Annotated in this window: 44 protein-coding genes and 1 other RNA gene; 23 read left to right on the forward strand and 22 right to left on the reverse strand. The window is 50.3% G+C overall.

Annotated features, from left to right (window positions below):
• Positions 1 to 119 precede the first annotated feature (119 nt).
• From panC to ACTHUT_RS01080, 3 genes are all read left to right on the forward strand, one after another.
• Positions 120 to 956: a pantoate--beta-alanine ligase gene (gene panC / locus ACTHUT_RS01070; protein ID WP_440386242.1), complete on the forward strand. Its 837-nt coding sequence runs from the start codon at positions 120 to 122 to the stop codon at positions 954 to 956.
• 88 nt (positions 957 to 1,044) lie between these two features.
• Entirely contained in the window at positions 1,045 to 3,645 is a 2,601-nt protein-coding gene (gene mutS, locus ACTHUT_RS01075; protein WP_440386243.1) for a DNA mismatch repair protein MutS, read from the forward strand.
• A 37-nt stretch (positions 3,646 to 3,682) separates the two neighbouring features.
• A complete protein-coding gene (locus ACTHUT_RS01080) occupies positions 3,683 to 4,534 on the forward strand; it encodes a DUF5672 family protein (RefSeq protein WP_440386244.1) in 852 nt (283 codons plus the stop codon).
• A 43-nt stretch (positions 4,535 to 4,577) separates the two neighbouring features.
• Here the strand turns inward: ACTHUT_RS01080 and ACTHUT_RS01085 are convergent, their stop codons facing one another.
• Complete coding sequence (locus ACTHUT_RS01085) at positions 4,578 to 5,411, reverse strand: DUF4198 domain-containing protein (protein WP_314058518.1); 834 nt, start codon at positions 5,409 to 5,411, stop codon at positions 4,578 to 4,580.
• Between the two features lie 252 nt (positions 5,412 to 5,663).
• Here ACTHUT_RS01085 and ACTHUT_RS01090 point away from each other — a divergent pair, with 252 nt between their 5' ends.
• The 3 genes from ACTHUT_RS01090 to ACTHUT_RS01100 all read left to right on the forward strand — a co-directional run bounded on the left by ACTHUT_RS01090 (position 5,664) and on the right by ACTHUT_RS01100 (position 8,690).
• A complete protein-coding gene (locus ACTHUT_RS01090; protein ID WP_440386422.1) occupies positions 5,664 to 6,707 on the forward strand; it encodes a sulfate ABC transporter substrate-binding protein in 1,044 nt (347 codons plus the stop codon).
• A gap of 77 nt (positions 6,708 to 6,784) precedes the next feature.
• On the forward strand, positions 6,785 to 7,843 hold the full coding sequence (gene dinB, locus ACTHUT_RS01095) for a DNA polymerase IV (protein ID WP_440386245.1): 1,059 nt from the start codon (positions 6,785 to 6,787) through the stop codon (positions 7,841 to 7,843).
• A 115-nt stretch (positions 7,844 to 7,958) separates the two neighbouring features.
• Positions 7,959 to 8,690 (forward strand): phosphoadenylyl-sulfate reductase, encoded by a 732-nt coding sequence (locus ACTHUT_RS01100; RefSeq protein ID WP_440386246.1) that lies wholly within the window; start codon positions 7,959 to 7,961, stop codon positions 8,688 to 8,690.
• A gap of 59 nt (positions 8,691 to 8,749) precedes the next feature.
• Here the strand turns inward: ACTHUT_RS01100 and recB are convergent, their stop codons facing one another.
• From recB to ACTHUT_RS01120, 4 genes are all read right to left on the reverse strand, one after another.
• The gene (recB, locus tag ACTHUT_RS01105) at positions 8,750 to 12,406 is read right to left on the reverse strand and encodes an exodeoxyribonuclease V subunit beta (protein ID WP_440386247.1); all 3,657 of its coding nucleotides are present in this window, start codon (positions 12,404 to 12,406) and stop codon (positions 8,750 to 8,752) included.
• Positions 12,407 to 12,550: 144 nt separating this feature from the next.
• Positions 12,551 to 16,309 (reverse strand): hemagglutinin repeat-containing protein, encoded by a 3,759-nt coding sequence (locus ACTHUT_RS01110; RefSeq protein ID WP_440386248.1) that lies wholly within the window; start codon positions 16,307 to 16,309, stop codon positions 12,551 to 12,553.
• A gap of 255 nt (positions 16,310 to 16,564) precedes the next feature.
• Positions 16,565 to 18,232 carry a ShlB/FhaC/HecB family hemolysin secretion/activation protein gene (locus ACTHUT_RS01115; RefSeq protein WP_440386250.1) on the reverse strand — a complete coding sequence of 556 codons (1,668 nt, stop codon included), beginning with the start codon at positions 18,230 to 18,232 and terminating at the stop codon, positions 16,565 to 16,567.
• Positions 18,233 to 18,443: 211 nt separating this feature from the next.
• A complete protein-coding gene (locus tag ACTHUT_RS01120; RefSeq protein WP_440386251.1) occupies positions 18,444 to 19,352 on the reverse strand; it encodes a Dyp-type peroxidase in 909 nt (302 codons plus the stop codon).
• Positions 19,353 to 19,455: 103 nt separating this feature from the next.
• Between ACTHUT_RS01120 and ACTHUT_RS01125 the strand changes: the two genes are divergently transcribed.
• Positions 19,456 to 20,544 carry a metallophosphoesterase gene (locus ACTHUT_RS01125; RefSeq protein WP_440386252.1) on the forward strand — a complete coding sequence of 363 codons (1,089 nt, stop codon included), beginning with the start codon at positions 19,456 to 19,458 and terminating at the stop codon, positions 20,542 to 20,544.
• A gap of 142 nt (positions 20,545 to 20,686) precedes the next feature.
• Positions 20,687 to 21,277: a LemA family protein gene (locus tag ACTHUT_RS01130; protein ID WP_440386253.1), complete on the forward strand. Its 591-nt coding sequence runs from the start codon at positions 20,687 to 20,689 to the stop codon at positions 21,275 to 21,277.
• Between the two features lie 110 nt (positions 21,278 to 21,387).
• Here ACTHUT_RS01130 and ACTHUT_RS01135 read toward each other — a convergent pair whose 3' ends face one another.
• The 4 genes from ACTHUT_RS01135 to ACTHUT_RS01150 are packed head-to-tail and all read right to left on the reverse strand — an operon-like array spanning position 21,388 to position 25,657.
• On the reverse strand, positions 21,388 to 22,500 hold the full coding sequence (locus ACTHUT_RS01135) for an SGNH/GDSL hydrolase family protein (RefSeq protein ID WP_440386254.1): 1,113 nt from the start codon (positions 22,498 to 22,500) through the stop codon (positions 21,388 to 21,390).
• Positions 22,497 to 23,525 carry a peptidoglycan O-acetyltransferase PatB gene (gene patB, locus ACTHUT_RS01140; RefSeq protein WP_440386255.1) on the reverse strand — a complete coding sequence of 343 codons (1,029 nt, stop codon included), beginning with the start codon at positions 23,523 to 23,525 and terminating at the stop codon, positions 22,497 to 22,499. The genes ACTHUT_RS01135 and patB overlap by 4 nt, the downstream gene beginning before the upstream one ends.
• A 10-nt stretch (positions 23,526 to 23,535) precedes the next feature.
• Positions 23,536 to 24,972, reverse strand: coding sequence for an MBOAT family O-acyltransferase (locus ACTHUT_RS01145; RefSeq protein ID WP_440386256.1), 1,437 nt, complete (start codon positions 24,970 to 24,972; stop codon positions 23,536 to 23,538).
• A gap of 46 nt (positions 24,973 to 25,018) precedes the next feature.
• A complete protein-coding gene (locus tag ACTHUT_RS01150) occupies positions 25,019 to 25,657 on the reverse strand; it encodes a DedA family protein (RefSeq protein ID WP_440386257.1) in 639 nt (212 codons plus the stop codon).
• Between the two features lie 230 nt (positions 25,658 to 25,887).
• On the opposite strand from ACTHUT_RS01150, the gene hda reads away from it, so the two are divergent.
• The 4 genes from hda (at position 25,888) to ACTHUT_RS01170 (ending at position 28,538) form a co-directional block, all read left to right on the forward strand.
• Positions 25,888 to 26,556, forward strand: a complete 669-nt coding sequence (gene hda, locus ACTHUT_RS01155; protein ID WP_440386258.1) for a DnaA regulatory inactivator Hda — start codon at positions 25,888 to 25,890, stop codon at positions 26,554 to 26,556.
• Complete coding sequence (locus ACTHUT_RS01160; protein WP_440386259.1) at positions 26,553 to 27,221, forward strand: HAD family hydrolase; 669 nt, start codon at positions 26,553 to 26,555, stop codon at positions 27,219 to 27,221. Before hda ends, ACTHUT_RS01160 begins: the two co-directional genes overlap by 4 nt.
• Before the next feature lie 59 nt (positions 27,222 to 27,280).
• Entirely contained in the window at positions 27,281 to 27,595 is a 315-nt protein-coding gene (locus ACTHUT_RS01165; protein ID WP_003747161.1) for a TonB family protein, read from the forward strand.
• Positions 27,596 to 27,752: 157 nt separating this feature from the next.
• The gene (locus ACTHUT_RS01170; protein ID WP_440386260.1) at positions 27,753 to 28,538 is read left to right on the forward strand and encodes an endonuclease/exonuclease/phosphatase family protein; all 786 of its coding nucleotides are present in this window, start codon (positions 27,753 to 27,755) and stop codon (positions 28,536 to 28,538) included.
• A 166-nt stretch (positions 28,539 to 28,704) separates the two neighbouring features.
• Here ACTHUT_RS01170 and ssrA read toward each other — a convergent pair.
• From ssrA to ACTHUT_RS01185, 3 genes are all read right to left on the reverse strand, one after another.
• Positions 28,705 to 29,067: a transfer-messenger RNA gene (gene ssrA, locus ACTHUT_RS01175) on the reverse strand.
• A gap of 112 nt (positions 29,068 to 29,179) precedes the next feature.
• Positions 29,180 to 30,394: a pyridoxal phosphate-dependent aminotransferase gene (locus tag ACTHUT_RS01180; RefSeq protein WP_003747157.1), complete on the reverse strand. Its 1,215-nt coding sequence runs from the start codon at positions 30,392 to 30,394 to the stop codon at positions 29,180 to 29,182.
• Between the two features lie 84 nt (positions 30,395 to 30,478).
• Positions 30,479 to 30,694, reverse strand: coding sequence for a tautomerase family protein (locus ACTHUT_RS01185; RefSeq protein ID WP_137040913.1), 216 nt, complete (start codon positions 30,692 to 30,694; stop codon positions 30,479 to 30,481).
• A 165-nt stretch (positions 30,695 to 30,859) separates the two neighbouring features.
• Here ACTHUT_RS01185 and ACTHUT_RS01190 point away from each other — a divergent pair, with 165 nt between their 5' ends.
• The gene (locus ACTHUT_RS01190) at positions 30,860 to 31,459 is read left to right on the forward strand and encodes an MlaC/ttg2D family ABC transporter substrate-binding protein (RefSeq protein ID WP_440386261.1); all 600 of its coding nucleotides are present in this window, start codon (positions 30,860 to 30,862) and stop codon (positions 31,457 to 31,459) included.
• A gap of 62 nt (positions 31,460 to 31,521) precedes the next feature.
• Here the strand turns inward: ACTHUT_RS01190 and efp are convergent, their stop codons facing one another.
• From efp to ACTHUT_RS01205, 3 genes are read right to left on the reverse strand one after another with little or no spacing between them, the layout of a single operon-like run.
• Positions 31,522 to 32,082, reverse strand: a complete 561-nt coding sequence (efp, locus tag ACTHUT_RS01195) for an elongation factor P (RefSeq protein WP_036490530.1) — start codon at positions 32,080 to 32,082, stop codon at positions 31,522 to 31,524.
• A 42-nt stretch (positions 32,083 to 32,124) separates the two neighbouring features.
• Entirely contained in the window at positions 32,125 to 33,282 is a 1,158-nt protein-coding gene (gene earP, locus ACTHUT_RS01200) for an elongation factor P maturation arginine rhamnosyltransferase EarP (RefSeq protein WP_440386262.1), read from the reverse strand.
• A 31-nt stretch (positions 33,283 to 33,313) separates the two neighbouring features.
• Positions 33,314 to 33,592, reverse strand: a complete 279-nt coding sequence (locus ACTHUT_RS01205; RefSeq protein ID WP_314589727.1) for a hypothetical protein — start codon at positions 33,590 to 33,592, stop codon at positions 33,314 to 33,316.
• A gap of 102 nt (positions 33,593 to 33,694) precedes the next feature.
• Here ACTHUT_RS01205 and nadE point away from each other — a divergent pair, with 102 nt between their 5' ends.
• Complete coding sequence (gene nadE, locus ACTHUT_RS01210) at positions 33,695 to 34,483, forward strand: NAD(+) synthase (protein ID WP_440386263.1); 789 nt, start codon at positions 33,695 to 33,697, stop codon at positions 34,481 to 34,483.
• A 68-nt stretch (positions 34,484 to 34,551) separates the two neighbouring features.
• Here nadE and ACTHUT_RS01215 read toward each other — a convergent pair whose 3' ends face one another.
• Complete coding sequence (locus ACTHUT_RS01215; RefSeq protein ID WP_003747144.1) at positions 34,552 to 34,752, reverse strand: protein MIGRI; 201 nt, start codon at positions 34,750 to 34,752, stop codon at positions 34,552 to 34,554.
• A 116-nt stretch (positions 34,753 to 34,868) separates the two neighbouring features.
• Between ACTHUT_RS01215 and metX the strand changes: the two genes are divergently transcribed.
• Positions 34,869 to 36,008: a homoserine O-succinyltransferase MetX gene (gene metX, locus ACTHUT_RS01220; RefSeq protein WP_440386264.1), complete on the forward strand. Its 1,140-nt coding sequence runs from the start codon at positions 34,869 to 34,871 to the stop codon at positions 36,006 to 36,008.
• Entirely contained in the window at positions 36,005 to 36,586 is a 582-nt protein-coding gene (gene metW, locus ACTHUT_RS01225; RefSeq protein ID WP_049322294.1) for a methionine biosynthesis protein MetW, read from the forward strand. Before metX ends, metW begins: the two co-directional genes overlap by 4 nt.
• A gap of 94 nt (positions 36,587 to 36,680) precedes the next feature.
• On the opposite strand, the gene ACTHUT_RS01230 is transcribed toward metW, so the two are convergent.
• Both ACTHUT_RS01230 and ACTHUT_RS01235 read right to left on the reverse strand, forming a co-directional pair.
• Complete coding sequence (locus ACTHUT_RS01230) at positions 36,681 to 37,145, reverse strand: low molecular weight protein-tyrosine-phosphatase (RefSeq protein WP_440386265.1); 465 nt, start codon at positions 37,143 to 37,145, stop codon at positions 36,681 to 36,683.
• Positions 37,146 to 37,230: 85 nt separating this feature from the next.
• Positions 37,231 to 38,331, reverse strand: a complete 1,101-nt coding sequence (locus tag ACTHUT_RS01235) for a conjugal transfer protein (RefSeq protein WP_440386266.1) — start codon at positions 38,329 to 38,331, stop codon at positions 37,231 to 37,233.
• 204 nt (positions 38,332 to 38,535) lie between these two features.
• On the opposite strand from ACTHUT_RS01235, the gene gloA reads away from it, so the two are divergent.
• Positions 38,536 to 38,949 carry a lactoylglutathione lyase gene (gloA, locus tag ACTHUT_RS01240; protein WP_049348681.1) on the forward strand — a complete coding sequence of 138 codons (414 nt, stop codon included), beginning with the start codon at positions 38,536 to 38,538 and terminating at the stop codon, positions 38,947 to 38,949.
• 53 nt (positions 38,950 to 39,002) lie between these two features.
• Here the strand turns inward: gloA and ACTHUT_RS01245 are convergent, their stop codons facing one another.
• Positions 39,003 to 39,752: a lysophospholipid acyltransferase family protein gene (locus ACTHUT_RS01245; RefSeq protein WP_440386267.1), complete on the reverse strand. Its 750-nt coding sequence runs from the start codon at positions 39,750 to 39,752 to the stop codon at positions 39,003 to 39,005.
• Between the two features lie 57 nt (positions 39,753 to 39,809).
• Positions 39,810 to 40,565: a GNAT family N-acetyltransferase gene (locus tag ACTHUT_RS01250; RefSeq protein WP_440386268.1), complete on the reverse strand. Its 756-nt coding sequence runs from the start codon at positions 40,563 to 40,565 to the stop codon at positions 39,810 to 39,812.
• A 178-nt stretch (positions 40,566 to 40,743) separates the two neighbouring features.
• On the opposite strand from ACTHUT_RS01250, the gene ACTHUT_RS01255 reads away from it, so the two are divergent.
• The 3 genes from ACTHUT_RS01255 to ACTHUT_RS01265 all read left to right on the forward strand — a co-directional run bounded on the left by ACTHUT_RS01255 (position 40,744) and on the right by ACTHUT_RS01265 (position 43,216).
• Positions 40,744 to 41,676 (forward strand): AEC family transporter, encoded by a 933-nt coding sequence (locus ACTHUT_RS01255; protein ID WP_440386269.1) that lies wholly within the window; start codon positions 40,744 to 40,746, stop codon positions 41,674 to 41,676.
• A gap of 183 nt (positions 41,677 to 41,859) precedes the next feature.
• Positions 41,860 to 42,333 carry an iron-sulfur cluster repair protein DnrN gene (gene dnrN, locus ACTHUT_RS01260; protein ID WP_107697094.1) on the forward strand — a complete coding sequence of 158 codons (474 nt, stop codon included), beginning with the start codon at positions 41,860 to 41,862 and terminating at the stop codon, positions 42,331 to 42,333.
• Positions 42,334 to 42,490: 157 nt separating this feature from the next.
• A complete protein-coding gene (locus tag ACTHUT_RS01265; RefSeq protein ID WP_440386271.1) occupies positions 42,491 to 43,216 on the forward strand; it encodes a hypothetical protein in 726 nt (241 codons plus the stop codon).
• A 41-nt stretch (positions 43,217 to 43,257) separates the two neighbouring features.
• Here the strand turns inward: ACTHUT_RS01265 and ACTHUT_RS01270 are convergent, their stop codons facing one another.
• The gene (locus ACTHUT_RS01270) at positions 43,258 to 44,223 is read right to left on the reverse strand and encodes a tRNA dihydrouridine synthase (RefSeq protein WP_440386272.1); all 966 of its coding nucleotides are present in this window, start codon (positions 44,221 to 44,223) and stop codon (positions 43,258 to 43,260) included.
• A gap of 83 nt (positions 44,224 to 44,306) precedes the next feature.
• On the opposite strand from ACTHUT_RS01270, the gene ACTHUT_RS01275 reads away from it, so the two are divergent.
• Together ACTHUT_RS01275 and ACTHUT_RS01280 are read left to right on the forward strand one after the other, a co-directional pair.
• Positions 44,307 to 45,881, forward strand: coding sequence for a glycosyltransferase family 2 protein (locus tag ACTHUT_RS01275; RefSeq protein WP_440386273.1), 1,575 nt, complete (start codon positions 44,307 to 44,309; stop codon positions 45,879 to 45,881).
• A 224-nt stretch (positions 45,882 to 46,105) separates the two neighbouring features.
• Positions 46,106 to 47,434, forward strand: coding sequence for an anaerobic C4-dicarboxylate transporter family protein (locus ACTHUT_RS01280; RefSeq protein ID WP_440386423.1), 1,329 nt, complete (start codon positions 46,106 to 46,108; stop codon positions 47,432 to 47,434).
• Between the two features lie 69 nt (positions 47,435 to 47,503).
• Here ACTHUT_RS01280 and ACTHUT_RS01285 read toward each other — a convergent pair whose 3' ends face one another.
• Positions 47,504 to 47,929 (reverse strand): DUF4124 domain-containing protein, encoded by a 426-nt coding sequence (locus ACTHUT_RS01285; protein ID WP_440386274.1) that lies wholly within the window; start codon positions 47,927 to 47,929, stop codon positions 47,504 to 47,506.
• Positions 47,930 to 48,118: 189 nt separating this feature from the next.
• Between ACTHUT_RS01285 and guaB the strand changes: the two genes are divergently transcribed.
• A complete protein-coding gene (gene guaB / locus ACTHUT_RS01290; RefSeq protein WP_049348691.1) occupies positions 48,119 to 49,582 on the forward strand; it encodes an IMP dehydrogenase in 1,464 nt (487 codons plus the stop codon).
• The last annotated feature ends 349 nt before the right edge of the window (positions 49,583 to 49,931 follow it).

A 49,931-nucleotide genomic window follows, 5' to 3' on the forward strand; every position in this document is an offset into this window, starting at 1 on the left:
AATAAAAACCAGGCCGTCTGAAACTTATTTCAGACGGCCTTTTTGATGAATAAAAGCGTATAATCGGCGCGTGATTTCCGTTGATGAAACGGCGGAAAAGATAAAGGATTTTTCAAACCATGCAAATTATTCATACGATTAAAGAATTGCGCGAGTGGCGCAAAACTGCCGGAAAAGTGGCATTTGTGCCGACCATGGGCAATCTGCACGAAGGCCATCTTGCGCTGGTGCGCGAAGCAAAAAAACGTGCAGATAACGTTGTGGTCAGTATTTTTGTCAACCGCCTGCAATTCGGACAAGGCGAAGATTTCGACAAATATCCGCGCACTTTGCAGCAAGATGCCGACAAATTGGCAGGCGAGGGCGTTGCCGTCGTGTTCGCGCCTGATGAAAAAGAGCTGTATCCGAATGTGGAACAGCGTTTCAATGTCGAGCCTCCGCACCTGCAAAACGAATTGTGCGGCAAATTCCGCCCGGGCCATTTCCGCGGCGTGGCGACCGTTGTGACCAAGTTGTTCAACATTGTTCAACCCGATACTGCCTGTTTCGGCAAAAAAGACTATCAGCAGCTGGCGATTATCAAAGGCTTTGTCGAAGACTTGAACTTCAATATCGAAATCGTCCCCGTCGACACCGGCCGCGCTTCAGACGGCCTGGCACTTTCCAGCCGCAACCAATATTTGAGCGAAGCAGAACGCGCAGAAGCGCCACGCCTCTATCAAGAGTTGCAAAACATTGCCGCCGTCCTGAAAAACGGCAATCTGGATTACGCCCAGCTTGAAGCCGAATGTATCCGCCGTTTGACCGATGCCGGCTGGGTGGTTGATTACGTTGAAATCCGCCATGCACACAGCTTGGCAGTGGCTCATGTTGGCGATAAAGAATTGGTGGTGCTTGCCGCCGCCCGTTTGGGTACCACGCGCCTGATTGATAATTTGGAAGTGGCTTTGGTTTAAAACCAAGCTGCTGTTAAAGGCCGTCTGAAACCTGTTTTTCAGACGGCCTTTTGTTACAATAACGCTTTTGCGTTTCTAAGGCTTTTCCATGTCCAAACCCACTGTTTCCCCGATGATGCAGCAGTATCTCGCCATCAAATCGCAGCACGCCGACAAGCTGGTGTTTTACCGCATGGGCGATTTTTACGAGTTGTTTTTGGATGACGCAGTGGAGGCGGCAAAGCTGTTGGACATTACCCTGACCACGCGCGGGCAGATGGACGGCGTGCCGATTAAGATGGCGGGCGTGCCGTTTCACGCGGCGGAGCAGTATCTGGCGCGACTGGTGAAGATGGGCAAAAGTGTGGCAGTATGCGAGCAGGTGGGCGAAGTCGGTGCGGGCAAAGGGCCGGTGGAGCGCAAAGTCGTGCGCATCGTAACGCCCGGCACGCTGACCGACGCGGCGTTTTTGGAAGATAAGGAAACCAACCGCATTGTGGCGGTGAACGCAGACAAGAAAAACGTTGCCATCGCATGGGCTTCTTTGCAAAGCGGCGAATTCAAAACCAAGCTGACGACGGCAGACAAACTTGCCGACGAGCTGGCGCGTTTGCAGGCGGCGGAAATCCTGTTGCCCGAAGGCAAAAACCTGCCTGACGGTTTTCAGGCAACCTCTGCCAACATCACGCGCCTGAACTCATGGCAGTTTGCCGCCGATGCGGGCGCGAAATTGTTGACCGAATACTTCGGCTGCCAAGACCTGCACGGCTTCGGTTTGGACGGCAAAGAACACGAAGCCGCCGTCGGCGCGGCGGGCGCGCTGTTGAACTACATCCGCCTGACGCAAAACCTGATGCCGCAACACTTAGACGGCATTTCGCTCGAAACCGACAGCCAATATATCGGCATGGACGCTGCCACGCGCCGCAATCTCGAAATCACGCAAACCCTCTCCGGCAAAAAATCGCCGACCCTGTTTTCCATACTCGACGGCTGCGCCACCCACATGGGCAGCCGCCTCTTGGCACTCTGGCTGCACCACCCCTTACGCAGCCGTGCCCACATCCGCGCCCGCCAAGAAGCCGTTGCTGCGTTGGGTTCGCAATACGAAACCCTGCAAGGCCGTCTGAAAAACATCGCGGACATCGAACGCATCGCCGCCCGCATTGCCGTCGGCAACGCCCGCCCGCGCGACCTCGCCGCCCTGCGCGACAGCCTGTTTGCCCTGAATGAAATCGAATTGTCCGCCGAGGGCAGTAGTCTCTTAGAAACCCTCAAAGCTGTTTTCCCCGAAACCCTACCCGTCGCCGAAACCCTCAAAGCCGCCGTGATGCCCGAACCTGCCGTCTGGCTCAAAGACGGCGGCGTCATCAACCAAGGTTATTCGGCAGAACTGGACGAGTTGCGCCACATCCAAAACCATGGCGACGAATTCCTGCTCGAGCTTGAAGCGCGCGAACGCGAACGTACCGGCCTCTCCACCCTTAAAGTCGAGTTCAACCGCGTTCACGGCTTCTACATCGAGCTATCCAAAGTCCAAGCCGAACAAGCGCCTGCCGATTACCAACGCCGCCAGACCCTGAAAAACGCCGAACGCTTCATCACCCCCGAACTCAAAACCTTTGAAGATAAAGTCCTGACCGCGCAAGAGCAGGCATTGGCATTGGAAAAACGCCTGTTTGAAGCCCTGTTGAAAGAAGTTCAGACGGCCTTGCCGCAGCTTCAAAAAGCCGCCAAAGCCGCCGCCGCCCTCGACGTACTCTCCACCTTCGCCGCCACCGCCGCCGAACGCGGCTTCGTCTGCCCCGAGTTCGCCGACTACCCCGTCATCCATATCGAAAACGGCCGCCATCCCGTCGTCGAGCAACAAGTGCGCCACTTCACCGCCAACCACACCCGCCTCGACCACAAACACCGCCTCATGCTCCTGACCGGCCCCAACATGGGCGGCAAATCCACCTACATGCGCCAAGTTGCCCACATCGTCCTCATGGCGCACACCGGCAGCTTTGTTCCTGCCGATGCTGCCCAAATCGGACCCATCGACCAAATCTTCACCCGCATCGGCGCCTCCGACGACCTCGCCTCCAACCGCTCCACCTTCATGGTCGAAATGAGCGAAACCGCCTACATCCTCCACCACGCCACCGACCAATCCCTCGTCCTCATGGACGAAGTCGGACGCGGCACCTCCACCTTCGACGGCCTCGCCCTCGCGCACGCCATCGCCGAACACCTGCTGCAAAAAAACAAATCCTTCAGCCTCTTCGCCACCCACTATTTCGAGCTGACCCGCCTGCCTGAAGCCCACGCAACGGCAGTCAATATGCACCTTTCCGCACTCGAACAAGGCCAAGACATCGTCTTCCTCCACCACATCGAACCCGGCCCTGCCAGCAAAAGCTACGGTATCGCCGTCGCCAAACTCGCAGGCCTGCCCAACCGCGCCCTCAAAGCCGCCCAAAAACATCTGGACGAACTCGAAGCCCAAGCTGCCGCCAATCGTCCGCAGTTGGATATTTTCAGCGCCATGCCGTCTGAAAATAGGGAAGATGAGGAAGGGAAAGCACAAGAAGTTGAACCTATTGATAATTTGCAGACCAATGAGTTGGCCGAAGCTTTGGCGCAAATCCAGCCCGACAACCTTACGCCGCGCGAAGCTTTGGATGCCTTGTATCGTTTGAAAGATATCTGCAACAAGGTGTCGTAAACAAGGCAAAGGCCGTCTAACATAGGGGAAACATATAATGAGTTTTGCTGACATTACCGTGGTGGGTATTACCGGCGCAGATTCTTATACCGAGGGCACGATGTACGCCGTTGCCCGCAGTTGCGCCGAATTGCCCGGAAGCCGTGGATTGCTGATCAGCCCGAGCCGTCCGCAAGGTTTGCCGGAAAATATCCGACATCAGCCTTGCCGGCCATTCGGTTATTTAGAATACAATCTGTTTGTTTTGTACCAACTGATGTATTACATCGAAACCGATTATTGTTTGATTGTTCAAAATGACGGCTGGGTGTTGAACGGTCAAAACTGGCAGGACGCCTATCGGGAATATGACTACATCGGCGCACCTTTGCCGATTTTGTTGGAAACCGAAGCCGACGGGCAGTTTTTCCTGAAGGGGACCGACCAATATTTGGCCAAACAGCATCTGATTCAGACTTCCCCGAATTTGGACGAGCCGCAGAACGGCGGTTTCAGCCTGCGCAGCAAGCGGCTTTTAACCATGCCGAGGCAACTGGGCTTAAATGTAGAAATCCGGCCGCCTTTGCCGCCGAAAGACGGAAAAATTGCCGGTATGGAATGGCTGGTGCGGCTGCACCACGAGGATATGTTTTTGACGGCGCAACACCGTTATAGATTGCAGGACTTGGGGCTGAAATTCGCGCCTCCGAATATTGCGACACAATTTTCTTCAGAAGTACCGTTTATCAATCGAATGAGGAATGTCCCTTTAGAGCACGTCTTTGGGGCGCACTGGATGGGCAATGTAGTCTTGACCGGCTGCAACCGTGTCCGTTTTGCCCAATTGAATGAGGATAAATTGGAAACATTATCCCGTTTTTTTAGAAATTTGGGTTATGAATTAGAATAAATAAAGGCCGTCTGAAAGTTCAGACGGCCTTTTTTAATGGCTGTTAATGATGATGGTGGGCATGGCGTGCGGCCGCGCGTTTGGTACCGACAGGTACAATCAGCGTCGCGTAAGTATTGTCTTTCTGACATACGCTTTTATCGCTGTAATCGGTCTCGTTCACCACTTTGATTTTCCACAAACCGTCAATCAGCGTAATCACATTGACCACGCCGTTTTTATCGGTTTTGCCGGAGAAGCCTTGAGGCTCGCGGTGGTCATGAGTTGATTCCAAGTCCATTTCGGCCAAAGTGTCGGAGCTGGCGGTAACAGTGGCTTTAACCAAAGGCTCGCCTTTGTACAGGACTTTGACCGGCAAAATACCGCCGGCTTTGACTGCGTTCGGATTTTTCAGCGGAACCAGTTCCAGCTCTTGGCCGATAGGGCGGGTCAATACCGCTTCATCGACTGTGCCGTTGCCCACTTGGACAAAACTCTTGCCGAACATTTGCGATTGTTCGCAATAGGTGGCACCGGCCAGCTGTTTCAAGGTTTGCTGTTTCCAGCCGTCTTGGTTTTTCGACCAGAAAGTCGGTTGGTAGGTCGCGCTGACCCAGTAGGAGCCTGCGGGCAGGGCGGCTTTGGAAACGTATTGATAGTTTTCGCCCTTATTCACCAAATCAACGGTTTTCTTTGAGCTGTCGGTCAATTGCAGCGGTTTGAAAATATGCACGCGGTCGTCGGCGATTTTTTCGACATTTGGGAAGTCATGGCTGTAACCCAAATCCGCATGCAGGATTTTACCGGCAGGCTGATGTGCCGGAGCGGCCACCCAAACATCGTGCGCCTGCGCCACTGCACCCAATCCCAGCAATCCTAAAAGCATCCATTGTTTCATCGTTTCTACACTCCATCTTTCTATTATTGAACAAAACGCCTAATGATTCGGCGAATACGAACAGTACTCTTTTTTATTAACTTTGTAAATAATATGGTTTAGATTTTATAGTTATAAATAATTATTTTTTGATTTCAGACGGCCTCGGTTTATATAACCAAAACTGATAAACCCAAAAGCAAACATTATTTCCCGTTTGCTTCCGATCCCGATAAAGTATCGCCATACTTTTAATAGGAGCCGACCATGAATATCCGTACCCTTTCTTTTGCCGCATTGACCGCCGCGCTGGCGTTGAGTGCCTGCTCTCCCAAAAACGAACAATCTGCCGACAATGCCGCTTCCGCAGGCAAGGCCGGTAATGTGAAGCTGTTGAACGTCTCTTATGATGTCGCACGAGATTTTTATAAAGAATACAATCCTTTGTTTGTCAAAGAATATGCTGCGAAAAACGGCGGTGCAACGGTTGAAATCCAACAGTCGCACGGTGGCTCCAGCAAGCAGGCTTTGGCCGTGGCCAACGGTTTGGCCGCTGATGTGGTGACCATGAACCAGACTTCCGATATCGAGCTTTTGGTGAAAAAAGGTTTGGTCAAAGCAGATTGGAACACGCGCCTGCCGGATAATGCCGTGCCTTATACTAGCAACGTCGTTTTCTTGGTACGCAAAGGCAATCCAAAACACATCCAAGACTGGGGCGATTTGGCCAAAGACGGCGTGCAAATCGTTTTGGCCAACCCGAAAACCACCGGCAACGGCCGCTACGCCTTTTTGGGCGCGTACGGTTATGGTTTAAAAGTGAATAATGGCGATGAAGGCAAAACCAAAGATTTTGTGGCCGCATTGCTGAAAAACACGCCTGTATTTGAAAACGGTGGCCGCGCGGCAACGACGACCTTCAGCCAACGCCATATCGGCGATGTTTTGGTTACCTTTGAAAATGAGGCCAACTACGTCAGCAAAAAACTGACTCAAGACCAATTTGAAATCGTCTATCCGAGCTATACTATTATTTCAGAAGCACCGGTTGCAGTCGTGGACAGCGTGGTCGATAAAAAAGGCACGCGCGCCGCTGCCGAAGCCTACCTGAAAAACCTCTGGAGCGAACCGGCTCAAGAATTGGCCGCCAATCTTTATCTGCGTCCGCGCAATGCCGAAGTGTTGGCCAAACACAAAGCCGATTTCCCCGATATTGAAACCTTCAATCCGAATGAGAAGTTCGGCGCTTGGTCGGACATCATGAAAAAATTCTTTGCCGACGGCGGATTGTTTGATCAGCTTTCCGGTAAAAAATAAGGTGTGAACATGGAGGCCGTCTGAAATTTCAGACGGCCTTTTGTTACAATAAGCCTTTCCCTTATCCACCTTTTCCCATGTCCCAACGCAAAATCATCCATATCGATATGGACGCATTCTACGCTTCGGTAGAACTGCGCGAGCAGCCGCACTTGAAAGGGCTGCCCGTCGTTGTGGCGTGGGACGGTACTCGGTCGGTCATTTGTGCCGCGTCTTATGAAGCGCGCAAATTCGGTTTGCACTCGGCCATGTCGGTGGCGACGGCAAAAAGGCTGTGTCCGCAGGCAGTGTTTGTACCGCCGCATTTCGATTTGTACCGCAAGGTGTCGGCGCAGATTCATGCCGTGTTTCGGCGTTATACCGATTTGATCGAGCCTTTGTCTTTGGACGAAGCCTATTTGGATGTTACCCGAAATTTTAAAAATATCCCGTACGCCAGCGAGGTGGCCAAACGCATTCGCGCCGAAATTTTTGAAGAAACCGGTTTGACGGCCTCTGCAGGCATCGCGCCCAATAAGTTTTTGGCCAAAATCGCGTCCGACTGGCGCAAGCCGAACGGGCAGTTTGTATTGCCGCCGCCCAAAATCATGGCGTTTTTGGAGAGCTTGCCGTTGGGTAAGATTCCCGGTGTCGGCAAAGTTACGCTGAAAAAAATGAACGCCCTCGGTATGCAGACTGCCGGCGATTTGCGCCGTTTTGAGCGCGGCGAGCTTTTAAACCATTTCGGCCGCTACGGCTACCGCCTTTATGATTTGGCACGCGGTATCGACGAGCGGCCTATCAAAGCCGAACGCGAACGCCTGCAAATCTCAACCGAAATCACTTTGCCCGAAGATTTATCTTTGGCGCAGGCTTCAAGCCATTTGCCGCACCTTGCCGAAGACCTTTGGCGGCAGATTGAGCGCAAAAACGTTGAAGCCAAAGGCGTTACCCTCAAGCTTAAAACCCACGATTTCCGCATTATTACGCGTTCGCTGACGTATTCTTCCGTCCTGCCCGACAGTGCCTCGCTGCTTCAGGCGGCGCATACTTTGCTGCAACGCATACCGCCGCAACGCGAAGACGCCTTCCGCCTGATCGGCATCGGCGTGAGTCATTTACTGCCGAAAAACCAGCAGCAGACGCTTTGGTTATAAAGAAATAGAAAAGCATTCTTTCCGTTTGAAGATAGGGCGCAGGACAATATCGTTCCATAACCATATCGGCAGCCGTTTCAACAGGCCGTCTGAAAATTATTAGGAACAACCAGCCATGTCTTTATTCCGTCCTCAATTTTGGAAAATCCCCGAAACCAATGATGCCGAACGCCGCCGCCTGCCTGAGTTGGCGGCTGCTTTGGAGCGCCGTTTGCAAGACATTGCCGCGCGCTATCCGCAAGCCGTGTTCGCATCCAGCCTTGCGGTTGAAGATATGGTCATTACCGATGCCGTGTGCCGTCTGAAACTGCCTATCCGCATCATTACGCTCAATACGGGCAAACTCAATCCCGAGACCGCCGCGCTGATTGCCGAAACCAATGCGCGTTATCAAACCGAATTGGAAGTGTTTTATCCCAACCGGCAAACCGCCGATGAATTTGAAGCGGAATTTGGCACGACCGCCATGTACGACAGCGTCGAGTTGCGCCGCCGTTGCTGCCATATCCGCAAAATCGAACCGCTCAACCGCGCTTTGCACAACGCGCCTGCCTGGCTGACCGGACAACGCCGCAGCCAGTCTGAAACGCGCAGCGAATTGAATTTTGAAGAGCGGGATACAGGCCGCAACATCGCCAAATTCAATCCTATTTTCGATTGGGAAGAGCAGGACGTTTGGGCATATGCGCACGAGCACCAAGTTCCGCTCAATGCGCTGTATCATCAAGGCTATCCCAGCATCGGGTGCGAACCCTGCACACGCCCGGTCAAGCTGGGCGAAAATATCCGCGCCGGACGATGGTGGTGGGAAAGCAAAGACAGTAAGGAATGCGGTTTGCACAAATAATCAAAGGCCGTCTGAAAACGTTTCAGACGGCCTTTTTGACGGCTTAACAAAATGATTTATCAAGAATTTGTTTTTCGCTCAACGAAAGTGGAAAGCAGGGCAGTATCGATGTCCCATTTCCAGATGCCTTGATCCGAGCCGTCCATGCCGCGCAGGAAGAGGTAGCGGATGGCGATTTTGGGCAAGGGTTTGCCGCGCAGGGCATAGTAGCGCGCAATGGCAACGGCGTAGATCAGGGCTTGCAGGTAGTAGTGATGATGCGCCACGGCTTCATTCATCGCCTGTTGCGTATACGCGCTTGCATCGTTGCCCAAATGGTTGGATTTGTAGTCGATTAAAACGACATGGCCGTCTGAATCTTGGCAAACTATATCGATAAAGCCGTTCAAATAGCCTTGTAAATCATGGAAATCAAGCAGTTGCGCGGCTTGGACGCATTCGGGCGGCAGGTTTGCTTCGCTTGAGGCAAACCAACGGCGTAAGTCGTCCAGTTTGAAATCGTCCATGTACAGGGTGAACCCCATTTCGGGCAGGCGTCGGCTCGGCGGAATCTGCGACAGGCTCTCGTTGATTAAAGGAGTCAGGCGGCAGGTGTCGAGCATGGCGCTTACCGTCGGCAGCCATTTGTCTTCAAAGCTGTGGCGTTGCAAAACTTCGGCAATCATTTCGGATTGGCTCTCGGCAGAGGCGGCGAAGTCGAGTTTTTCCAGCATTTCATGCAAACATACGCCGGCATTGGTGCCGCGGGGAAAATGGTGGATATCGAGGCCGTCTGAAAGCGGGGACGGCAGGTTTTCAGACGGCATGGCACGGTCTGCGCTTTCTGCCGGGTCGATGGCAGGTTGCAAAGGCTCGTGTTGTTCGTCGGTTGACTTAGTATGCCTGCTCAAACCGGTAAAGCTGGTGTGGCGGATAAAGTCAAAATTGCGGTGTTTAATGCTCTGTGCGCTCAAGGCTTGGTCTTGCTGGCGGCTGTATTGGTAGACGGTTTCCGGCGGGGCTTCTTCCGTGAAGGTGAATTCCGTATTTTCCGGCGCGTTTTTGATAAAGCGTTGCCAGTTGGTTTTGAGCATTTCTACAACATCTGTCGTGCTTTGATAGCTTTGGCTGACGCTTTCGCGGCCGGCCTCTGGCAAACCTTCAAGCAGATAGGCAAAAGGATTGTTCGGCGTACAGTTTTTGTTGGCGGCGGCGTAGATGTTGAGCTGTTCTTCGGCGCGGGTAAGGGCGACATAAAGCAGGCGTAAATCTTCCGCCGTCTTTTCGTCGGCAAGGTGGCTTAGTTCTGCTTCCGAGGTTTGCGATTTCGCCAGCAGTTCGGTTTCGTGGTTGTCCGTATGCAGGATTTTCCAGTTTTCTTTGGAATTGTCTTTGGTATCCCACGCGAAGGGGCAGTAAACCAAAGGATATTGCAAACCTTTCGACGCGTGCATGGTAACGATTTTGACCAGTTTTTCGTCGCTTTCAAGACGGATGGTTTGCGCATCTGACGGGAAATGGCCGCTGCGCGCACGGCTGATTTGCTCGTTTAACCATTTATGCAGGGCGGCAGGGTTGCGGCTTTGGCTGTCTTCTTCGGCCAAAAGCTCCAAAATTTGGTAGTAATTGGTCAGGCTGCGTTCGTTGCCGCCCTTGAGCAGGCGCGTTTCGATGTCATGTCGGGCGGCAAACTGCTGCACGGCGGCAAAAATGCCGCCTTTCCGCCATTTTTCCATGGCTTCGGCAGACGACTCCAGCCATTTCAGCAGCTGATGTTCGTTGTGGTTGAGTTCGTATATCTCTTTGGCGGTATAGCCGAACAAAACGCCGGTCAAGACAAAGCGCAGCCAGTCGGTTTGCCTTGGGTTGAGCCAAAAGCCGATCAGCGCGGACAGCGAGTCTGCCTCGGCGGAATCGAAAACAGACTGGCGCGACAGCAACACGCTTTGGATACGGCGCTGTTTCAGTTTTCCGGCAATCATCGCCGCTTCGTTGTTGGTGCGCACCAAGACGGCAATATCGCCGGATTCCAATGCGCGACCTTTGAAATTCAGACGGCCTTCGGCCGCTTCATTGAGCGCAAAGGCAATTTCATCGGCGCAATATTCGGCGGCTCGGCTGCGCAAAATCTCTTTGCCGGTTTGGTCGTCCGTATTGAGCCAGCGCACTTGGATAGCAGGGTGGTGTGGCGACAGCCGGCTTTCGGCGCGGCTGGCGGAGACCTCGCTGTAATCGATGTTTTCCAACACGAAGGGATGTTTTTTTTGTTTGAACAAGGCGCTGATGCCGTTGATCAGCTTGGCATGGCTGCGGTAGTTGACGGCGAGGGTGTAATGCCTGTCCGCATCTTGAGCGGCTTGCAGATAGGCGTAAATGTCCGCACCGCGAAAGCTGTAAATCGCCTGCTTGGGGTCGCCGACGAGAAACAGCGGGCAGCCTTGCTCGATAAAAATTTGGCGGAAAATTTCGTATTGCAACGGGTCGGTATCTTGGAATTCGTCAATCAGCGCGATTTCCCAGTTTGCCGCCGCCGCTTTTGCCAACGCGTTGCCGTGTTCATTGGTGGTCAATGCCTGATGGACGTCCAGCAGCAAATCATCAAACACGCGCTCGCGGCGTGATTTTTTTTGTTCGGCAATGGACTGATTGATGTAGGAAAGGAGGTCGAGTTGCAGGCAGATGAAGACCGCTTCTTCCGCGCTTTTCATTGCCTGCAAATCACGATTGAGATTAGCCAAGGCTTGCAGCTGAATAATTTCCGCCGCATCGGCATCGGCTTTATATTCTTTTTTCAGTTTGCTGTTGAGCGTGTCGATACTGAAGAGGCTTAATTTTTCCAGCGTTTGTTTGCTCAGGCGGGGCAGACGGTTGGATTCGGCATTTGTTTTTAAATCGACAAAAACATTTTCAAAGGTATTTCTTCTGTAGGTTTGGCCGTTAAGTTTGGGAAAGATTGCCCAAAACGCTTTTTCCAAGTCTTCCAACTGAGCGCAAATTTTTTGCCATGTTTCTTGAAGGTTGGCTTGGGCTTCTTGCAAATCACCTTCAGGCCGTCTGAATTTCAGATAGGGGCGGCCGGTATAGCTTTTGATTTCGGCAAGCATTTCTTCGGGCGTGCATTTCCGGTCAAAAACCAATTGTGCCAATGTGGTATCGGTTGCCACTTTCTGCCGCCAAAAATCCTGCGCTGGAATCAGCAGCCTCTCGCGCGAGTCGTCCGACAGCTCGACATCCAAAGGCGCGCCGCACAAAAACGCGTAATCGCGCAAGACGCGCTGACAGAAGCCGTGGATGGTGTAAATCGAGGCGTTGTCAAACTGGCTCAGCGCGGCTTTGAGGCGGAGAATCAGGCGATAGCAGCTTTCCTGACCGTCTTGCTCGCCTAAAGCCAAAGGAATCAAGCGATTGAGAAAGTCATCGGAGGATTTCTTCTCTTTTTCGTAATATTTATTCAGGCCGTCTGAAATATGTTCCGGCTTGCCGCCCAGGGTTTGGATTTCGTTTAAAACCTGCAATACTTCGTCCAAACGCGCGCGCAAACGGGTTTTCAGTTCTGCCGTCGCCGCTTTGGTAAAGGTAACGACCAGAATTTTCTCGATGTCTTTTTTTTCTAAAACAATCAGTCGGGTAAAGAGCGCGGCAATGCCGTAGGTTTTACCTGTACCGGCGGAGGCTTCGATGAGGTTGGTGCCGTCGATGGAAAGGGTGAGCGCGTCAAAAGGAAGGGCGGAAGACATGGTTGGAACGGAATAATATTAGCGAGGCATTATCATAACAGAGATAGTGTGTGGTTTTGCATTGATGATAAAAATGCCGTCTGAAAACTTTCTGTTTTCAGACGGCATGTCTTAATGGCTATTCAATGACTTCAATAGCGCATCTTAGTAGCGCAAACGGCGTTTGGCGTAGCTTGGTTGGCGAGGACGATAGGTATAACGGTTCGCCGCAGAAGCTTTAGTGTTGTCATAGTAGTGCACAACATTATTACCGTTGATGGCCGTATTGTTGACGCTCAAACCGGTTGGAGAGCCGGTAGTAATAACAACATTGTCGCTTTGGATGACGTTTGCCGTATTGGTTACGTTGGCGTCATTTTTACCTTTGGCGTTGATGCCGCCGTTTGGTTTGCCTGAAGCGTAGCTGCCGTTGACATTGACGGTCAGATTTTTTTCGTTAACGCTGCTGATCGCGCCGGAAGTATTGACTTTGTTGCCTTCTACTTCAACGGAGTTGTTGGATACTAAGTTGGTACCGTGCAGGTTGACGTCGCCGTTGTTGGCATTGATTTTAATATCGTTGCCGGCCGCTACATTCGCGCCTGCGGCGGTAGAAGAAGCGTTATCGGTTTTGTTGACGCCGACAGAGCCGTTGACGTGAGGAACGGCTACACCGGTTTCAACATTGATTGTCGCACCAGCGCCAATACCGACATTAACGGCTGTACCTTGGTTGGAGGCAGTATTGGCTGACTCGGTGAAGGTTACGCCGTTGCCTGCGGTAATGTTGACGTTGTTGTTGGCGGTAATATTGGATGCGATTTCAGCAGAGTCTTTGGCGTTGATGACAACATTGGCCGCATTCATATCGCCTTTGACGGCGGTAGATTCTTTTTTGTTTTCATCAGCGTAGTTGACGTTCAGGTTGGCATTCACATCAACGTTTGAACCGTCTTTGGTGTATGCGCCGACAGTCAAAGACGCGCCGCCTTGTTTGCTGCTACTGTTGCTGGTGTTGTGGGCGGCAGTGTTGTGGTATGAACCTGCATCAATGTTGATTGCACCGGTTACATCGTATTTTGTACCTTCATCAGACACTTTGTCATTTGCCAAAACGATGGCATTGCCTGCGTTGATGGTGGTGACGGTTGCAGTGGATTCATTGTGGGTCGAAGAGTTGCCTTGACCTTGTGCAGTGATTTCACCGCCGATGCCTTTGTTGGTGCTGATGCCGGCAGAAACGACCAAACCGCCGCCGTTTTGTTTCACATCGGATTTCGCGCCGCTGTGTGCCGCTGCATGGGTAACGTTTTTGGCAGACTCAATCACATTGCCGGTCGCATTAATCACGGTACCTTCTTGATTAATATTGCCGTTGGCAGTGATGGTGGTGTTGCCGCCGGTGTTGATGTTGGATACATGAGATGTGTCCGTTACGGTCGTTGCATCCGTTTTGGTGCTGGTAATGCCGACAGATACGCCGACGCCTGCGGCGTTATTTTTTCCGTATGCGGTGGCAGATACGCCCAAATCGGTTACGCGGCCGGATTCGGTTACTGTGCTGCTGCCTTTGGAGGCAACAACATTGACGTCATTGGCTGCGGAAATGTTGACGGATTCTTCGCCGTTGACTTGGCTGCCGCTGACGGTAACGTTTGAGTTGGAAGACAACTGGGTGTTTTTACCGGTCAAAATGCTGCCGCTCAGGCCGACAGAATGGGTGTCGGTGTGGGTATCGGTGAATTTGATACCGGCTTTGGCAGTCACGCTGCCGTTTTCTTTATTGGTTTCAGTACCGGAGTAGCCTTTGATGGAATACTCGTTGACCTGTTTGTTTTCTACCGCTTTGGCAGCATCGATGGTCAAATCGCCTGCGGAAGCCAGTTGCAGTTTTTGTGCCGCAAACAATGCAGAGCCGATCACATTGATGTCTTTGTTGGAAACAACGGTCAGGTCGGCATTGGAAACCAGGGTAGAACCGGTTACTTTTTCAATGCTACTGTTGCTGCTGGTTTTAGAGGTCGTGATATTGAAAATCGTACCTTTACGCGCGCTTTGTGCGGAAGTATCGGTGCTGGTGGCGTTTTTAATATCAACATTGCCTGCTTTGGAGCTGACGAATGTACCGGCTTGGCCTTCGACGGTACTGCCGTAAACGTTGACGCCGTTTTTTGCACCCAAAACTACGTTTGAGTTGGCAGTAATGCTGCTGCCGTGCAGGTTTTCGGTACGGTTGTTTTGAACTTGGCTTTCACCGCCGAACAGGCCGCCCCAGTATTTTTTCTGGTCATCGAGGCTGTTGGTGTTGATGGTGGTTTGCGTACCCAAGTTGATGTTGTTGACATCGGTAACGACATTGCCGTTTGCCGCGATGCTTGCGCCGTAAGTGCTCAAATCGCCTTCGGAAATCAAACCGATATCACCGGCTGCGGAGATTTTGGTTTCATGGGCGGTAGAGTTTTTGGAGGATTTTGTAGCGATACCGGTTTTCAGGGCAGCAGTTTCGTTTTTGAAGCTGACATAAGTCGAGCTGCTGTCGGTTTCGCTGTTGCTGCTCAATACGATGCCTTGTTGGGCGGCAATGCGTGCATCGGCAGCCGAGTTCAGTTCGGTTGCGTCCAATTGGACTTTGCCGGTGGTGGCGATATTGACAGAACCGGCATTGATTTTGGTTTGATGCAGGCTTTCGTCAACAGAAGAACTCAGGTTGTTGTTGTACCAAAGGCCTTTGCTTTGAGTGTGGTCGGATTCTGTACGGTTGGTGGTTTTTACCGCGTTAGAATTGATGTTGCCTTTGGCAGAAGCAGTCAGTGCGCCGGCATTGATGTTGGCCGCGCTTAAGTTGAGGCTTCCGCTGTTGTTCAGAGTCAATGACTCGGATGCATTGATATTGCTGGCGGTAAAGGTTTCCGTTTTGTTGCGGTCTGAACGGAAGTGCTGAACATTTTGCGCTTCTTTGCCGCTGGAAGATTTGTTGGCGGAATGGCTGGTAACCGTGCCTTTGATGTCGGTATCGCGGGCAAACAATTCCATTTGTGCGCCGGTCAGGTTGGCGGACTGGATGCTCAGGTTGCCTTTGCTGTCGATATTCAGGTAGCGGGTGCCGGTAATGGCGGCGTTTTGAATGTTTTGTTTGGCGCGTTTGTCGGTCGCGTGGATGCGGATGGTACCGGCGCGCATACTGCCAAAGATATGGCCGTCAAGAACCGGCGCATTTGAAGCTGTGTCCAAGGCTTCGATTTGTGCGGTTTTGTAGTCGAAGTTGCTTTTGCCTGAAGAAACGTTGATGGCATCGGCGGCATTGACGTTGGCTGATTTGCCGACCACAACTTGCGGCGCGAGCAGGTCAACCACACGGTTACCGCTCAAATTGCCGTTTACTTGCAGCTGTTTGCCATTGTCGCTGATATGGAAAGATTTCAACGTGCCGTCTGAAACGGTTGGCGTACCGACAACCAAGGATGCGCGGTTGGCATTCAGGATGCTGCCGCCGTTGTGGGTAATGCCGTTAGGGTTTGCCAAAACATAGTCTGCGGCAATACCGAAGATCTCTTGCTGACCCAAAATCAGGGAAGGGTTTTTGCTGACCACTTCGTTCAAGATCACAGATGCGGCCTGACCTTGGAAGTTTTTATTGGCAGACAGGTTTCCGGCCAGTTGGGATTTACCGGCGGACAGGGCGTTATTCAAAACGGCGCCGTGTTGGGAAACGTTGTACTTGTTGTATTGGTTGTGAGAAAGACCTTGGGCCGTCGGTGCGGCAATGTTGACGATGTCGACATTGTTTTGCTGCTGTACCGAAGTTTGGCCGATGGCTTCGATATTGGCGGCTACCGCTGCATTTCCCAGGAATGCAAAGCACACGGTGACAGTCACTTTGCCGGAAGCTGAGAGCTTAGGCTGATATAAAGTGTCGATTTTCATGGATTTTAATCCTTATTTATCGTGATGGAGAGTGAATCAGAAATCCCATATCGGGTATCGGATTTCTGTTGAGAAAACTTTTGAATGTATTAACATTGGTATGGAAATTTTTACAATCATACCACCAGTATGACCTTGTGTGCACTATTTCAAATGCAAATAAAAGCCGCTCATCTTGTTGATATTAATAGAAAATTAATAACGTTAAGATGAGCGGTTTATATATTGGATAAAAGGATATATATTTACATAATTTTAAAATGGAATGCGTAAAGAAACGGTCACATGATCCTGTTTTTCGCTGTTTGATTGGTTGGGCATGCGCGCAAAACCTTTGCCGTAGTCGGCAGAAAGCTGCCATTTGTCCGCCTTGCCCAAATTCAAACCTGCCACTAAGCCCATGGCGCGTTGCGAACCTTCGTGATGATTTTTGGCAACGCCGATGTCTGCGCCCAGATAAGGTTCGATATAGATGCCGTGAGGCGTATTGCGGCGGAAATAAACGGTATTGCTCAACAGGACTGCGCTGCTTGCGCTCAAAGAAGTCGAACGGAAACCGCGTACATTTTGATAACCGACGATGTCCATTTCTTTGGCGGCAAACAAATCATGCGGGCTATATTGGGCATCGATTTGGTGATGGTTGCGCACGATCCATTTGCCCAATAGGCGGTTTTGAATCAAATTGCTTTGCAAGGATACAGAGGTATAGCGCTTGTCAAACGGCGTATGTTCGGTATTTTTCGCAAACCCTTGTTCCACACCGATATTGTTGAGCCAAATGCCGTTTGGCAGGATGGCCGTGTGCGACAGGCCGACTTGTGCCGAATAAATTTCCGGGCTTTGCAATTCCAGTTTGCTGTCGGCAAATTTTGCAGTCTGTTTCACATAATCGATGCCGACATAGGCGGAGGCAATGTGTTTTTGACTGCGTGAGAATACGCGGTCTGCTTTGATTCCTGCCGCTTTGGATTGGGAGCGGTAGGCGTAGCGCGTTACGTTGGGCGTTAGGATGCTTTGCGATTGCGACGCGGCGGCGTAAGTGCTGAATGTCCATGCGCCGTAAGGAACTTGGTAGAACAGGCTGCCGCCGCGACTGTAATGGCTGTCGTGGTTGTTTAGATTGGTGTAGCCGTTTAGATAAAGGGAGTCGCTCAATCCCAACGGGCTGCCAATATTCAGGCTGCCGCGCAGTGTCGTGGTATTGGGTTTGCTGCCTTTATTATCGATGGTAATGCTGCCGCCCCAATGTTTTTCGGCATCGTTGTTGAGTTGGATGGAGGCGGTGCCGTCATCATGCGGATAAACATCGATGCTGACGTTGTTGCCGGCAACATGGTTTGCCTGTTCGATACCTTGGTCGAGGTATTGGATGTTCAGCGGTTTACCTTGATGATTGGGGAAGAGGGTATTGACGTTGACCGTACGGGAGCTGCCGGTAATTTCACGGATTTTGCCTTCGATGACGGCCAATTTCAGGACGCGTTCAGGCGTGGTTTCAAATTTGATTTGCGTGTGCGGATAGCCTTGAGCGATATACTCGGCAACGATGTCCCGGTTCAGTTGGTTGATGCTGTTTTGATTGATGCATTTGGGGAGCTTGGCTTCAATCTTTTGGGAATCGATAAGGGTAATGCCGGAAAGCTCGATACCAGTGTAATCCAAACATTCGGTATTGTTTTCAGACGGCCCTTCTTGTGCAACCGCGTCATTATCTTGTTTTTTCTGTAAATCCCATGCCGACTGCTCGCGTTTTTGGATTTCAACCGAATGAATCTGGTCGAGATTGTCGCGGAAGTCTTTGTCGAATTGGTTGGATACGTTTTTATCGATTTGATCAGGCGGATTCGGCGTATTGGCCGCATAGGCGTTCAGTGCGGAGAGAATCAATACGGGCAGGGGAAGGAGGCGGGATTTATACATGGTGTCGTAATTTTATAGGGATAATAATCGGGTTTATTTTATCGAAAATAGCTGTCTGGGGCGTATCGGTTTTTATCCTTGTCTGCAATCAGGGTTTATTAAGCAATAATGGAATAAATTTCTATGATGATACCATAAAAATATTAATGGGATTTGAATAACAAAAACCTGCCTTTGAAAAGGCAGGTTTTTTCAGACGGCCTGTGAGCCGTTAAAGATTTTGCAAACGTTCGACAGAAGGTGCGTAGTAGTAGGCGCCTGATACGGCTTTAGACAAATATTTCAGCAGTAAGTCGGTTTTGCCGTCTGCATCGCCGAACATATTGAGCAGTTGAACTTCGATATTGTGCAGCGTGTTGCAATAGGAAGTGAACATCAAACCATGTTCGCCGCTGATTTTGCCGAAGGGCAGGCTGCGGCGGACGATTTTCAAACCAACGCCGTTTTCTTTGACATTGACGCGGCCGAGATGTGAGTCGGGCAGGCGTACGTCTTTGCTGAATTCGTCGTTGGCTTCTTTGCTGCGGCCAACGCTGGCTTCTTGTTCGGCAGTAGGAACGGCATCCCATTTTTTCAAATCGTGCAGGTATTTTTGCAGCAAAACATAGCTGCCGCCGGCATCCGGTTTGCCTTCGGGAATAATGGCGACATTGCGTACATTGTCATCACCCTGAGGATTTTCCGTACCATCGACAAAACCGTCCAAGCCGCGGTCTTCATACAGGCGCAGGCCGTGTTCTTCAGTGGATACGCGGATACTGTCGCCGAATGCGCCGAAAACAGATTGAGCTAAGGCATAGGCGGCTTTTTGCTCGGTGGCTTGAATGTGGATATAGAGGTCGTGTTGGGTGGAAGGGGCAAGGCCGTTGCCCAATTCGGGGAAAGGTTTGATTTCACTGCCTTCGTCAGTATGGCCGAACGATTGCCATGCGCGGCTGCCGAAGGCAATGGTCAAACCCAAAATATCATTTGGAAAACGGGTTTTCAGTTTGGCCAAGGATTCCAAAGAAAGGCGGCAGGCAGATTTGATGTCTTCGTTGCGGCCGTCTGAAATATCTGCTTCGATAAAAATACCGGCTTGTGCGTGATCAGGAATAATAGCTGATTGAGGGTGGCTCATGATGATTCCTTTCAAAATATTATGGGTTTTTACGCGGTGGATTATACACTGAAAGTTTCAGACGGCCTAAAATCTGCCTTTTGATTTTTTAGGGCGGAAAGGCATGTTTGGCAAGATGTTTTTTGTGAGCGTCATTCTGTTGCAAGTGTTTACATTCGGGCTTGGGCGTTCACTGCAATGGCTGTTTGCGCCTTGGATTGGCAAAATCGGCAGACGTTGGCTGATGGGTATTTCCTATTTCATTACAAACGGCTTGCTGGTCGGCTTGCTGCTGGAATTGGGACATATGATGTTCCGCGTGGTGGCGTTTTGGATGGTGATCTTGCTGTTTGTGATGTATGCCGCGTTGGCGACATTTATCCTGTATCTTTTGCTGCGCCGTTTTGTAGCACGCCAACCGCTTTCTCGAAGCCTGCGTCTGTTTGCGCCTTTGTTTGTGATCGGTTTGCTCGGTTTGGGGATGTATAACGCCTATACGCCCGTGGTCCGCCATCAGACTGTATTCATCAATAAGAAAATGGATAAACCGCTGCGTATCGGCGTGGCCAGCGATTTGCACTTGGGGATTTTGTTCGGCGCACGTCAATTGGACAAACTGACGGACATTATGAAGCAGGAACAAGTCGACATGGTGTTGCTGCCGGGCGATTTGATGGATGATACCGTCGATGCGTACCTGAAAGAAAACATGAAACCGCATTTGCAGAAGCTGACTGCGCCAATGGGCGTTTACGCCACTTTGGGCAATCATGATTGGTTCCGCGATCAGAAGCGTATCAAACATGAATTGGAAGCGGCAGGTTTGACGGTTTTGGCCAATCAGGTTTTGGAAGTGAATGGTGTGTTGCTGGTGGGGCGGAGCGATGATTTGGATCACAAACGCCCCAGTGCGGAGCAGCTTTTAGAAGGTCAAAATACCCAATTACCGGTTTTATTGATGGACCACCGTCCTACTTCAATCGAAACCCATGCCCGGCTGCCGATTGATGTGCAGGTTTCCGGCCATGTCCACAACGGCCAAGTTGCACCTGCCAACCTTATCGTCCGTACGCTTTATCGTCTTGCTTACGGCTATGAGGCAATCGGTAACGGTCATTTCTTCACTACTTCGGGCTATGGCTTCTGGGGCATTCCCCTGCGTTTGGGTTCGCAATCAGAAGTGTGGGTGATTGACATCAAGTCAAAGCATTGAAATAGAAATATAAACTTCAGGCCGTCTGAATTTCAGACGGCCTTTTTTATGAAAATTGGGAAAAAATATTGAAATTGGATTATAATCGATGTTAATAAAATCAGCCACCGATATGAGTGGCATCATAACTAGGGAACTCACTATGGGCATTATCAGTCTTGCACTTATCTTCGTATCAATCGCCGCCGTCTTATTGTATTTCAAACAACAGTTGAAAGACCGCAAAAAAGACTGTCGCGAATCCTTTGTCTCTTTGCGCATTGCGCTCGACTGTCGGCATCAGGCCGTCCGTCATGTATTGGATGCATACAGCAAACACCTGCAAGAGCAGGGCATTGCATCGGATCAAAACGTTCAGCAGATGTGTGCCGAAGTCGAAACCGCATTGGCGCAAACCGCCAAAACATTTTCCGAATCCAAAATCAAACATCTGTGCGAAGCCGAAACAGCATTGAATCATGCGCTGAAAAAATTACAAACCGCCGTCAACAGCCTTTTGAAACAACATCCTGATGAGAAATTGGCCGGTTTGATGGAAATGCTGGATGCCGCAGAAGCAGAAGTCGCATCGGCACGCCGCACTTACAACCGCAGAGCCGGAAGCTACAACCACCATTTAAACAAATTGCCCAACCGCCTTGTCGCCAAGCCATTAGGCTTTGACAAGCAGGCAAGTTTGGTTCGTTTTACGGAAAACCAAACGCAACGAATAAGCAGCAATATATTGGCTTAAAAATAAAGCAGTTTATTGAATAAGCCATAAACAAAAGGCCGTCTGAAATATGAATTTCAGACGGCCTTTTTTGTGCTGTGAATGAGAAAAATACTTAGGCTTTTGCCAATTTATTGGGCAAAGCGGATCAGGCTGTCGGCAAGCTTATCGGCTGCAGTTTCATAGCCTTGTGCAGAAAAGTGAACGCCGTCTTTGGCTGCCAATCCTTGCGCCATCCAGTTTTTCATGCTGCATGCGCCGCCCATTGCATCTTGCCAAGACCAGAACATGATTTTTTCGTCACGGGCAACGCGTTGCTGCATTTGTTGTACTTCGCTGAGCAAGACAGGGCGGTTGCCGCAGCTGCCGTAGGCGGTTTTCAAAGATTCCGGCGCGCCGAGGATCAGGATGCCTGCGTTGGGCAGGGTGTTTTTGATTTGACGGATGTAGTTGCGCCATGTTCGTTCGGTAGAGGAAATATCGAGGTTGCCGGAAAAGGCTTCGTTGGTACCGTAGGCAAGGATGATTAAATCGGCTTTGGTTTGTGCCAAATCTTCCCACATGCCCGGCCGCCATTTTGACCATTGGGACAATTGCGCGCCGTTGATGCCCATGGCGGAAACGGTTACGCCGCGTCCGGGGCGTTCGATGTTAATGAAACCGATTTGCCAAGGCATGCTGCTGCTGAGCGTTATCGGTAGAGATGCGTTGGTATGCAACAGTTGCCAGCCGTTTTGTTTGGCCGGGATTTCGCGGCCGTTGACAATCAGGGTTTGCTCGGACCAAACAGGTTTGCCGAAAATGGAGATTTGTTGCGTATCCATGCTGCCGTCGGCTGCGCTTAAGGTAACGCTGCCGCCGTCGGCGCGTGCTTCAATACCGCCGAAAGAGAAGTCGCTGTGTGATTTGCGGCTGCTGATGGTGTTCCAACCGCTGCCGCTGTAACGGACGGTTGCCATGCGCTGGCCTTTGACGGTGTTGGGGTAAACCCAACCGATGCCGCCGTTGCCCCATTTTTGTTGCAAACGGCGGCGCAGGCGGTCGGTGAAATAGTCGCCGGCGGTGTGTGAGTCGCCGACTTGGATAATGCGGAACTTGCCGTCTGAAGTATTGTTGAGCTGTTGCAGTTTGTTCAGCCAGGCAGGGCGGTTGGAGCCGTAGTTGCTTAACAGGCCGTCATTGGTTGCGCAGGCGGTAATAGGGAGTGCGAGAAGCGTGAGGAGTAAGGTTTTATTCAATTTCATGGTTGTGTATCGTGTGTAAAATTAATTTTTTCCATAATTTTTTCGGCCAATAGTTTTTGGCCTTCTGCGGAAAAGTGAATGCCATCCTTGCTGCGGTAACGGATGATTTTTCCGTTGACTTTGACGGAGTCGGCATATTCTTCTGCGCCGTTGCTCAACAGTTTGTCGGTCGGCAGCCAGATGGCTTGAGGCGATACTGTACCCGACAGGATTTTGTCGAGGTAGCGCATCTGTTCGTTGAGCTTGGCTTTTTTCATGTAAGGAATGCCCAGCCAAATGACTTGGACATCATGTGTGGAGGCTGCATCAAGAATACGGCGGACGCGGCTGAGGTATTCTGCTTCCCATTCGGGGGTAGCGAACTTCAGGTATTTTTTACCCATCGGGAAATCCCATGGGTCGTTAGGGCCTAAGAATACAACCAAAACGCGGATGTCGGGTTCTTTTTGCAAAGTTTGTTCGATGGTTTTTGGCCAGTCGAAGAAGTTGGGGTAGGACAAGCCGGTGCTTTGTTTGCTGAGGTTGACCGATTGTACGCCATATTCTTGCTTGAGGTGTTTTTGTACGAAAGGTGCAACGCCCTGCATCAGCGAGTCGCCGGCAAAGAAAACTTTGTTGCCTTTTTTCAATACAACCTGCGTTGCCGACTGATCAGCCTGATTGCTTGGCTCGCTGGCGGCGGTATCCGTATTGTTAGCCGCATCAGAAGCGGCAGTCTCTTTTTGATTGTCCGATGTTTCAATGTTTTCCGTATTTTCAGACGGCCTTGTTGTTTCAATACCAGAGTCTTCTGAAGCTAAAGCATCTTCTGTTTCCAGTGAAGCTTTCAGGCCGTCTGAAAATTCGTAGGCTTTTTGTTGCCAGTCCGCACCAATCTGCCACCAAGCGTATTCGGATAAAGGCTCAAGCGGACTGTTTTCATGATAGGTCTGCTGCCAATAGGCATTGATGGAGTTTTGGGCAAACCACGTCAGCGCAACCGCACTGAGCAGAATCGAAACAAACAGGGAGATAAAGCGTTTCATGTTCTGCTCCTTAGAAGTTAGCGTAAATAAAGCCGGGAATGCCGGACGGGGCGAAGACGATAATCAGGGCGAGGATCAGCGTGATGGGGATAAACCACAGCCATGCAGGCAGTTTGTCCAAGCCTTTTACCGATACTTCAAATAAGCGAAGCAAATACGGGTACAGCAAAAGCATCAGTGCAAAGGCACCCAGCAACATGAGGTCGGTCGGCAGAGGCGCGTTCCAACCTTTATCATTGGCAAATAAGGCGCTGAACAGCATTTCCGTATCGGCAAGCGTTGCGCTGTTGAACACGACAAACGCGAAACAAACGAAATGGAAGGTAAACAGCCAGGCGAGCGGTTTGCCGATTTTCAGACGGCCTAAGGCGTTGCGGCCGACGATTTTATCGCCGCAGTTAAGTAATACCAAGGCCGCACCGTGCAGCGCGCCCCAAATCAAAAAGCTCCAGCCGTAGCCATGCCAAATGCCGGAGAGCAACATGGCAATCATCAGATTGAGCTGGGTGCGTCCGAAGCCTTTTTTGCTGCCGCCCAAAGGGATATAGATATAGTCGCGAATCCAAGTGGATAGGCTGATGTGCCATCTGTCCCAGAAGTCGCGGATGTTGATGGCGCGAAGCGGCGCGGCGAAGTTTTTCGGCAACTGGAAGCCGAGCAGCATGGCCAAGCCGATGACCAAATCCGAGTAGCCGGAAAAGTCGAAAAAGAGTTGGAAGGTGTAGCCATAAATCGCAGACAACACGCCCCAGCCGTCGAACTGGGCCGGATTTTCAAAAACAGGCGATACCCAGCCTTCCGCCAATACGCCGGCAAGCCACCACTTTTTGGCAATGCCCAACACAATCAGGCCGACCGCCAACGCCGGATAAATCAGTTGGCGTGCCTGTTTGGTGCGGATTTGCGCCAATGCGCCCGCTTGTTCGCCGTCTATGCTTTTAAAAGCGGCCGCACGGATAATCGGGCCGGATGTGATGGTGGGGAAGAAGCTCAGATGCAGTAGGAGCTCGTGCCACTCAAAACGGTCCCCTTTAGGCTCGCGGTAGCAATACACCAAGTAAGCCAGCGATTGGAAAGTGTAATAAGACAAGCCCAAAGGCAAAATAATGTCGATGACGGCGCTTTGCCCTGTATATTGCTGAATAATCGGGCGGAAAAAGTCGAAATATTTGAAGAAACACAAAACAGTCAATGCCGCCGAAATACCGCAACCCAGCCAAAATTTGCGGATATTCTCGTTTTCAGAAAACATCAGCACGCTGATCAGGTAAACCACAGACGAGTAAACCAAAATCAGTGCGGCAAAAATGGGGTCGATACGGTAAAGCCAGCCCAGCCCGGCAACCAAAAGTAAAACGTTTTGAACTTGCGGCAAACGTGCAAATGCCCAGTACAAGGGTAAAAATACGATAAAGAATACCGCAAACTCAATAGACAGCAACGGCATGACAATTCCTTGATGTGTTTAAACTTTCAAACTTTTCGATTAATTGTTATTTTTGGGCGTTAAGTTTGGCGCGGATAATTTCGACTACCGCGGGTAAAATCGAAATCACGATGATTGCCGCCATGACTAAGCCCAGATTGTTTTTGACGACGGGGATATTGGCGAAGAAGTAGCCTGCATAGGAAAACAACAATACCCACAACACTGCGCCGATAATGTTGTAACGGATAAACGTCGCGTAGTGCATATCGCCCATACCTGCGACAAATGGCGCAAACGTCCGCACAATCGGCACAAAGCGCGCAATGATGATGGTTTTGCCGCCGTGTTTTTCATAGAACGCATGGGTTTTTTCCAAATACGAGCGGCGGAAAATTTTGGAATCCGGATTGGCAAACAGTTTTTGTCCAAAATACTTGCCGATCATAAAATTGGCCGCATCGCCTAAAATAGCGGCTGCTAAGAGCAGCAATACCATGACGTGGATGTTCATGCCGCCGATGGCTGCAATACCGCCGGCAGCAAACAGCAGCGAGTCGCCAGGTAAAAATGGAGTCACAACCAAACCGGTTTCGCAGAAAATTACAACAAACAAAATCGCGTAAATCCACGGGCCGTATTGGGCGGAGAGGTGGACAAGGTGTTGGTCGATATGGAGGATGAAATCAATAAGGGTAGAAATCACTAAGGTTCCCCAAATAAAAAGGCCGTCTGAAAAAGAACAGACAAATGTTTCGGCGAGAAGTTCGACATTGTAAAACCAAAGCGGAATAAAACCAATGCCGTAAGCGCGTCAAGATATGTTTAGAAGTGCAGATATGTTGCAGGTATAGGCTTCAGACGGCCTTTATCCTTGATGGTGAACCGCAAAACAACGTAAAATAAAGCCGATTTCAACCTAACCGGTGCGCCTTTGTGAACCAGCTCATCTTCGATTTTGCCAGCCATGATTATCCCGGCTTCGACAAATTTCTGGGAACAGAAAATGCCGAGCTGGTGTATGTGTTGCAGCACAAACATGGGCAGTTTATCTATGTTTGGGGCGAAGAGGGCGCAGGCAAAAGCCATCTCTTGCAGGCATGGGTCGCCCAGGCGCTCGATGCCGGACGAAATGCCCTCTATATTGACGCCGCCGCCACGCCGCTGACAGAAGCCGCGCTGGATGCAGAATATCTCGCCATTGACCAAATCGAAAAGCTTAATAATGAAGAACAGGCTTTACTGTTTGCCATCTTCAACCGCTTCCGCAACAGCGGCAAAGGTTTTTTGCTTTTGAGTTCCGAATATACGCCGCAGCAGCTCGTTATCCGTGAAGACTTGCGCACACGCATGGCGTATTGCCTGGTTTACGAAGTTAAACCGTTGACCGACCGAGAAAAAATCGATGCGCTTGTCAGCATGGCCGCCGCCCGTCAGGTAACCATCGATCCGGAAATCTTCGAATACCTGCTGAACCATTGGCGGCGCGATATGGACAGTCTGATGCAAATGCTCGATACCCTCGACAACTACGCCGTTATGATGGGCAAGCGCATTACTTTGTCGCTTTTGCGCCAGCTTTTAAAACAACAGGAAACCCAATGAAAAACCTTGCCATTTTCGACCTCGACAATACCTTGATCAATACCGATTCGGATCACTCCTGGCCGCAATACCTGATTAAAAAAGGCATAGTCGATGCGGCTGAAACCGAGGCGCAAAATGAAAAGTTTTACCAAGACTATCAAAACGGTTGTCTTGATATCGATTCCTTCCTTAAATTCCATCTCGCGCCTTTGGCCCGATTCAGCAAGGAAGAATTGGCTGAGTTTCATCGCGAGTTTATGGCCGAATATATTGTTCCGTATATTTCACCGATGCAGCGGATGTTGGTGCAAAGCCATCAAATGGCGGGTGACGAAATGCTGGTTATTTCTTCGACCAACGAATTCATCATTACCCCGATTTGCCATCTTTTCGGTATTCACAACGTTATCGGCACGCAGCTTGAAACCGGCGAAGACGGCCGCTATACCGGCAACTATGTCGGTACGCCCAGCCTGAAAGAAGGCAAAATTACCCGATTGAACCAATGGCTTGCCGAGCGTGGCGAGACCTTTGAAAGCTACGGCAAGGTTTATTTTTACAGCGACTCCAAAAACGACTTGCCGCTGCTGCGTATCGTGGACGAACCTGTCGCCGTCAATCCGGATGCCGAGCTGGAAAAAGAAGCTAAAGCAAAAGGTTGGCCGATTTTGAATTTCAAATAAAGACGAATCAGGCCGTCTGAAATATTTAACCTAACCACAACCCTAATAAGGACTAAAACATGAAAACGACTAAACTCCTCGCCTCAGCCCTGTTGTTTGCCGCTGTATTCGGTACTGCACAAGCAGCCGATACCGAAACTTTGGAAGCCATGAAAGCGCAAAACGGCAGTGTTAAAACCGTTTTGATGGATGTTTTCACGACTCCTGCCGGCAACGTTGACCGCGTGAATATCATTCAATCCAGCGGCAATCCTGAAATGGACGAACGCGCAGTGAAAAGCGTTTCCAAATATCCTTATCCTAAACGCAAAACCGCATCTAAATACCAACACACCGTTACTTTTGAAACCAATGTTGAAGTAATCAACAACTGATTCGGACGCAAGGCCGTCTGAAAAACAAAAGGCGTTTTGATTGGGAAATTTCCTGTCAAAACGCCGTTTTATTCTTTAAACAAGTATAACCAAAATTGCCGTAAAACCACACGCTCCGGTGCTATACTAAAACAAATAAACCGCTTCATCACACATCATGTCTCCCCGTCCAGTTACCATTACTTCCTACAATATGCACAAAGGCATGTCTGCGCTCAACCGCAAAGTGCAGGTCAACCGCATGGCTGACGCGCTGGGTGCATTGGGTTCGGACGTTTTGTTTTTACAAGAAGTCCAAGGACAACATCTCAACAGAAGCCGTCGTACCGATTTTCCCGATGCGCCGCATTACGACATCATCGGCGACAGCCTCGATTATCATCGCAGCTACGGTAAAAATGCCGTCTATCCCAAACGACACCACGGCAATGCCATTCTCAGCCGCCTGCCGCTGAAAACGGAAAACAACCTCGACATCAGCGTCAACAAACTCGAACAGCGCGGCCTGTTGCATTGCGAGGTCGTACCCGAAGGCTGGGAAGATCCGCTGGTGTGTCTGTGCGTCCACCTCAATCTGCGCGAACCTGACCGCATCAAACAATACCGCGCCATCAGCGACTATGTCGACCGCCACATCAACCCTGACAGCCCCTTGATTATTGCCGGCGATTTCAATGACTGGCGGCAAAAATCAGCACGTGAGCTGGGCAGGGCATTAGATTTGAACGAAGTATTTGTCGATAATACAGGCAAACGTCCCAAAACCTTCCCCTCGCGCCTACCCATCCTCAGTCTCGACCGCATTTACACGCGCAATCTTGATGTCATCGATTCTGAAATCCACAACAGTAAAGACTGGCAGCATTTATCAGATCATCTGCCGTTGAGTGTAACAGTTAGACCGCATCGTAAAATGGAGATGAAGTCCGATAGAAAAATATAAGGTTGAAATCTTTCTTAAGCACCATTGGCAATATATTGAAAGAAAAAGTATCTGTCACTCAGATATTTGAGAAGAAAATAAGGCCGTCTGAAATGTTTCAGACGGCCTGTTTTAAGTTTATAAAAAAGCGCAAACCTTTTTAAATCAAAAGTTTGCGCTTTAAATCTGGTGGAGGCGGGGGGAATCGAACCCCCGTCCGAAAGTCCTCTACAGAGCGTTCTACATACTTAGTTGTGTCTATTTAGAATCTTGTCCCCATCATGCCGACCAACAGGCCTTCAGAGAACCAGTTACCTTAAATCTCGTTTCCTGCCAAGTAACCCGACAGAAAACCAGTCAATGTAGAATGACGTTGCGGTAGCTTTCGCTACACAGCCCATTGACCAACTGCTGCAACGGCAGGCCTTAAGCGGCCAGTGCGTAAGTTTCGTCGTTTGCGACTATTTTGATTCAGTGTTTAACGGGAAATCTGAGACCCCGGTATGCCCGCATCTGCTTTGCAACCCCCGTCGAAACCAAGATCGCCCCCAGATAGGAAGGGTTGATTATACGCATGTCGGCGGGCTTTGCCAAGTTGCTGTTTGATTAAAAAGGCCGTCTGAACAGCGGTTTGCTTTTTCAGACGGCCTCTTTGTTTAGGTTTATTGACGGTAGTTTTGCAGGAAGCGTTCGAGTTTGCCCATGGCCTCTTCAATTTGATGAACGGGCGGCAGGGTAACGATACGGAAGTGGTCGGGGCGTATCCAGTTAAAGCCTGTGCCTTGGACGAACAGGACTTTTTCACGTACGAGTAAGTCGTAGATGAATTTCATGTCGTCGTGGATGCTGTACATTTCGGTATCGATTTTAGGGAACATATACAATGCGCCCATGGGTTTGACGCAGGATATGCCCGGAATCTGGTTGACCAGTTCCCATGCTTTGTTGCGTTGCTCGAGCAGGCGGCCGCCGGGGAGGAGGAATTCGTTGATGCTTTGGTATCCGCCCAAGGCCGTCTGAATGGCGTGTTGCATGGGTGTGGTGGCACAAAGGCGCATAGACGAGAGCATGTCCAAGCCTTCGATATAGCCTTTTGCATGATGTTTCGGGCCGTTAAGTATCATCCAGCCTTGACGGAATCCGGCAACGCGGTAGGCTTTCGAGAGACCGTTGAATGTAACGGTCAGGAGGTCGGGGGCAAGCGCGGCGATATGGTGGTGTACTGCGTCGTCGTAGAGGATTTTGTCGTAAATTTCGTCGGCAAAAATAATCAGGCCGTGTTTGCGCGCTAATTCGGCGATTTCGAGCAGGATTTCTTTGCTGTACACCGCACCTGTCGGGTTGTTGGGGTTGATGACGACGATGGCTTTGGTTTTAGGCGTAATTTTGGCTTCCATGTCGGCCAGGTTGGGGAACCAGTTGTTTTCTTCGTCGCATAGATAATGGCGGACGGTACCGCCGGCCAGTGTCGCGGCGGCGGTCCACAATGGATAGTCAGGCGCAGGAATTAGGATTTCATCGCCGTCGTTGAGCAATGCCTGCATGGACATGGTAATCAGCTCGGACACGCCGTTACCGATGTAAACGTCGTTAACGGTAACGTCGAGCAGTCCTTTGGTTTGGTAGTAGTGGACGATGGCTTTGCGTGCGGAGTAAAGGCCTTTGGAGTCGCAGTAGCCTTGAGAAGTGGGCAGGTTGCGGATGACGTCAACCAAGATTTCATCAGGCGCTTCAAAGCCGAACGGAGCCGGATTGCCGATATTGAGCTTGAGGATTTTGTTGCCTTCTTCTTCCAGTTGCAGGGCTTTTTTGTGAACCGGGCCGCGGATGTCGTAGCAAACGTGATCCAGTTTGGATGATTTGGGAAATTTCTCCATGATGTGTGTTCCGTAAAATTGTTAACAATGGGATAAATGTACTCTTTTTGCGGGTAAATTAAAAGGGTTTCAGACGGCCAAGGCTTACTTATTGCGCGCTTCGGCACGGCGAACCGTCACGCTTTTACCGCCTATGCCCCAGTTGTCCATATCGATTTCGTCGATGACGACGACGGTTGTCTCAGGGTTTTTGTTGAGAACGCGTGAGAGTAATTCGGTGACGCCGCGGATTAATTCAGCTTTTTGCTCCGTGCTCGGGGCTTCGCTGCCGCCGGTCACTTTAATGTTGACGTAGGGCATGGCTTCCTCCTTTGAAAATAATGTTTATATGTTATCTTATTTTTATCAGGCCGTCTGAAATTTAATTGCAGGATTTTTCATTGCCCATGCCTGCTTTTACAAAGAATTAAGTTTTTTGGAATGGATTGTTTTTACAATGCGGTTTTATTTTGGATGGATATCATCATGAACCGTTTTCTCCAGACTTTGATTGTGGCCGCTCCGATGGTGATTGCCGCGCCTTATGTGGCGGCGGAAACGCATCCGGCGCAAAAGCAGATGCAGCAGAACATTGATGCCGTGTTGAAAATTGCACGCAATACGTCTTTGACAGAGGCGCAGCGTGTGAAACAGGTTGAGCAGTATGCCGACCGTTATCTGGATTATGAGCGTATTTCGGCTTTGGCGGTTGGTGCGCCATGGCGTGAATTTTCTGCCAAACAGAAAACCGATTTTATCCGTGCATTCAAAGATATGGTGATTGCAATGTACTCGCACTCTGCACTGATTGGTGCGGCAGATGCGAATGTGCGCCTGTTGCCGAAGATGACGGCAAACGGCAATAAGTTTGATGTTTTCTCGGAAATTCAAACCAAAAAAGGCACCAAGTATGAAGTGGCCTACCAGCTTTACCAAAGCGGCGGTGCGTATAAGATTTACAACATCCGCGTGGATGGTACCAGCTTGGTAACGGTATACCGCAATCAATTTGGCGAGCTGATTAAGAGCAAAGGCATTGACGGTACGATTGCCACTGTCGAAGCCAAGGGCTTGAAGAAACAATAAGGCAGATTGATAAAAGGCCGTCTGAAACTTGTTTCAGACGGCCTTTTTGTATTACGGGCTGATTAGGCGCGTTTGCGGAATTCGCCGGTACGGGTATCGATTTCGATTTTGTCGCCGTTTTCGATGTAAGACATCACTTGGATTTCAGTGCCGCCGACCAGACGTGCGGTTTTCATCACTTTGCCGGAAGTATCGCCTTTAACGGCAGGCTCGGTGTATTCAACTTCGCGAACGATGATGGTAGGCAATTCTACGGAGATTGGGTTGCCTTCGTAGAAAGTAACTTCGCATTGGTCTTCCATGCCGTCAACGATGAATTTCAACGCGTCACCGATGTTGTCGGCTTCGATTTCGTATTGGTTGAACTCTTCGTCCATGAAGACGTACATTGGGTCGGCAAAGTAGCTGTAAGTACAGTTTTTGCGGGACAGGATCACGACGTCGAATTTGTCGTCGGCTTTGTAAATGGTTTCAGTAGCGGCACCGGTCAGCAGGTTTTTCAGTTTCATGCTGACTTTGGCGGAAGAGCGGCCGCCTTTGATGTATTCGGTTTTTTGAACGACCATAGGATCGTTGCCGACCATGAATACGTTGCCGGCGCGCAGTTCTTGTGCTGTTTTCATTGTGGTTTTCCAATCAAATCGGTTGTAATAAAACGCGCTATTTTAGCGTATTTTTTTGTGCTTTGAAATAAAGGCGGCAAGTTTTTCGGTGGCACTTTTTTGGACAAAAAGTCCGTCCCGCCATTTTGCCGCGCTTTGGCGCCATTCGTTTTGATGTGCCGTCAGGGTTTGCCATGCCTGCAGGCGTTGGTTGTCGCTGAGTGCTTCGCCGTTGTTGAGTTCGTCGGAAAGGAGGCGGTGTGCCGTGGCGACAACATCCGGATAAATCTGATGCGCTTTGTCCCAAAACGCGTGCAGCTTGTTGAGATGGATATTTTCTTCTTGCGGGTAGATGTGCCAAAAGAAGGGTTTTCCGGCGAGCTGGGCGCGAACAAAGCTGTCTTCGCCACGTATGACGGCACCGTCGGCAAGGTTGAGCAGTTTGTCAAAATCCTGTTGGGGGACAAAAGGGATTTTGATCAGGGTAATGTGTCCGCTCTGATACACATCGCCGTCTTCAAGCAGGGCGTTTTGCGGCACTAGGCCGCTGTTTTTCAGGCTGGCGATGATTTGCGTACCTGCAAGCAGCAGGGTAATAGGTTGGCCGGCCTGTTGCCACATGGTCAGCCATTTTGCCCAAATATCACTTTGATAGCCGAAAAGCAGCCATTCGGGCGCGTTTTTTGCGGGAAGTTTGAGTTGTCGGCGTAAGGTTTCCGTATCAAAGCGGGCAGATTCGGCGTAATCGCGTTCGCGCAGCAGGCCGCCGCTTTTTTCGCTGAAACCCATAAACCAAAAATATTTCTGTATGCCGCCGGCCTGTAGCGAGGGCATTAAGTGCAGCCTCTCGTTGCTGTCTTCTGCGCTGAGGTATTCCCAGTTGAGCCAAAGCGGTTGGTGTTGGCGGATGATGGTTTGAACGTTGTCGGGCAGTTCGCAGGCGAAGGTTTCGATGACGATGTCGGGAGTAGGGGCTGTGTCGGTATCTTCGGCATGGTCGGCTTGCCAAGCGTGAATGCCGATGCTTTGATGGATATTGGGAATCGAGGCCAAATCAGGGCAAAGTGCTTGAAGGGACGGGAAATCGTCTGTCCATAAATGCACTTGCCAGCCGAGTTCGCGTTGCAAAATACGCGCCAGCCGCCATGAAACGCCGATGTCGCCGAAGTTGTCGATGACGTTGCAGAAAATCCAGCAGGTATAAGGTAGGGTAGTGTTCATGGAAAAATATGCCCAAGGCCGTCTGAAAACATCAGAATGCGCCGAAATAGTGGAACAAATAAACAATCAGCAAAATAATCGGGATAAACATCCATATGCTTTGCCGTTTCAATTCGGGCTCTTGTTTTAGGTGGTGTTTGATGACGTCAAAGAGGACGAATTTGAATAGGAACGTGGCTTCGCAGGCAAGGATGATGCCGTTGATGAGGTGTTGCGTTTTGTCTTCGGGCGGGTTGAGGGCAAACCACAAAAGGGTGGCGAGCGGAATCAGGCAGACGGCGAGCCAGCGCAGAAGGATGGGTTTGGACATGGTGTGTGTGCAAGAAATAAAAGAAACATTATACCCTGTCGTCTTTCAGACAAGTGCAAATCAGGCTATCATTCGGTTTATTTGAAACGAACATTTATCCCTATGCAAACCCAAGCCATCATCCGCCATATCGTTCAATGGCTCAAAGATTACGCCGAGCAGGCGCGTGCCAAAGGTTTTGTCGTCGGCGTATCCGGCGGCATCGATTCTGCCGTGGTTTCCACACTTGCCGCGCAAACCGGTTTGTCGGTTTTGTTGTTGGAAATGCCGATTCGTCAGAAATCCGACCAAGTCAACCGCGCACAAGAACACATGGGCCGTCTGAAACAGCGTTATCCTAACGTAAAAGCGCAAAGCGTTGATTTGACCCCGGCGTTCGATACGTTTGCCGATACCGTTGACGTCAGCGAAACCGAATTTCCCAACAAACAGCTGGCACTGGCCAATGCACGCAGCCGCCTTCGCATGACGACGCTTTATTATTACGGCCAGCTGCATGGTTTGCTGGTGGCGGGGACGGGCAACAAAATTGAAGATTTCGGCGTTGGGTTCTTCACCAAATACGGCGACGGCGGCGTGGACATCAGCCCGATTGCCGATTTGACCAAAACTCAAGTGTACGCGCTGGCAGCCGAGTTGGACGTATCGGAAGACATTCAAAAAGCCGTACCGACAGACGGCCTTTGGGATACCGAGCGTACCGATGAAGAGCAAATGGGCGCATCTTATCCCGAACTCGAATGGGCGATGAGCGTGTACGGCAGCCACAAGCCTGAAGATTTTGAGGGCAGGCAGCGCGAAGTTTTGGCAATCTATACCCGATTGCACAAAGCCATGCAGCACAAAGTCAATCCGATTCCTGTTTGCAAGATTCCGGAAGAATTTTTTTAAGTTTGAACATCAAAAGGCCGTCTGAAAACGCTGGATTAAGGTTTTCAGACGGCCTTTTATATTTTATTTCAATAAGAATTGGGAATATGCTTGAAAAACAGCATCATTAGATACCAAAACAGCGTAGCCGCCGCCGCGCCCAGCAATACCCACGCGCTGATTTTGGCGATTTCCCGAATGGTGCGCTTTTGTTGGCGGCTGAACAGACGGTTCACAATCAATGCCGCGATGGCGCAAAAGAAAAAGAATCGCAAAAGCCTGCCTATCATTCCATATCCTCCCAAAAATATTGCCTCTAATTAGGGCAGGCCTTCTGAAGCCTCATGCACAAAACAAAAACGAAACGTTATAATACCCCTTTTGCCGCATCACTTGGAAATTACAAATGACAACAAATGCCTCAGTGGGCATTGTAACGCCCCGGAAAATTCCGTTTGACACACCGCTTGCTCTGGAAAACGGCAAAACCTTACCTCGTTTCGACCTGATGATTGAAACCTACGGCACGCTCAATGCCGACAAAAGCAATGCCGTCCTTATCTGCCATGCCTTATCAGGCAATCATCATGTTGCCGGCAAGCACAGTGCGGAGGATAAATACGCCGGTTGGTGGGACAATATGGTCGGCCCCGGCAAACCTATTGATACCGACCGCTTTTTCGTTGTCGGTTTGAACAACTTGGGCGGCTGCGACGGCAGCACCGGCCCCTTGTCCGAGAATCCTGAAACCGGCCGCGAATATGGTGCGGATTTTCCGGTTGTAACCGTCAAAGACTGGGTGAAGTCCCAAGCCATGCTTGCCGATTATCTCGGCATCCAAAAATGGGCGGCCGTTGTTGGCGGAAGTTTGGGCGGCATGCAGGCATTGCAATGGACGATTTCTTTGCCCGAACGCGTTGCCCACGCGCTCGTTATCGCTTCCGCGCCTAAACTTTCCACCCAAAATATCGCGTTTAACGATGTTGCCCGCCAGGCGATTTTGACCGATCCTGATTTTCACGAAGGTAATTACCGCAGCCATCATACCGTTCCTTCACGCGGTTTGCGTATCGCGCGCATGATGGGGCACATTACTTATCTTGCCGAAGACGGTTTGGGTAAAAAATTTGGCCGCATTTTAAAATCAGACGGCTATCAGTACGGCTATGGCGTTGAATTTGAAGTGGAATCTTATCTGCGCTATCAAGGCGACAAGTTTGTCGGCCGTTTCGATGCCAACACTTATCTGCTGATGACCAAGGCGCTCGACTACTTCGACCCGGCCGCCGATTACGGCCACAACCTCACGCGTGCCGTAGAGAATGTGCAGGCCAAATTTTTTGTTGCCAGCTTTAGCACTGACTGGCGCTTCTCGCCGCAACGTTCGCATGAATTGGTCAAGGCATTAATCGCCGCGCAAAAATCCGTGCAGTACATCGAAGTCAAATCCAATCACGGCCATGATGCTTTCTTGATGGAAGACGAAGCCTATATCCGCGCTGTTGCCGCTTATATGAACAACGTTTACAAGGACTGCCAAAAATGAATCTGCGCGATGATTTGCAACTCATTTACGATTGGATACCCGAAGGCAGCCGCGTACTCGATTTAGGTTGCGGCGACGGCGAGCTGCTGGCCGCGTTGGTGGCGCATAAAAACTGCGCCGGTTACGGTATTGAAATCGATACCGACAGCGTGATTGCCGCCATGACCCGCGGTGTAAACGTTATTCAGGCCGACTTGGAAGAGGGCTTGGCGGCGTTTGGCGATCAAAGCTTTGATGTGATTGTCTTGAGCCAAACCATTCAAGCCATGCAGAACACGGAAAAAATCCTGCGCTGCCTGATGCGCGTGGCCAAACAGGCTATCGTCAGCTTCCCTAACTTCGGCTACTGGCGCAACCGTTTTCAAATCGCCGTCGGCGGCCATATGCCGGTTTCCGAGCGTATGCCGTATCATTGGTACGATACGCCCAATATCCATTGGTGTACCCTCAAAGATTTTGATTTGCTGTGTGCCAAAAACAAAATCCGCGTGCTTGAGCGTGCGGTCATGACGGGCAACCGACAGGTCAAACATCTGCCGAATTTATTGGGTAGCCTGGCGTTTTACCGCGTAGGTTGATGTGGTGATTAATAAAGGCCGTCTGAACAGGTCATCACGAAAGCATGGCTTTTGCGGATACCTGTTCAGACGGCCTTTTATTGTTCCAGCCGGTTTAAGCCTGTTTCAATTTTTCCAACAAGGCCAAACTGCCGGCATCGACCAGGCGGTAGGTTTCGTCAAAGTCGCCTGTGTACCACGGATCGGGAACGTGGTTATAACCTGAGTCGGGGATAAGGTCGGTCAGTTTGAAGATTTTGCCGGGGTGGAAACCGAGCTGTTTTTCGGTTTCTCTGAGGTTGTTGTCGTCCATCACGATGATGTAGTCGAAATGTTCGGCATCGCTGGGTTTGATTTTGCTGCTGGTAAAACCTGACGGGTCGATGCCGTGTTGTTTGAGCACGCGGCGCGTGCCTTCGTGCATGTTTTCGCCGTCGTGCCAGCCTGATGTGCCTGCGCTGGATGTCATGACGGCATTGCCCATGCCTGCTTCGTGGGCGCGGTGGCGCAGGACGTATTCGGCCATGGGGGAGCGGCAGATGTTGCCGAGGCAGACGAAAAGGATTTTGTGGGTTTTCATGTTTGTGAAAATGAGCGGTAAGGTTTGAAAATCAATGCAACACGCTGAACCGTTTTCAGATGGCCTTGCGTGTTGCATTTTCAATTTAGTTTACATTGCTGAAGAAAGGATTGTGGCCTTCCAGTTTCAACGCTTGGGCATAAGTCGGGATGTTTTCGTTTTCACCCAGTGGGTTGTGCAGCAGGTAGAGGTGCTCGATGCGGCATTCGGCCATCAGGTCGAGGAAGTTTTGCTGCACGATGGCGATATTGTCGGTTGAGGCCAGCTCCCAAGTGAAGGTCTGCGGAACGATTTCAAACGCGCTGTCGGTCGCGTTGAAGCTAAACTGGAGCTTGCCGTCCGCCTTGGCTGCGGCAACAACGCCGACGCGCGGGCTTTGCATACGGATGGCGCGGATGGCGTTGGTGGCAAAAACGTCCATGGCCATGCGTTGGCGGGTATGGCTGCCTTCGGTCAGGGTGTCAAGCGGCGTATTGGGCGAGAGCGGGTTGGTAAAGAGGGTAACGCCGTCGAGGGCGAGATGCTCTTGCCAAACCTGCATCAGCGGCAGGCCTGCCTGTTGCAGGTTGAGGCCCAAGGCCGTCTGAATGCTTTTATCGCCGTAGCCCAGCGCGTAAACAACATGGACGGATTGGCCTTCGGGCAGCACCAATGGTTTGTATTCGAATTTTTGCAGGAATGCGCCTGCCGCTTCATCGTTTTGCTTGGCTTGGAACCATTCGCCCGGGGTAACGCTGCTCAAATCGGTCGATTGAACGAGGTAGGGCAGCCATTGCGTGTTTTGCGTGAGGGCGCGCAGGTTGGGGTAGTTTTGCAGGCAGGCGAAGAGGGCTTCGGTAGGCAGCGTGAGCGGTAGGGTTTGTTCTTTTTTGCAACCGGCAACCAAAACGACAGGCAGGGCAAACCATTGGGCTTCGTTATCGTTTTCTGCCTTCAGGACTTCGCCCACGCTTTGAATCAGGCTGGTGTAAGTGCCGACATCGGGCGCCATGGTCATTGCCAATGAAAGGTTGATGTAATGGTTTTGGCTGAGCATGGTGCGGATTTCGGTTTGCAGTTGGCCGGCCGAAAGTTTGCGTGATGCGGAGGAGGAGTTGTGCGCCAGCTGATAGGCATTGAGCAGAAGGTGGTTTTTGATAGGGCTTTGCGGATAAGGGCGGGTATCGGGAAGAACAAAGGTTTTCATGACGGTTTGAAGTGTTGTGTTGTAAGTGTGGCGATTATAGCAATTTAGTCGGTTGGTGTGCTTGTTAATACATGAAATTCAAATGACGGCAGGGTGTACGCTTCATTTTTACGCAGTTTCAGTGTCGGTATTTTGAGGCTGAAGAGGATGGAACCCGATGTGTTATAATTCATGACCAAACATAATTCAGAAAGGAACAAAATCATGCGTTTGCTTCATACTATGCTGCGTGTCGGCAATCTCGAACGCTCTTTGGATTTCTATCAAAACGTATTGAATATGCAACTGCTGCGCCGCCGCGATTATCCTGAAGGCCGTTTTACTTTGGCTTTTGTCGGTTATGGCGATGAGGCGGACCATACTGTTTTGGAGCTGACCCACAACTGGGATACGGAGTCTTACGACTTGGGCGATGCTTACGGCCATATCGCGATTGAAGTCGATGATGCTTACGCCGCGTGCGAACGTGTCAAAGAAAAGGGCGGCAAAGTGGTACGCGAAGCCGGTCCGATGAAACACGGCACGACTGTGATTGCGTTTGTCGAAGATCCGGACGGCTACAAAATCGAATTTATTCAAAAGAAAAGCGGTAGCGATTCGGTACAATATTCATCTTAAGACATAAGATAATGGAAAAGGCCGTCTGAATATTCAGACGGCCTTTTGTTTGATCAGCCCAACTGTTTTTGCTTTTCACTCAACAGGGCGTGTACTTGAAGCGCGGTGGCATAGCGGTCTTCTCCCGCTTCAATCGGATCGAGGAAATGCAGCTCGACCGTGCTGGAAGGCTGGCTGATGACCATGCAGATAGATTGCCAGAGGCTGATGTCGCCGTAGTAGGCGGTGTGCGGATTGGGGCTGCTGCCGTCCGGATTCGGATAGCGGCAGAGTGCCGGAATAATCGGTACGCCTGCATCGTAGGCCGTCTGAAAAAAGCTGGGTTTGAACGGCAGGATTTCACGGCCTTCGGTACTGGTGCCTTCGGGGAAAATGGTGACGGTATCGCCGTTTTTCAGCGCTTCGGTTACGCCGGCGATTTTGGCGGAATTGCCTTTGATGCCGCGGTTGCGCGAGACGTAAACCGTTTGTGCCTGTGTAGCGAGATAACCGACCGCCGGCCATTTGGCCACATCGTCTTTAGCCACGAAACGGCCGGGGAAAGCGCCGTTGACCGCCATAATGTCCAACCATGAAATATGGTTGCTGATAAGCATTTGGCCGCGGCCTTCTTGCGGCGGCGTGCCGAAAGTTTGCAGTTTCATGCCGCAGGAAGCAAGCACGCGCAGCGACCATAATTGGATCGCACGCAGTTTGCGTTTGCTGCTGTAAAAGGGAAACAGAAAAAACATTTCGGCCATGCCGTACAAAAGGCAGCCGGCAATGCAGAGAAGACGGAAGATAAAACGGATTTTGGCAGTCATTGTGTGTGTTTTTATAAAAGATGAGGCAGGCCGTCTGAAGTTTCAGACGGCCTTTTATTATGAATCGGTTTTAGGGGCAAAACGTTGCAAGTAGCGGTCGGAAAGATGGCTGATGTCCATCATGATCAGCACATCCGCGCAGTTGAACGCTTCATCGACGCAAGGTTCGCCGCAAAACCACGCGCCTGCTTTGAGATAGCCTTTGATCAGTGCGGGCACGGGCGGGTTTTCAGACGGCGTGATGCTGTCCCATTTGAGCGGGTTGAGCGGTTTGACGCGCCATTGTTCCGGAGCAAGGTATTTGCCTTTCAAGGCATGATACAGACCGGCCGCATCGCTGCCGCCGTCGCGCATTTCGATACTGCCGCAACCAATCATAAAGCGCAGATTTTCGTCTTTCATGAATTTGACCAAACCGGTCCACAACAGCATGACCAAGCCGCCGTTGCGGTAGTCCGGGTGGGTGCAGGCGCGGCCGAGTTCGACGGTTTGCGGCAGGATGTCTTTCAAAGGCTTAAGGTCGAATTCATGCTCGCTGTACCAGCCGCCGACTTTTTTTGCGGTTTCTTCGGTAATCAGGCGGTAGCAGCCGATAACTTCGCCGGTTGCATCGTCAAACGCGAGCAGGTGGTGGCAATGCTCATCATAAGGATCGACATCGCGGCCGTCATTGCTTTCGATTTCCGCACCCAATTCTTGGGCAAAAACCTGATAGCGCAATCTTTGGGCGGCTTCGATTTCAGCTTGGGTTTCTGCAAGGCGTACGCTCAGGCCGATTTTGGGGCCCGTTTGATTGAAACGGCTGGGGGACATGATGTTTCCTGTTTGAAGAAAATGGCTGATTATAGCGGATATACGGACAGATTTATATTGGTTTGCTTTGCGGTAGGGCAAATTATGTCGGGTTGTTGGAAAAAGGCTTCAGGCCGTCTGAATTTGGCATGCCAAGCGGTAGAAGCGTAAAATCAATGTTTTTGCCGCTTTTTTTGTTATGGAAACCTCTTTTCTGCTTGCCGGAAAAATTACCGAGCTGACGCTGATTGTTTTGATGGGCGTGGCTTTGGTGAAGGCCGGGCTGTTGAAATCGGAAAACAGCTACACGCTCTCCGTCATCGCGCTTTACCTAATCAGCCCGTCTGTCATGATTCATGCTTTTCAGATGGACAATACGCCGCAGATTATCGAAGGGCTGAAGCTTTCCGTTATGCTGGCGGTGTTTTTCCATGTGGTGTTGATTGTTTTGGGCAGGGTGTTTAAACACTTGTTCAAACTCGATGCGCTCGAACACGCGGCGACGGTGTACAGCAATTCGGGCAACCTGATTATCCCTTTGGTAATGTCGGTATTTGGGCCGGAATGGGTGATTTACACCACTGGTTTTATCTTGGTGCAGACGTTTTTGTTTTGGACGCATCTGCGCCTGTTAATTTGCGGTCGAGGCAATGTGGCTTGGAAAACCATTTTCACCAATATCAACATCTTATCCATGTTGGTCGGGCTGCTGATGTTTGCCTTTCAAATCAAGCTGCCGCACATTGTCGATAATACTTTGGCGACGGTGGGCAGTATGATTGGCCCAGTTGCCATGTTGGTGGCAGGTATGCTGCTGGCCTCTTTGCCGTTGCGTTCGATTGTGTGGATGCCGAGGCTTTATCTCGTTGCTTTTTTAAGGCTGATTTTGATTCCGGTATTATTGCTTTTTGCCGTTAAAGCCTGCGGTTTTGCCCATCATGATGCGCATGCGGATACGGTTGTGTTAATCAGCTTTTTGGCAACGACTTCGCCTGCCGCTTCGACAGTTACCCAAATGGCGGTTGTTTACGGCAAAAATGCCCAAAAAGCCAGTGCGATTTATGGGTTGACGACCTTGCTTTGCGTGGTAACCATGCCGGTAATGATTGCCTTATATCGTTGGATTATTTAAGAAAAGGGCAGGCCGTCTGAAACTTTGACTTTATGTTTCAGACGGCCTGTTTGGTATTTTAATTTTGAAAATAACTTTTATTATCAATTAATTAAGCAATTAAAAAAACTATACAAAGCCTCAAGCAGCGTGTATCCTTATGCCTAACATTCATCCAATATCAATCTTTAAAGGAACACAGCCATGACCGACTTTACCGTTTGGGAAACCGCACCTTTCAATTCCACCATCGACCATATCCTGCAGCGTTACCACAATGTCCACCGCGCCCAGTTTGAAGAGTTGGTTCCGCTGGCGCAAAAAGTGGCGCAGGTTCATGCCGACACTTTTCCTGCCGAAGTACCTGATTTGTTGGCCTATATGCAAAACGAGCTGTTGATGCACATGATGAAAGAGGAGCGCATGTTGTTCCCGATGATTAATCAGGGTGTGGGTCGCGGCGCGGCCATGCCCATCAGCGTGATGATGCATGAACACGAAGACCACGATCAGGCCATCGCGCGTTTGGAAGAATTGACCAATAATTTTGAGCTTCCCGAAGGCGCTTGCGGCAGCTGGACCCGTTTGTACACTTTGGCCAAAGAGATGGTGGATGATTTGAAAGACCATATCCATTTGGAAAATGAGATTTTGTTCCACCGCGTTTTGGCTTCTTAAAATTTGAGCTTAATCAAGGCCGTCTGAATGTTCATACGGCCTGTTCTTTAATCCCTTGCTAAGTTAGTATAATAGTTCTAAAATTTTAATAAAGAAACAAAATTAGGCAGTAAAGGCACACATCCGTTCTTTTGTTTACTTGAGAAGGAGTTTATGAATGAAACATTCTAAAGTTTTACTATCGGGTATTCTGTTTGTTGCTCTGACTGCATGCGCCCAAACGACGGACGGCAGCTGGAGCGCCCTGCAGGATACGAAAACAGGTGTGCAGTCGCGACCTTATTATGAATTTGGCAATGTGGTTCAGAAGATTTCTTTTAAGAAAACTGGCAATCCGGAAAATGGTCTGAAAAAGCCTGTCTTGACGGTGTATCGCCAAGGCAAGCTGTTGGGCGAAGCATATAATTTGGAAGCCTCTCATGGCAGCCCCTTGTTGCCAACCCTGTTTCTGGTAAACGGCAAGTCATTAAATGTAAATGACGGCAACGATAGAAAACAATTGGCTTCTGCGAAGAGAATCGATTTTTACGATTTCGGCCACGGCCGTATCGGCCACGCAGTCTTTACCGCGCCTAACGGCATCTGTCAGGATATGAAACACGGCAAAGGCGTTTCCTATAAGCTGATTACCAACTATATTGATTTTCCGGATTATCCTTCGCCTGAAAATATCTTGATTATTACTGCACAAGGTAAATATCTGCAGGACGAGTTTATATTGGATTCTACCGAGTCAAGGGTGACCAGTGCCAATAAAGAATTTGCCAGAAAATATGGCGAAGCCCTGAAATCCAAGAATGGCCCTGAGACCAGACAGGTAAATATGGCTAATGCAGCCAGTGCGGAAAAAGGCAGACTGTTGGCTGATTATGTATGTAGGTGATGAAATCAAAGGCCGTCTGAAATTCAGACGGCTTTTTTGAATCATGAATGCATCTCTTGTTCAAACGACAGCAGAATCTGTTTTACTTCATCCGCTTCTTTGACGGCACGGATACGGTCGAACAATACCTGCGCCTGTTCAAACTCTTTTTTCATCATGCCCAGCCATTGTTTCAAACGGGCAACCGGATATTTGTTGTTGGCCTCTTTGGTAAGGCATAAGTCGAAGAACTGGACTATCCATGAGGAGACTTCGGCAAAGTCAGTGTCTTTCACTGTTTCGCCGTTTTCATATTGCTTGATTTGCCGCGCCAAGTCTGGACGGATAACCGCTCCGCGCCCGAGCATCACGCTGTCGCAGCCGCTGACGGTTTTAATGTCGAGATAGTCTTGAAGGCTGAACACATCGCCGTTGGCAGTAACGGGAATACTGACTGCATCGCGGATTTTGCGCACCCATTCCCAATGAGCCGGCGGTTCGTAGCCTTCGACTTTGGTGCGCGCGTGGACGGTCAACGCGCATGCGCCGCCGTTTTCAATCGCGGAAGCGCATTCCAATGCCAGACTTTTGTCTTCGTAACCGAGCCGCATTTTGGCCGTCAGCGGAATGTGTTGCGGCAGGCGTTGGCGCAGGGTGCGGACGATGTGGTAAATCAAGTCCGGCTCTTTGAGCAAGACCGCACCGCCTTTGTGTTTGTTGACCGTCGGCGCGGGGCAGCCGAAGTTGAGGTCGATTTTGTCCGCACCGAAACGCACGGCTTCCAAAGCATTGACGGCCATGTTTTCCGCATCGCTGCCCAAAAGCTGGACAGTACAGGGCGTGCCAGCCGGCGTGCGGTTGGCATGGGCGATTTCGGGAACATATTTAAGCCAAGTGGCGCGTGAGTGGACCGTGTGCGTAATGCGGACAAATTCGCTGACGCATTCGTCAAATCCGCCGATGCGTGTCAACAGGTCGCGCATCACATCGTCCACCAGCCCCTGCATGGGGGCAAGAATAAGCTGCATGAGTCAGGCCGTCTGAAAAAAGGAGGACATATTGTAGCGGTATATCGGTTAAAATACAGCTTCCTTTTTCAGACGGCCTTTTTATGATGCACACAATTCCGGCAACCGCCGCCATGTTGGTAAAAAATTCAGAACGTTATCTTTCAGAAGTTTTGAGTGCGCTGAAAGACTTTGACGAAGTCCTGCTGTTGGACAACGGCTCGACCGACCGTACTTTTGAAATTGCCAAGGGCTTTCCCAATGTCAGCTATTACAAGCATGAGTTTATCGGGTTTGGCCCGATGAAAAATCTGGCGGCCAGGCTGGCGCAAAACGATTGGATTTTCAGCATAGACAGCGATGAAGTGGCGGATAAGGCTTTAATTGAATCCATTCGTGCGGCCGTTTTGGAAAATGAGAAGGAACATATTTTTTCGCTTTCCCGTCTGAACCATTACCACGGCCGCTTGATTAAAGGCTGCGGCTGGTATCCGGATATTATTCCGCGTCTTTACCATCGCAGATTTACCCGTTTTTCCAACCGTCAGGTGCATGAGTCTTTGGTGTTGCCACAGGAAGCCAAGGTTAAACAACTCGATGGCCGTCTGAAACATTATTCTTTTGAAAACGCCGAAGGGTTGATTCAAAAAATGCAGCAGTACAGCTCGCTGTATGCGGAAGAAAACCGCTTCAAGAAAGACAGTTCGCCGTTTAAGGCTTTGTTGCATGGCGGCGTATCGTTTGTGAAAAATTACCTGCTCAAACGGGGTTTTGCCTATGGCGCGGACGGGCTGACGATTTCGGTGTCCAACGCGCAAGGTTCGTATTACAAATATGTCAAACTTTACGAGCGCAACCGCACGATAACCGTCTCCCTCATCATCACTACCTATAATCGTCCCGATGCTCTGGAGCTGGTGTTGAAATCGGCTTTATCGCAAACCCGTCTGCCGGATGAGATTATTGTCGCGGATGACGGCTCAAGACAGGAAACCGCCGAAGTGGTTGATTTTATCCGCCGCAGGGCAAGTATTCCGGTCAAACATTCATGGCAGCCGGATAGAGGCTTTCGTGCCGCAGAATCGCGCAACCGTGCACTGGCGCAGGCGAAAAGCGATTATATTGTGTTGATTGACGGCGATATGGTCTTGGATCCGTCTTTTATCGCCGATCATTTGAAGATTGCCCGCAAAGGCCGTCTGATACAGGGTTCCCGCGTGATTTTGACTGAGGACAAAACGCAGGATATTTTGGACGAAGGCGATTTGCCTGCCTTGTCTATGTTCAGCTCGGGAATAGAAAAACGGCTTTCAGCCCTGCGCTGCCGTTGTTTGGCCAAATTGGCAGGCCGCAAAGGTAACCGCAAACACAAAGGCATCAAAACTTGCAATATGGGCTTTTTCCGCAGCGATGCGCTGGCCGTTAACGGGTTTGACAATAGCTTTGTCGGTTGGGGCAGGGAGGACAGTGAATTTGTCGCCCGTTGCTATCATAATGGGATGAAACGCCATAATTTGAAATTTGCCGGCATTGCGTACCACCTCTGGCACAATGAGGCGGAACGCGATTCCTTGCCGCAAAACGATGCTTTGTTGGAGGCAACCTTGTCGGAACGCAAAATCCGCTGTGTCCATGGCGTATCGGATTTTATAAAAGATGAAGAAGTAGCCGGAAAATAGCCTTATCATTTCATCTGAATCATAGAGGCCGTCTGAAAATCTTCAGACGGCCTTTTTTATGCTTTTGATGAGTCTATTGGTTAAATGAGAATATTATTTATTTGATGTAGATCAGTATGTATAATTAGGTAAAGTATGGTTAGGAAAGAGAGTTTACTCTATAATCCAACCGTTTGTAATTTTATTTCGGCGAAGGCCGGATTTTGGGAGTTGTGATGTCAACTATGTTTTTTATCCAGTTTGCCGTTGTGCTGCTGTGTATCCTGATTGGTGCGCAGGTTGGCGGTATTGGTTTGGGCGTGCTCGGCGGTATCGGCTTGGCCGTATTGTCTTTTGGTTTCCATCTTCAGCCGACCAGCCCGCCGATTGATGTGATGCTGATGATTATGGCGGTAGTGTCTGCCGCGGCGGCCATGCAGGCCAGCGGCGGTTTGGACTATATGATTAAAATTGCTACGCGCGTGTTGCACCGCAATCCGAAATACATCACCTTTATCGCGCCGGCGGTAACGTACATCTTTACCGTGTTGGCAGGTACGGGCCATGTGGCTTACTCGGTCTTGCCCGTGATTGCCGAAGTCAGCCGCCGTAATGGCATCCGTCCTTCCCGTCCTTTGACAATGGCGGTTATCGCTTCCCAATTTGCGATTGTCGCCAGCCCGATTGCCGCTGCCGTTGTTGCCTGTGTCTCCATGCTTGAGCCGCAGCACATCACGATGGCGGATGTGTTGAAAGTCACCGTTCCGTCTACGATTTTGGGTATCGGTTTGGCTTGCGTGTTCGTAAACAAACTGGGCAAAGAATTGAAAGACGATCCGCATTATCAGGCTTTGTTGCAAGACCCGAACTATGTGAAAGAATACATCGATGTGGAGGAACAACAAACCGATGTTGCCATTTCGCCGAAAGCCAAATTGTCGGTCGGTATTTTCTTGACTGCGGCATTGCTGGTGGTCGTGATGGGTGCGCTGCCTGAGTTGCGTCCGGCTTTTGAACACGATGGCGCGATCAAGCCTATGGGCATGGCGCATACGATTGAAATCGTGATGCTGTCTGCTTCTGCGCTGATTATTTTGGCGTGTAAACCCAATGGCGATGCGATTACCCGAGGTTCGGTATTCCACGCCGGTATGCGTGCCGTGATTGCAGTGTTTGGTGTGGCTTGGTTGGGCGATACCTTGATGAACGGCCACTTAACAGAAGTGGAATCGACCGTCAGCCATTTGGTTGAATCTGCACCATGGACCTTTGCCTTTGCCTTGTTTATCTTGTCGGTATTGGTCAACAGCCAAGGCGCGACAGTGGCAACGCTGTTCCCAATCGCTATCAAACTGGGTATTCCTGCGCCCATCATTATTGGCACATTTGTCGCGGTAAACGGCTATTTCTTCATTCCAAACTACGGTCCGATTATTGCCGCTATCGACTTCGATACAACCGGCTCAACCAAAATCGGCAAATTCATCTTCAACCACAGCTTCATGATTCCGGGCTTGTTGAGTATGGCATTTAGTCTGGTTTTCGGTTTGTTGTTGGTTCAACTGTATTATTGATGGACTGAAAAATGAAGGCCGTCTGAAATTAAATTTCAGACGGCCTTTTTGATATTGTCATTTGAGAGCTTAATTGCAGTATTTATTGACGTCGTTTTGGTATTGCTTAATTAGGCTGTCGCGATTGGCCAAGCGTGCGCTTTCGGCGACTTGGCGGTTGATTTTGGCGATTTTGCAGTTTTCCAGCTTGTTTTGGCGGTTTTGTTCTTCGATTTTTTTATTGCGCTCTTCGATTTGTTTGTTTTGTTCCGCAACCTGTTCGTTGGGCTGCTCGGCAACCGGTTCAGATGCCGCAACAGCAGGTGCAACGGCAGGTTTAACGTTGTGCGTGCGGATGTTGACCACGCCGGAACGCTTCGGTTGCAGGCGGTTTGGCGTATCGGAATAGCTGTTGCCCGATGAGCCTTTCCAAGTGTAAACCTTGGCCGCGCCGGTCAGAGCGGCGGAAGAGAGAAGGGCTGCTATCAGACAGGTTTTGAGTACGGAAGATTTCATGGGTTTCCCTTATGTAAATGATGTTCTCATGCGGCTTATTTTACTTGAAACTGCAATGCGTTGGCATATTTTTGTACGCCAAATCAAATCATGTAAAAAAATAACGTTAAAACGTGTATTGCCAATGTTAGCATCAAGCCGGTGTGATATAATGCCGTGCATCTTGCACAAACTGAAAGACCGAGCATCATGCGTATTGTAGAAAAAGCCTATACTTTCGACGACGTTTTGTTGGTTCCAGCGCACTCAAACGTGCTGCCTCGAGATGTCAAACTTCAAACCAAACTCACCCGCGATATCACGCTCAACCTCCCTCTACTTTCTGCTGCAATGGATACCGTTACCGAAGCGCGTCTGGCTATCTCTATGGCTCAAGAAGGCGGCATCGGCATCATCCATAAAAACATGACGCCGGAGTTGCAAGCGCGTGCCGTTTCCAAAGTGAAGCGCCATGAGAGCGGCGTGGTGAAAGATCCCGTTACCGTTGCGCCGACCGCATTGATCCGCGACGTATTGGAAATGCGCGCACAACGCAAACGCAAAATGTCCGGTCTGCCTGTTGTTGAAAACGGCAAAGTGGTCGGTATCGTGACCAACCGCGACCTGCGTTTTGAAAACCGTGTCGATTTGCCGGTTTCTGCCATCATGACCCCCCGCGACCGTTTGGTTACCGTTCCTGAAGGTACCAGCATCGATGAAGCCCGCGAAATCATGCATGCGCACAAAGTTGAGCGCGTTTTGGTATTGAACGACCAAGACGAACTCAAAGGTCTGATTACCGTTAAAGATATTCTGAAAACAACCGAATTCCCTAATGCTAACAAAGATGCCGAAGGCCGTCTGCGCGTCGGTGCTGCGGTGGGTACCGGCGGCGATACCGAAGAGCGTGTCAAAGCATTAGTGGAAGCAGGCGTGGACGTGATTGTGGTCGATACTGCCCACGGTCATAGCCAAGGCGTTATCGATCGTGTGCGCTGGGTCAAAGAAACTTACCCGCACATTCAAGTCATCGGCGGCAATATCGCGACTGCCCAAGCCGCTTTGGATTTGGTGGCCGCCGGTGCGGATGCCGTTAAAGTCGGTATCGGCCCGGGCTCGATTTGTACGACCCGTATCGTGGCAGGCGTGGGCGTGCCTCAACTGACTGCGATTCACAATGTTTCCGAAGCCTTGAAAGGTACAGGCGTTCCCCTGATTGCCGACGGCGGTATCCGCTTCTCCGGCGATATTGCTAAAGCTCTGGCAGCAGGTGCATACAGCGTCATGCTCGGCGGTATGTTTGCCGGTACGGAAGAAGCACCGGGCGAAATCGAACTCTACCAAGGCCGCTCTTACAAGTCTTACCGCGGCATGGGTTCGTTGGGTGCGATGAGCCAAGGTTCTGCCGACCGCTACTTCCAAGACAAAACCGACAGCACAGACAAATATGTTCCTGAAGGCATTGAAGGCCGCGTGCCTTACAAAGGCCCGATTGTGAACATCATCCACCAATTGACCGGCGGTCTGCGCTCCAGCATGGGTTATCTGGGTTGCGCCAATATTGCTGAAATGCACGAGAAAGCAGAATTTGTGGAAATCACTTCTGCCGGTATGAGCGAATCCCACGTTCACGACGTACAAATTACCAAAGAAGCGCCTAACTACCATCGTTAAACCACTATAAAAAGGTCGTCTGAAAATATTTCAGACGGCCTTTCTGTTTTTATAAGGTTTTAAAAATGAAGCAAATATTGCTTGCCGCCGTTATGCTTAGTATTTGGGGCGTGGTATTTGCAGAATAATTGCGAAGACAAACGCTTCATGCGCTCAAACCAGAGTGCATCTGTTGAAATGACATGTATCAAATAGTACGTTCTGCTCAGGGCGATTAAACCAAGTTTCAGACGGCCTTTTAAAAATCGTATTACAATAAGCCAAAATTAAAAACACATTCCATTATGTCCAAAAAAATCCTGATTATTACCCCAAGCTGGATTGGCGACTGCGTCATGACCCAACCGCT

It is taken from the genome of Neisseria sp. P0022.S010 (assembly GCF_051956635.1).

Excerpts from the sequence above, each read along its gene's own strand:
- efp (WP_036490530.1), bottom strand. The coding sequence starts at position 32,082 with ATGAAAACAGCACAAGAACTGCGCGCCGGCAACGTATTCATGGTCGGC.
- ACTHUT_RS01130 (WP_440386253.1), top strand. The coding sequence starts at position 20,687 with ATGGGCATTATCAGTCTTGCACTTATCTTCGTATCAATCGCCGCCGTC.
- metX (WP_440386264.1), top strand. The coding sequence starts at position 34,869 with ATGACAACAAATGCCTCAGTGGGCATTGTAACGCCCCGGAAAATTCCG.
- ACTHUT_RS01170 (WP_440386260.1), top strand. The coding sequence starts at position 27,753 with ATGTCTCCCCGTCCAGTTACCATTACTTCCTACAATATGCACAAAGGC.
- guaB (WP_049348691.1), top strand. The coding sequence starts at position 48,119 with ATGCGTATTGTAGAAAAAGCCTATACTTTCGACGACGTTTTGTTGGTT.
- ACTHUT_RS01265 (WP_440386271.1), top strand. The coding sequence starts at position 42,491 with ATGAAACATTCTAAAGTTTTACTATCGGGTATTCTGTTTGTTGCTCTG.
- ACTHUT_RS01080 (WP_440386244.1), top strand. The coding sequence starts at position 3,683 with ATGAGTTTTGCTGACATTACCGTGGTGGGTATTACCGGCGCAGATTCT.
- metW (WP_049322294.1), top strand. The coding sequence starts at position 36,005 with ATGAATCTGCGCGATGATTTGCAACTCATTTACGATTGGATACCCGAA.
- ACTHUT_RS01245 (WP_440386267.1), bottom strand. The coding sequence starts at position 39,752 with ATGACTGCCAAAATCCGTTTTATCTTCCGTCTTCTCTGCATTGCCGGC.
- gloA (WP_049348681.1), top strand. The coding sequence starts at position 38,536 with ATGCGTTTGCTTCATACTATGCTGCGTGTCGGCAATCTCGAACGCTCT.
- recB (WP_440386247.1), bottom strand. The coding sequence starts at position 12,406 with ATGTCTTCCGCCCTTCCTTTTGACGCGCTCACCCTTTCCATCGACGGC.
- ACTHUT_RS01120 (WP_440386251.1), bottom strand. The coding sequence starts at position 19,352 with ATGAGCCACCCTCAATCAGCTATTATTCCTGATCACGCACAAGCCGGT.
- dinB (WP_440386245.1), top strand. The coding sequence starts at position 6,785 with ATGTCCCAACGCAAAATCATCCATATCGATATGGACGCATTCTACGCT.
- ACTHUT_RS01165 (WP_003747161.1), top strand. The coding sequence starts at position 27,281 with ATGAAAACGACTAAACTCCTCGCCTCAGCCCTGTTGTTTGCCGCTGTA.
- patB (WP_440386255.1), bottom strand. The coding sequence starts at position 23,525 with ATGAAACGCTTTATCTCCCTGTTTGTTTCGATTCTGCTCAGTGCGGTT.
- ACTHUT_RS01085 (WP_314058518.1), bottom strand. The coding sequence starts at position 5,411 with ATGAAACAATGGATGCTTTTAGGATTGCTGGGATTGGGTGCAGTGGCG.
- panC (WP_440386242.1), top strand. The coding sequence starts at position 120 with ATGCAAATTATTCATACGATTAAAGAATTGCGCGAGTGGCGCAAAACT.
- dnrN (WP_107697094.1), top strand. The coding sequence starts at position 41,860 with ATGACCGACTTTACCGTTTGGGAAACCGCACCTTTCAATTCCACCATC.
- ACTHUT_RS01160 (WP_440386259.1), top strand. The coding sequence starts at position 26,553 with ATGAAAAACCTTGCCATTTTCGACCTCGACAATACCTTGATCAATACC.
- ACTHUT_RS01205 (WP_314589727.1), bottom strand. The coding sequence starts at position 33,592 with ATGTCCAAACCCATCCTTCTGCGCTGGCTCGCCGTCTGCCTGATTCCG.
- ACTHUT_RS01215 (WP_003747144.1), bottom strand. The coding sequence starts at position 34,752 with ATGATAGGCAGGCTTTTGCGATTCTTTTTCTTTTGCGCCATCGCGGCA.
- ACTHUT_RS01275 (WP_440386273.1), top strand. The coding sequence starts at position 44,307 with ATGATGCACACAATTCCGGCAACCGCCGCCATGTTGGTAAAAAATTCA.
- ACTHUT_RS01115 (WP_440386250.1), bottom strand. The coding sequence starts at position 18,232 with ATGTATAAATCCCGCCTCCTTCCCCTGCCCGTATTGATTCTCTCCGCA.
- ACTHUT_RS01125 (WP_440386252.1), top strand. The coding sequence starts at position 19,456 with ATGTTTGGCAAGATGTTTTTTGTGAGCGTCATTCTGTTGCAAGTGTTT.
- earP (WP_440386262.1), bottom strand. The coding sequence starts at position 33,282 with ATGAACACTACCCTACCTTATACCTGCTGGATTTTCTGCAACGTCATC.
- ACTHUT_RS01180 (WP_003747157.1), bottom strand. The coding sequence starts at position 30,394 with ATGGAGAAATTTCCCAAATCATCCAAACTGGATCACGTTTGCTACGAC.
- ACTHUT_RS01135 (WP_440386254.1), bottom strand. The coding sequence starts at position 22,500 with ATGAAATTGAATAAAACCTTACTCCTCACGCTTCTCGCACTCCCTATT.
- ACTHUT_RS01185 (WP_137040913.1), bottom strand. The coding sequence starts at position 30,694 with ATGCCCTACGTCAACATTAAAGTGACCGGCGGCAGCGAAGCCCCGAGC.
- ACTHUT_RS01230 (WP_440386265.1), bottom strand. The coding sequence starts at position 37,145 with ATGAAAACCCACAAAATCCTTTTCGTCTGCCTCGGCAACATCTGCCGC.
- ACTHUT_RS01255 (WP_440386269.1), top strand. The coding sequence starts at position 40,744 with ATGGAAACCTCTTTTCTGCTTGCCGGAAAAATTACCGAGCTGACGCTG.
- ACTHUT_RS01100 (WP_440386246.1), top strand. The coding sequence starts at position 7,959 with ATGTCTTTATTCCGTCCTCAATTTTGGAAAATCCCCGAAACCAATGAT.
- ACTHUT_RS01145 (WP_440386256.1), bottom strand. The coding sequence starts at position 24,972 with ATGCCGTTGCTGTCTATTGAGTTTGCGGTATTCTTTATCGTATTTTTA.
- ACTHUT_RS01235 (WP_440386266.1), bottom strand. The coding sequence starts at position 38,331 with ATGAAAACCTTTGTTCTTCCCGATACCCGCCCTTATCCGCAAAGCCCT.
- ACTHUT_RS01270 (WP_440386272.1), bottom strand. The coding sequence starts at position 44,223 with ATGCAGCTTATTCTTGCCCCCATGCAGGGGCTGGTGGACGATGTGATG.
- ACTHUT_RS01190 (WP_440386261.1), top strand. The coding sequence starts at position 30,860 with ATGAACCGTTTTCTCCAGACTTTGATTGTGGCCGCTCCGATGGTGATT.
- nadE (WP_440386263.1), top strand. The coding sequence starts at position 33,695 with ATGCAAACCCAAGCCATCATCCGCCATATCGTTCAATGGCTCAAAGAT.
- mutS (WP_440386243.1), top strand. The coding sequence starts at position 1,045 with ATGTCCAAACCCACTGTTTCCCCGATGATGCAGCAGTATCTCGCCATC.
- ACTHUT_RS01110 (WP_440386248.1), bottom strand. The coding sequence starts at position 16,309 with ATGAAAATCGACACTTTATATCAGCCTAAGCTCTCAGCTTCCGGCAAA.
- ACTHUT_RS01250 (WP_440386268.1), bottom strand. The coding sequence starts at position 40,565 with ATGTCCCCCAGCCGTTTCAATCAAACGGGCCCCAAAATCGGCCTGAGC.
- ACTHUT_RS01285 (WP_440386274.1), bottom strand. The coding sequence starts at position 47,929 with ATGAAATCTTCCGTACTCAAAACCTGTCTGATAGCAGCCCTTCTCTCT.
- ACTHUT_RS01280 (WP_440386423.1), top strand. The coding sequence starts at position 46,106 with ATGTTTTTTATCCAGTTTGCCGTTGTGCTGCTGTGTATCCTGATTGGT.